The organism is Polaromonas sp. (assembly GCF_012927415.1).
Lineage (GTDB): Bacteria > Pseudomonadota > Gammaproteobacteria > Burkholderiales > Burkholderiaceae_C > Polaromonas.
The window spans coordinates 1-55,822 of the sequence record NZ_JABBPF010000150.1 but is presented as its reverse complement, the minus strand read 5'-3'; the positions used below and the strand labels follow the sequence as shown (position 1 = coordinate 55,822).

Below are 55,822 nucleotides of genomic sequence, written 5' to 3'. Positions count from 1 at the left end.
TATTTCTGTCGGCGATGTGCATCGGCGGCTTTTACGCCACGTCGCTGACCTGGGGCCAGCACACCCATTACTCGATGATCGAGTACTGGCGCTGGTGGCTGGTCCACCTGTGGGTCGAGGGCTTTTTTGAAGTGTTTGCCACCGCAGTGATTGCCCTGCTGTTCACCCGCCTGGGCCTGATTCGCGCCAGCACCGCCAACAGTGCCATCGTGCTGGAAACCATCGTGTTCCTGTTCGGCGGCATCCTGGGTACCTTGCACCACCTGTATTTCACCGGCACACCGACCTTCGTGATTGCGATTGGCGCGATGTTCTCGGCGCTGGAAGTGGTTCCGCTGGCCATGATCGGCTTTGAAGCCTACAACAGCTACCAGCGCTCCAAGGCCGCACCCTGGGTGCAGTCCTACAAATGGTCGATCATGTGCTTCATCGCCGTCGGCTTCTGGAACGTGGTGGGCGCGGGTCTGCTGGGCTTTACCATCAACACGCCGATAGCGCTGTACTACTTGCAAGGCCTGAACATGACGGCAGCCCACGGCCACGCCGCGCTGTTCGGGGTATACGGCATGCTGGGCATCGGTCTGTTGCTGTTCTGTCTGCGCGGCCTGTCGCCACGCGCCGCCTGGTCCGACAAACTGTTGCAGCTGATGTTCTGGTCGCTCAACATCGGCCTGGCCATGATGGTGTTCATCTCGCTGGTGCCAGCCGGCCTCTACCAGGCCTGGGCCAGCGTGACCAAGGGCATGTGGTTTGCGCGTTCGCCTGAAGTCGTTCATTCCCACTTCATGGAAACGCTGGTGTGGATGCGGGTACCGGGTGACGTGGTGTTTGCCATCGGCACCGTGTTCCTGGCCTGGTTCGCCATTCGTTTGCTGACGGGCGGCAAACGCCAGACCAAGCTTGCCCCCGCAGCCGCCAAGCGGGCCTGAACCCCGTTGCTGACTGCCTTTGAAGAGGCTGGCCTGCGCTGGCCTCTTCAGTTGCGAACTTCATTACCTTCAGGAGAATCTTCATGAGCCACAATTGTTCCCATCCCGTAACGACCGAAGGCGTTTATCCCTTCGACGCGCGCGGCGTCGCCAAGCGGTTTCGCCACGCCGCCATTTTTGGCGCGCTTGACGCGCTGCAGCCCGGCGAAACAATGCGTTTTTGCAATGACCATGATCCCTTGCCCCTGCTGTCGCAAATCAACAGCGAGTTTGGCTCCAGGGTCACGATTGAATATGTCCAGCGCCATCCGGGCGAAATCATGATTGATTTCCGGGTCGTCAGCTAAAGGGCGGTTTGACTTTTCCGTGCCTATAAAATAACAGCGCATATCACGCTGCCAACGAAGTGCCAGGACGCGGGTTCACGACCGGCGGGCCTGGCACAGCTGTTTTGGCCCCTCTGACCGTCAACCCGCGGAATTGCCCTGTGAACTATCTGGCCATCAAGCATTTGCACATCACCTTCGCCGCCCTGAGCGGCAGTTTTTTCCTTTTGCGCGGGCTCTGGATGCTGGCTGAATCGCCAATGCTGCAACGGCGCTGGGTCAAGGTCGTACCGCATGTGGTTGACACGCTTTTGCTGGGCAGCGCGCTGGTGCTGGTGTTCTGGAGTGGCCAGTATCCGTTTGTGCAGGCCTGGCTGACCGCCAAGGTGCTGGCGCTGATTGCCTACATCGTTCTCGGCACCATTGCCCTCAAACGCGGTAAGACCAAAGGTGTGCGCACTTTTGCCCTGCTGGCTGCGCTGGCGACTTTCGCCTACATCTTGGCGGTGGCGCTGACGCGTCAGGCTGCCATTCCCTTGCAAGCCTTGGGGTTTGGCGTTTAGGCTCCTGTTTCTTGTGGTTATATCCAGATTGGCTGCTGACCTTGAAGTACGGGCATCATCAATTTTCAATAACCGGGTAATTTCCAGTGCCTCCGGCGCGACACAGTTGCCCGAGCTTGTTCAGGCATGGCCCGCTGCTTCCTTCGCCCGCATCTTGGCACCAATGTATTCACCCTGGGTGACGTGGAGCAGGGCTGCAATCTTGCTGATCAGGTGATTTTCGCCAGCATCCAGATGGGCGTCGGCGTAGGCGACCTGCCACATGTTTTCAACCATCTGAATTTTCTGGGGGTGTGCGAAGCTGTCGTTGATCCGCGAGGTGAACTGGTGATAGTCAGAGGCGCTGCTGGCGGTCAGCTCGGCCAGCTCAAGCAGTCTGGCCAGCGCGTCGTCGGCCAATGCAAATTTTTCACGCAGGCTCGCCAGAACGGCATTGCGCTCGGCGACGGCTATGTTCGGATCGGCGCGCATCACCTCCACCAGCAAAACGGCCGTGGCCAGCTGAAGCGCGTGATTGCGAGCCTCTGGTGTTTCTTCGGCGGGTGCCGTGAAGGCATCCAGCAGGTCTTTGAGGGTTCGCAGCATCGAGTTCTTTCATAAAGTGGTGACGCCGCGCAGCGCGTCGGCGGGGCAGTTGTATGCGAGTCAGCGCGACTGCGCTGAGTTCCCGCGATTCGCCTTTCCCAAGCAGTCGCACCGCTAGTGCGTCGGAACCAGGCCGCTGCTGGCGCTGCGAAGGACTGACACCGTTTGGAAACGACACGCTGCGGCGGGTAAAGGTTTCTGAATGTCATCTCGTTCTGCAGTTGCATCAATTTCTTCGTCGCGCAATGAGTTTAAAAAGCTTTCAGACACCCGTCAAAAGCAAAAAAGTTCGATCTGAAAAACAACTTTTGCTGCCGGAATGACCGTAGCCGTAGTCGGCTTCAGCGGCTCTCGCCCAACGTCTATGAAAACCAGTAAGTATGAAAAGAGTGGCGCGTGACGTGCCTGAAAAGTTGGTTCGGCTCAGCTCACAAATCCGGTCAGGCGCAGCCACGCGGCCAGCCGGTCGGCAAATACGCTGTAGCCCTGCGCGTTGGCGTGGATCGGATCTGATCGCCACTCGGCGCGCGACAACACCGATGACCAGCCGTCGGCAAACAGGGGCACACCGGTTTGAGCCGCCAGCTCGGCATACACCGGATGGTCTTTCAGCGAAGCCGTTGCCGCAGCTTGCGACACCGGCCCTGGCTGGGCGATCAGCACCAGCTGAGCGCTGCTGGCGGCCATTTGCAATATCGCTTTGAGGGCTGCACGGGTGCGCTCCAGCGGTATGTTGCGCAAAAAGTCATTGCCCCCCACCGAGACCAGCACCAGGCCCGGTGTATTGTTCTGCAGCAATCCTGGCAAACGCGCAAGTGCATCCTCGGCGGTATTGCCATTCACGCCGGCGTTTTGCGTGACGTGGCCGGTCAGCTGCTCCAGCCGCTGCGGATAACTGCGGCCCGCCCCGGCGCCATAGCCAAACGTCAGTGAATCGCCCAGACAAAGCAGAGTGGCGTCTTTGGCAAGGATTTTTCCCTTGCTTTGGCTGGATTCGGAGCAGCCGCAGGCCAGGAGCAAGGTGGCGGCGGCACTTCCCAGTACCAGGTGGCGGCGAAAGGCATGGCGGTGGTCGTGCATGGCGTCAGGCAGTGTGGACAGGGGCTTTAACTTTAGCGGCAATCTGACGCTTGAAGCCGCTGCATTCGCGCCAGAGCTGCTTTCCGCGTAAAACGCTCCGGAAAATTACCGACGCGTTGTCGCGGTCGCGTCCATCGATGCAGCAGCCAGGGACTTCAGTCCTACTACGAAAACTGTAATTTCCTGTGGCAAAAGGAAGGGCGCGGGCGCACTATCAGGACATGACTGATGTCGCTCCTCCCCAATACTCGGCCGCTGAAAAGCGGCATCGCGTTTTCTCCATCATGGCCGCTTCGTCGGGCAACTTGGTGGAGTGGTTCGACTTTTACGTTTACGCTTTTTGCGCGGTGTATTTCGCGCCCTCGTTTTTCCCCAAGTCTGACCCGACCGCCCAGCTGCTGAACACTGCCGGCATTTTTGCCGCTGGTTTTCTGATGCGCCCGATTGGCGGCTGGCTGTTTGGCCGTATTGCCGACCGCAGTGGCCGAAAAAACTCGATGGTGATCTCGGTGGGGTTGATGTGCGTCGGCTCGCTGATGATTGCCAGCCTGCCCACTTACGCCAGCATTGGCGCCTGGGCACCCGCGCTGCTGTTGTTGGCGCGACTGCTGCAAGGCTTGTCGGTGGGTGGGGAGTATGGCACCACGGCCACCTACATGAGCGAGGTGGCGCTGCATGGCCAGCGCGGCTTTTTCTCGTCGTTTCAATACGTTACCCTGATCGGCGGACAGCTGCTGGCAGTGTTGCTGGTTGTGTTGCTGCAGCAGACCATGAGCGACGCTGACCTCAGAAGCTGGGGCTGGCGCATTCCTTTTGTTGTCGGCGCGGTGACCGCCGTGGTGGCGCTGCTGCTGCGGCGCACGCTGCAGGAAACCTCCACCGCCGAAACGCGTGCCAACAAGGACGCCGGGAGCTTGAGCAACCTGTTCCGAAACCACAAGGCGGCCTTTTTTACGGTGTTGGGTTACACCGCTGGCGGTTCGCTGATTTTCTATACTTTCACCACCTACATGCAAAAGTACCTCGTCAACACGGCCGGCATGTCGATCAAGACGGCCAGCAACGTCATGACGGGTTGCCTGTTTGTCTACATGTGCATGCAGCCCGCTTTTGGCGCGCTGTCTGACCGCATTGGCCGGCGCAGCAACATGCTGCTGTTTGGCGTGCTCGGCACGTTGGCCACCGTGCCGATACTCACAGCGCTGGCCAGCGTGTCCAGCCCACTGGCCGCTTTCGGCCTGATCACGCTGGCGCTGGCAATCGTGAGCTTTTACACCTCCATCAGCGGCATCGTGAAAGCCGAAATGTTTCCAGCCGAGGTGAGAGCGCTGGGTGTGGGCCTGGCTTATGCGGTGGCCAATGCGATATTCGGCGGCTCGGCTGAATACGTGGCCCTGGCCCTCAAATCCATCGGTCACGAAACCGTGTTTTACTGGTATGTGACCGCGATGATGGTGGTGGCTTTTCTAGTGGCCTGGCGCTTGCCGAAACAGGCCAAATACCTTCATAACGACCATTGAGCGGGTGGCTTGCGGCCCAAATCGCTTCCTGTTCGTGGCCGGGTCAGCCAGGCTGCGGGATTTGAACGTTTTCTACGCACCGCCTGCCAAGCCCATGCTGACGCGGTTTTTTCTGCTTGTGCACATTTTTATCCACAAGGTGGCCCACAGGAATGGGGGGTAAGCCCGGCTGGTTTACAGTGAGACATCGTGTGCAAGGGGAGTCGCTGCGGCGTGACTGTCGCGCAAACCCGGACAGGATGCCTGCAATTCTGCCTGTGCTTGCCTGCCAAAAGCGTGCGGCAGGGTGCGTTGGGTTCAACCTTTTGATTAAATAGCGGTGTGGCCCAGCACGTACGGTCGCTGTTTGCTATAAAAAAAATAGCAAACAACGACTGCGAAGCATCTTTCCCGACAGCCACTCGCCGATTCGCCGGACATGGCAAATCCGGAAAATTAGTTGCACGAATGGCTTTACCATCGGCTCTGCTGGCTGGCGACACGCGCCGCGCCGGGTTTTGCCGGCCTTGTCAGGTAGGTTGAAAACCTGATTTTTTATGATGCCTGAAGGAGTGCCTTGTTTTGAATTTGACCAGGATGCGCTGTAACGCCACTGGCTGGCTGGTGAGCCTGCTGACTCTGTCAGGCCTGCTCGCCGGTTGTGGGGCGCCTGTGGCGGTCTTCCCTTCACAGGAGGAATTCAGCTCCACGGTGACCTATTCCAGGCTGTTCGACGCAACCGCCGCACAAACCTGTGAGGCTGGCCGGCGCGCCTTGCTGAGCCAGGGTTACATCATCAGCACCGCCAGGGAAGACATCGTCGAGGGCCGGAAAAGCTTTCAGCCTGAGCCTGAGTCGCACCTGCAGATGGAAATCCGCGTGGTGTGCGCGCCCGAAACGCCTGACGGCAAGGTCAGCCTGGGATTTGTCACCGCCCTGCAGGACGTTTACGCTCTGAAGAAAAGCAACAACTCGGCCAGTCTGGGCGTGGGCGCACTGGGTTCGGTGTCGCTGCCCTTCAGCTCAAGCAACGATGCCATGGTCAAGGTATCGAGCCAAACCATCTCTTCCGATATTTTTTATGAGCGTTTTTTCGACCTGGTGAAGCGTTATGTGGTGGTGGACGCGGCGCCGGACAAATGACTGACTGACCGAGGCGGCGGGCGCCTGACGCCGCCGTCCTGCATCGCGCGCTAACTTGCCGGCGCCTGCCCGTGGCCAGCGCCGAATGCAAGTTGATCGCTCTGCGTTTCCCGCCAGCTTCCCGGCGCCAGACCACCCAGTGCGCAGGGGCCGATGGCCGCGCGGATCAGGCGCAAGGTCGGTAAGCCCACGGCCGCCGTCATGCGCCGCACCTGCCGGTTGCGGCCTTCGCGGATGGCCAGCTCTATCCAGCCGGTGGGAATGGCTTGGCGAACCCGTACCGGCGGCTCCCGTTGCCATAGCGTGGGCGGCGGCGCCATCAATTGCGCCCGGGCCGGGCGAGTCATGCCGTCGCTGAGCTGCACGCCCTCGCGCAAAGCCTGCAGCGCTGTCTCATCGGGCGTGCCTTCCACCTGGACCCAGTAAGTCTTTTCCATCTTGAAACGCGGATCTGCGATACGCGCCTGGAGCTTGCCGTCATTGGTGAGCAGTAGCAGGCCCTCGCTGTCAGCATCGAGCCGGCCGGCCACATAGACCTCCGCAATGTCGATGAAATCCTTCAGCCCGCGCCAGCGCCCTTCTGGCGTGAACTGGCTCAACACGCCATGGGGCTTGTTGAAAAGAATCAGCCGCGAGGAGGAGGCACGCGTCATACGGGTGATAAAGGTCATCGCAACGCCAGTCAACAGCCCAACTGGTCAGCCAGCGCCAGAAAGTCTGTGGCGTGGCGGGTATTGGCGGGGTGGGGCGAGATGTCTTTGGGCCGGGCCGCGCCAAACTCGGCCGGGCGCTCGATGTAAGCCGTCTGCAGGCCACACGCGCGCGCGGCAGCCAGGTCGTCCTGGTGGGCGGCGACCAGCATGACCTCTGCAGGGGCCGCGTCGAAAATACGGGCCACGCCCAGGTAGGCGGCTGGGTCTGGCTTGTAGGCCCGAAACACCTCGGCCGACAAAATGCAGTCCCACGGCAGGCCCGCGCGCTTGGCCATATTGGTGAGCAGGCCGATATTGCCGTTTGACAACGTGCAAATCACATGCCGTGATTTGAGCCGCCTGAGCCCTGCCAGCACATCGGGCCAGGGGTCGAGCCGGTGCCAGGCTTTATTGAGATGCTGTTTCTGCGCCTCGGTCAGATCGATCAGCCCGAACTGCGGCAGGATGCTGTCAAGAATAAGGCGGTGCAGATCATCGATCAGCGTCCAGCCCAGCTCGCCTGACATGACCCGCCGCATCGCCGGCTGGTAACCGGCGCGCCAGGCCAGCGCAAACGCATCGCCGTCCACGGCCGGGCGCAGCGCCTGCACCTCGCGGGCAATGCCGCTGTGCCAGTCCACCACGGTGCCGAAAACATCAAACGCCAGGACTTTGGGCGGGGAAAGGGAAGGTGTGCTCATGCGGCAATTATCCGCATGAATGATTTTTTCAGGCAAAGCGGCCGGCCGGCGCCGTGCAGCGCGGGCCGGGCGCCTCAACTTATCATGCGTTACCCCGAACGCATTGAACAATCAGGACACGTCTGCGATGAACCCCACTCCCGCCTTGCACCAGAAATGGATTTACCGCCGCCACCCGAGTGGCGTCGTCGGCCCGGAGCACTACGAACTGACGAGCAGCCCGCTGTCGATGGACCTGTCAAACGGCGAGGTGCTGGTCGAGGCCAGATACCTGAGCGTTGACCCCTACATGCGCATCAACCAGTCGCTCAAGCCCACCTACAACGCCGAGCCGCACCCGCTGAACGCCGTGCAAAACGCGAGCATGGTTGGCCGCGTCATCGCCTCGCAAGCCAGCATCCTGGCGCCGGGCGACTGGGTTGAGGGCATGCTTGGCTGGCAGACCCACGCCCGGAGCCACCAAAGCGCCCTGCGCAAGCTCGACCCCGAACTGGCCCCGGTCAGCACCGCGCTGGGCGTGCTCGGCATGCCGGGCCGGACGGCGTGGTTTGGCCTTACCGAAGCAGGGCGCCCGCACGCCGGTGAAGTGGTGGTGGTGTCTGGTGCCGCCGGGGCCGTGGGTTCGCTGGTGGCGCAATTTGCCAGGCGGCACGGCGCGCGCGTGCTGGGCATCGCCGGGGGCGCGGCCAAGTGTCAGTGGCTGACTGACACCGTGGGACTGGACTGGGCGCTTGACTACAAGACCTTTGCCAGCGCCCAGCAGCTCTCGCAGGCCATTCTTGAACGCACCGGCGGCGTCGACGTGTATTTCGACAACGTCGGCGGCTGGATCACCGACGCGATTATTCCCATCATCCACCGGCGCGCCCGCATCGTCATCTGCGGCACGATCAGCCAGTATTCGGGCGGACTGGACACGCCCGAACTGGGGCCGCGCTTTTTGCACCACATGCTTTATCAGCGTGCCACCATCCAGGGCATCCTGGCGCGCGACTACCTGCACCGCATGGATGAAATGCTGCGCATCGTCGGTCCCTGGGTTCAGCGCGGTGAGATCGTGTTTGAAGAAACCGTGGTGAACGGCTTTGGGCAGCTGCCGCAAGCCCTGAACAGCCTCTTTACCGGCGACCACCGCGGCAAGGTGCTGGTCGAAGTCTGAGCCGCCAGCGCCGTCCCTGGCAGCAAATTGCAGGAAGCTGCGAAATAGAAAGCTGCAGTCCCTGCAAGCCGGCGCGGTCTGCCAGCCGCTCAGGTCATCAGCTTCCACACCAGCAACAGGTTGTTGGCGGGCATGGCGTGTCGGGCTGACAGCTGCAGCCCTGCTTTGGCGGCCTGGAGCTCGACGTCTTCGCGCCGGCGAATGCCCCAGGCCGGGTCTTGCACGCGCAGACTCTGGTCAAACGACAGGTTTCCTTCCGAGGTGGGCACGCCGTCCTCCAGATACGGGCCGTAGGTGATGAGCGCGCCACCAGACGCCAGGTGGCGCGCGCTGCCGTGAAACAGGGCGGCGCAAGTGGCCCAGGGTGAAATATGCAGCAGGTTGGCACAGTAAATGGCGTCAAAGCGCTCATCGTCCGGCAACCAGCGCGGCGCCATCACGTCGAGCAGCAGGGGTGCGTGCACATTGCCCAGACCCTGCTGCGCCACCCCTGCGGCAATGCCGTTCAGCGCGTCGGCCCGCACGTCGGTGGGCTGCCAGCTCCAGCGCGGCAGGCCAGCCGCAAACCAGACCATATGCTGGCCGGTGCCCGAGGCAATCTCCAGTGCCTGGCCACGCTCGGGCAGCAGCCGGCGCAGAAGGTCGAAGATGGCTTGCTTGTTTCGGTCGGCGGCGGGGCTGAAGTCGGTTTGCGGCATGGTGAATTTTCTGATAGTCGAGCAGGTGCGCAGGAATCAGACCGCCAGAAACAGCGCCGGGTCGACCATGGTGCGGTTGAGCATTACGCCCCAATGCAGGTGCGGCCCTGTCACCCGGCCGGTGGCGCCCACGGCGCCCAGGCGTTCGCCGGTTTTCAAAACGTCGCCAGGATTGACGTCAATTTTGCTCAGGTGGCACATCATGCCCAGCAGCCCGCCGCCGTGGTCGAGCCATACTGTGTTGCCGTTGAAAAAGTAGTCGCCCGTGTCAATCACCCGGCCCGGCAGCGGTGCCAAAACGGGCGTCCCTGTGACTGCGGCAATGTCCATGCCGCTATGCGGATTGCGCGACTGCCCGTTGAAGACGCGCCGCAGCCCGAACGAGCTGGAGCGCCGGCCGGGCACCGGCACGCGCATGCGCAAAGAGGTCTGCGGCAAGGGCTCGGTAAAGGTAGCCATCACCGTCGCCAGGTGGGCGCGCTCGCGCTCGTAGCGCGCCTCGTCTTCGGGCGACAGGTCAACCGTGCCCGGCGCCACCTTCAGGCGCTGCTCAAGGTAGCGCTTGGGCGCGACCACGTAGCTGAGCTGCCGCTGGCCGCCGTCGGCGGTCTTGACGGAAATGCTTGCCGCGCCCGGCACGGCGGCCAGGGGAATGCCGACCAGTGCCGTCCACTCGATCACATCGCCCAGCACCAGCAGGGGCACGACGGCATCTGCCCCACGCAAATGCGCCACCGGTCGCTCGGCCGCAGAACCCAGCGAGAGCCGGGCAAGGCCACCGGGAACCTGCGAGGCCTGGGGCCAGACCCCGGAGGACGCCATGGCGGGGTTTGGCGCGGCACTTTCGGCGCGGCCTGATGCGGGCAGCGCCAGCAGGCCGATGCCGCCGAGCAGGGCACAGCGGCGGCTGAATGAATCGGTCGCGGGAGGGAATGGCGGGGTCGGCACAGCGTATTGGGGCACGGTAGGACTCGGGGTTTGGCGAAAACGGACTTGAAGGCTTTATCTTGCCATCAAATCACAGGCCGCCCGAGGCCCTGGCCCGACCGGGAACCGAAATGCGAAATAAGAAATAAGAAATAAGAAATAGCCGGCTCGAACCCGGCGCGCCCGCCCTGCCGAATGGCGGGCAGGCGCAGTGGTCGCCCGAATCAGGCTGCTTTGGCAGCGCGGCGCTGGCTGAAAGCCGAGCTGCGCTTGACGCTGGCGGTGGCAACGTCGCTACCGGCGATCTTGTGGGCCAGATCTGCCGTGGTTTGCTCGATCTGGGCGGCCAGCTTGCTCAACACCAGCGCGCCGGGCGCGGTCGCCCTTGCAAGCGTGTCCAGCGTGGTCACGCCGGTTTTTTCTCCAAACGCGCTGGCGTTGGCGGCCACACGCTCTACGCCGGTTTCGGCCAGCTTCACCAGCTGGCTCACCACCTGCTCGGCGCCGCTACTCGTCAGGTTAAGGCCCTTGGTGTAGTAAACGCTGAAAGCCAGCTGGGCAGCCGACGCGTTTTTCGCCGTTTCGGAAGTAAGCTCGCTGCGTGACTGCCTGAGCGCATGCCTCCAGCGCTGCTCCAGCAGGCCGACCACCCGCTCGCCGCCCGCGCGGTAGGCGTCGATGATGTTTTTGGCGGTGTTGCCGTAAGACGCGATCAGGTCGCTGGCAACGGTAGAAAGATTCTTGGCGCTCATGGCGTTTCCTTCGGGGTTGGGTTGAGGCAAAAGAGAGAGACACCGCATGATGCGGGTTTTCCCTAGTGAGTGCGACCTAACCGGCTAGGGTGCCGAATCAATCAGGCCAAAGCCAGGATGGCCGGGCCGAATTGCGAAAAGGTGGGGTATTGGAAATCGAATGCTATTTTTTTAATAGCTAATGATGACCGTATTCATTGGACAAGAGGCCGATTTGACCCAAAAATGGTCAAATTCGATTGTTCGCGACCTCGGGGGCAGCCCCGGCGCAGTTGCCCGCGCACCTGCCGGGCGGCTTCATGCCGCAGTCATGGTGATCTGCCCGGCTTTCACGTAATCGTCAAACTGGATGCGCGGAATGGCTGCTACGCCGGGTATGCCCGGAGCCGCTTCCCAGCTCAGCGTTGCACTGTCGTCCGCCAGATCCACTTCGATCCGGCCTTGCGGAATCTCGATCGGCACGCCGTCGCCCGGCGTGAAGGTGACGGGGCCGGTGACGGTGGCGAACTGGGACATGGCAATCTCCTGACAGGTTGCGGCGCAGTCGTGTACAACGCCAAGCCAGATTGTGCGGGCATCGCGGTCGGTTATCTGTCGGGAAAAGTCGTTTTCGAAGGGTTCGGACGTGTGTGCGGGCTCCCTTGCGCGCACTCCCTGTGATAGCGTGGTGCCGTACGTCAGCATGAAATTCAATCACAGGAGCATCCCATGATTTCCCCAACCTCCCGCACCGGGCTTCAGCTTCGTTCCTTGGTCAGGGCCAGCGGCGAGCTCGAACTCTCGCTGCTCAGCGTCGACACCCCCACGCCCGCGCCAGACGAAGTGGTGATCCGCATCGAGGCCACGCCCATCAACCCGTCCGATATCGGCCTGCTCTTTGGCGCGGCCGACCTCGGCACGCTCGGTCTGTCGGGCACACCGGACAGCCCGGTGGTCAACGCCCGCATTCCTGACGGGCTGATGAAAGGCATGGCCGGGCGGCTGGACCAATCGTTGCCGGTGGGCAATGAAGGAGCCGGCGTGGTTGTTGCTGCCGGGTCATCTGATGGCGCGCAGGCGCTGCTGGGCAAGACCGTGGCGGTGCTGGGCGGGGCGATGTATGCGCAATACCGCTGCGTCAAGGCCGCGCAGTGCCTGGTTTTGCCGGAAGGCACTAGCCCTGCCGAAGGGGCGTCGTGCTTCGTCAACCCGCTTACCTCGCTGGGCATGGTGGAAACCATGCGGCGCGAAGGCCACAAGGCGCTGGTGCATACGGCGGCGGCGTCCAACCTGGGCCAGATGCTCAACAAGATCTGCCTCAAGGACAACATCGGCCTGGTGAATATCGTGCGCAAGCCCGCGCAGGTGGCGCTGATCAGGGCCATTGGCGCCCGGCATGTTTGCGACGCCTCTGCCCCCACTTTCATGCAAGACCTCACCCAGGCGCTGGTGGAAACTGGCGCCACCATCGCCTTCGACGCCACTGGCGGCGGCAGGCTGGCCGGGCAAATCTTGACCTGCATGGAGGCCGCGCTGGTCCGCAGCGCCACCGAATACAGCCGCTATGGCTCGACCACGCACAAGCAGGTTTATATCTATGGCGGCCTGGACACCGGCCCGACGGAGTTCGTCAGAAACTTCGGCTTTAGCTGGGGCATGGGTGGCTGGCTGTTGTTTCAGTTTATCGAGCGCATCGGCGCCGACGCGGCCCAGGCGATGCGACAACGGGTGACGGCAGAGCTGAAAACCACCTTTGCCAGCAGCTACACCAAAGAGGTTTCGCTGGCCGAGGCACTGCAGCTGGAGCACATCGCCGCCTACGGCCAGCGCACGACCGGCGCCAAGTACCTGATCAACCCCAACAAAGCCGGCACCGCGTGAAGGCCCTGTTGACACGCTCGCTAACGCTGCGCGCACTGGCCGTGCTGGCGCTGATCATCGTGGGCGAAATAGCCAACGGCACCGTGCGCACACTCTTCATCACGCCGCGCGTCGGCGACCTCGCTGCGCGGCAGATTGGTACCGTCAGCGGCAGCGTGCTCATCCTGATGGTGGCCTGGGTCTGCAGCCCGTGGCTGCGCGCCAGCACACGCCGCGCGCAATGGGCGGTCGGCCTGCTCTGGGTGGTGCTGATGATGGCGTTTGAAGTTGCCTTTGGCCGCCTGGTGACTGGCGTGTCATGGGCGCGGCTGGCCGCAGACTACAGCCTGGCGCGCGGCGGCCTGTTGGGGCTGGGCATGGCGTGGCTGCTGTGTGCGCCGTCTTTGGCGCACACCATCCGTCAAAAGTCGGCTTGGCCGGGGAGGAATCTGGCTGAGTAGCTATTAAAAAAGGGGCTATTCGTTCATGCGCGGCTGGGTAATGCCGCATTGGGCAATGGAAAAGAGCAGTAAACCTGGTCAATGAACGAAAAGTGATCCTAGTCCAGGCGATACGGTCGCAGGCAGCTATTAAAACAGGAGTAATTGCTAGCGAAAGACGCTGTCATCGGCAATCTGGCTCTGCAGCGCGGGTACTGACTGCAGCCCCAAAATTCCGAGCCGCCTTTAGACGGTGTGCGCTGCACCAGCTTGATGCCGCCACTCGCGCAGGCAGGGCGCCGGCACTTGCCTTCAAACACCATCGCCGGCGGCTTCCACTCAAGCAGACCGTTTGCGTGACAAAGCAGGTCGCGGGGTTATGACTGCCGTACCAGGCCGGCGGTCGGAATTCGGGTCTTTTGAAATCCGAAGCCGATTTCATGAGAATCGGCAACGCCCGCAACACCTGCTGGGCGGGGCCGTTGTGCAGCGGCTGATCGCTGCACTGCGATAGCATCGCCGCATGAGTACCCATTACGAGAGCGTTCACAGCCCCTTGCTTTACCCCGATGCCTTCCGTGTGGCCGCCCCTGCTTTAACCGTGGGACGCGACGTGTGGCCGCGCCAACCGGGTGTTTTTATCCGCGCGGCCGCAGCCCAGGGGACCGAAGAGGCCGAAGAGACCGAAGCGGTTGATGAGGCAGCGCAAGCCAAAAGCACTGCAGAGAAACCAGACGCTGACAAGCCCCCGCGTGCGCCGCCAACCCGTGAGCTGGCGGCGGGGCAGTTTGGCCTGGTGCCGCGCTGGGTCAAGTCCGCGTCTGACGCCAAGCTGCGTTCGACCAAGCTGGTCAACGCCCGCTCTGAAACCGTGACCACGTCCAACAACTTTCGCGACGCCTGGCTGGCCGGGCAGCGCTGCATTGTGCCCATGCAGGCGTTCATGGAAGACGACTGGCGCAGCGGCAAAGCCGTGCCCACCCGCATTGCCCGTGTCGATGGCAAGCCCATGGGCGTGGCCGGTTTATGGGAAAGCTGGACAGGCGCTGACGGCCAGGTCATCACCAGCTACACGCTGCTGACGGTCAACGCCAACAGCCACGCGCTGATGGGCCGCTACCAACAGCCCGGCAACGAAAAACGCATGCTGGCGATTTTGAACGAAGGCGCCTACGACGCCTGGCTCAGCGCCCGCCCGGAGAAAGCCAGGGAGTTTATGCGGGCTTATCCGGCGAATTGGCTGCTGGCTAATCCGGTGGAGAAGGGGCGGTGAACAGCCCTTGTTTCAGCGGCTTCCTTGACTGACCTGCTTGGCTTTCTCCGAGCCGTGATTGTTTGGCCGATCAAGCCGGAACCGCCTCACCCCAGGCCACTAGCAGCGCAGGGATGTCGCGGCCCAAGTGGCAGCTGCCCGCCATGGGGCCCCACAGTGGTTGCAACAGGTCCTTCCACCGGCGCACGGTCGCATCGTGCGCGCGGCCGTGTGCGCAGTGCAGGAGCTTGCGCTGGGGCTTTAAGACACGGCGGATTTCCAGCAGGGCGGTGTGTCGACGTTGCCGTCTGAACGGATCATGGCAAACCGCACTGCAGGCGCACCAGGCGCGAGGGTGACGCTGCGCGGCGCTTGCATGCCGGCACCGGCTCAGAACCAAGAAACGCGTCAGCAGGCAGTGGCGAGATTGGCGGGGCGGGCTTGGGACCAGGAATACAAAAGCCTATGCTCGCCCTCGCTTTTTTGGGTCCGCAACGGTTTTCAGCGCAATGCCCCATGTTGTTTTTCAGCAAAAATCGCCGAATGGGTTATAGCCCTACAAGCCGAGTCGTCATGCGCTTCAATACTCTAACTTAATTCGTTTTACGGTGGTCCTGGCAATTTTCAGGCTTAACTTCTCCACCAGCGGATTGACTTCCATTTATTTTTTAACAACCCGTATCGATTTTTTGGAGAAAGCCATGAACGCAGTGAAATTACCGGCCAACCCGCTTCGGCTCAGGCTGCTGACTGTTGCCAGTTTTGCATTTGTTTGCAGCACCTCGGCAATGGCACAAGAAGCACCCGGCTTCTACGTTGGTGGCAGTTTGGGCGCCACTCGCGCTCACTTCAACAACGACGCCTATAACAATCTGGCTAGAAATAACGGCTTTGCCATCAATTCCTCGTCGGTGGACAACTCAAGCACCGGTGGCAAACTGTTTGGCGGCTACCAGTTGAACCCCAACTTCGCAGTGGAAGGCGGTTATTTCGATTTGGGACGTTTCAATTACTCTGGCGTCACATCGGGCGGCACTTATAACGGCAATACCCGTTCCCACGGCCTGAACCTGGACTTGGTGGGTACCCTGCCTTTGTCAGACCGGTTTTCAGTGCTGGGTCGCGTCGGTGCTGCCTATGCGCGAACCAGAGACAGTTCTTCCAGCACTGGTTTCGCACCCCCAGTCACCGCCAACATGAGCCGCAATGACACCCACGTGAAATATGGTGTGGGCCTTCAGTACGCCATCACGGATGCCCTGTCTTTGAGGGGCGAACTCGAGCGCTACCACCGCGTTAATGACCAGATCAGGCGCGGTAATGTTGATATGGCATCTATCGGACTGGTCTACCGTTTTGGTGCAAAAGCCCAGACACCGGTGGCGCAAACCTATGTCGCACCCGCTCCAGTTTATGTTGCACCTCCCCCGCCACCACCAGTCGCAATGGCCCCGGCGCCAGTTTATGTAGCGCCTCCACCCCCTCCTTACGTGGCGCCTGCTCGTCCAGCCAAAGAAGGTCGCAACTAACTTGATCTTTCACTGATCAAAAGGTGGCCAGCAGTTTAAACGCTGCGGCCACCTTTTTTTTGAGTGAGAAATAACTCAGCGCATCACTGTTAACAGGATTTGTGTAACCATTCTGCGTTGTTAAATCTCGATTGGCTGAGGATCGTATTCTTAGAATTTTGCAGGCTTCAAAAGCTATCGTGTCTTTTGAGTCATGTTATCGACCAACCTTTGCACCGGCGGCACTTCATGCTCAGTCAATCAATCACAGATCAATTTCAATTACAAAAACCTAGTTCGGCGCGTGCTGCTGGTGCTGTGGCTACGCTAGTCGCGTCACTGTGTGTTATTTCGCTGGTCACGTTTGTGCTTCCGGCTGCCGCTGCGCAAAACCTTCCACCCACGACCAGTCAAGTCGCTGGCGTTGGCACGTCGGAAATGACGCCTATTGAAACGAAGGTTGCCAACTTTAGGCAAGACCAGTCGTCGCCAGAATCCAGGAAATTGGCAGATTGGGTGGTCAATTCGGCAGACAACGCCAAGTTGCCCTTCATCATTGTTGATAAGGTCAACGCGCGGGTATTTGTGTTTGATGCGCAGGGGCAAATTACAGGAAGCACTCCAGCATTGCTTGGGCTTGCCGTAGGCGACGATTCTGTACCCGGTATCGGACAGCGCAAGCTGTCTAGCATCCTGCCCGAGGAGCGAACCACCCCAGCCGGGCGGTTCGTCGCGTCACTGGACCGTGACATTCACGGCAAGGAAATTCTTTGGGTGGACTACGACACTGCGATTTCCCTGCATGCTGTGGTGAAAGGAACCCCCAAGGAACGTCGAGCAGAGCGACTGGCCTCGGCGTCAGCACTCGACAAGCGCATTTCTTATGGTTGCATCAATGTGCCGGTCCCGTTTTATGAAAAAGTCGTGAGCCCAATTTTTAAAGGGACCAACGGCATCGTCTACATATTGCCGGAAACCCGCTCTGCTCAAGAAGTATTTGGCCCTTACGACATTCAGGATTCGTCGCGAAAGCAAGCCTCTTCCGAATCCACGCAAGCAACCAATTCGGCCGCTAGATAATCACAGCTCAAAGCGCACCATGAAAAACCGTGCGCATTGTTGATGAGTGAAGCGGCGGTTTCAAATCCAATGTGTGGTGCTTGCGAAAAGCGAGAGCTTATTTGATCCCCGCGCATCCAGGTATGGCGTTCGTACCAATTGGGCGTGGCCTAAGGCCATTTAAAGTTGCTTTTGGCCGAATTATTGGCGATATCAGGCTCTAGTCCAAGACTTACTTGCCTTGATAGCTATGAATAATGTAGCAGACCTACAGTAACTGAGCATCTTCCTTGGCGCGCATTTTGGCGCCGATGTACTCGCCATGGGTCACGTACAGCAGGCCCGCCACCTTGCTGATCAGGTGGTTTTCATTCGCATCGAGTTTGCCGTCGGCATAAGCCACCTGCCACATGAACTCCACCACCTGAATTTTTTGCGCCTGCGTGAAGCGGTCGTTCATCAGGCTGGTGAAGCTGAAGTAGTCGTTGGCGTTCTTAGAGGTTTGCTCGGCCTTCGCCATCAACTGCGCCACCACCTCGTCGCTCAAGGCAAAGCGCTTGCCCAGGGTCGTCATGGCGTGCGCACGCTCTGCGTCGCTGGTGTTGGCGTCCGATCGCATCACGTCGAACAGCAACACGGCGGTGGCCAGCTGCAGGCCGGGGCCGTTGGGGGTAGCGCCAGCGTCGTCGGCGTTGAAAAAGGTGGTCAGCAGGTTTCGGAGGGTGCTCAGCATGGGCTAGGGGAGGGTGTGGTGTGGCTGCCAAGTGTCGGGTTTTACGCGTCTACCATTGAGTTAAAGGGATTTTTTATGGAAAATTGAGTATTAGCCGAGGATTTCATTGTCTTAACTGCTACTAAAAAAGGAGCAATTCTCAAACTGTGGCAAGGCGTGCTGATTACGCGCCCGCCTGGCGAAAGCACGAGAGTTTATGAGGGCTTATCCGGTGAATTGGCTTTTGGCGAATCCGGCGGAGGAAAGCCGGGGAGTTTGATTTGAATTTAAGGAGGAGTTGGAACGATGGCGCGTAGAAAGAAGACCAGTCCGTTGGACGACATGCTGAGCCTGATCACGGTGCTGCCGTGGTGGGCGGGCGTGGCGCTCGCCCTGATCAGCTATGTTTTTCTGCACCAGCTGGCCAAACCCACCCAGTTGCTAGGCCTCACGCCCGGTCAGATGACTGGCGTGATCGTTGGGTCAGTCGTCACCACTTTGGCGTTCGCGGGGCCGTTCATCGTCCCGGTCATTTGCCTGCTGGGCGCGCTGGGTTCTTTTATGGGGCGTCGCCGTCGCCAGTCGCTGCTCACCCAGGTGTCGCAAAACAAATCGGCCGATGCGCTGGATGGCATGTCCTGGCGTGAATTTGAAATGCTGGTGGGCGAAGCGTTCCGTCTGCAGGGCTATAGCGTGACCGAAACGGGTGGCGCAGGGCCTGACGGCGGCATTGATCTGGTGCTCAGCCAAGGGTCCGAAAAATTCCTCGTCCAATGCAAACAGTGGAAGGCGTTCAAAGTCAGCGTCACGGTGGTGCGTGAGCTGTACGGGGTGATGGCCGCCAAAGGAGCCGCTGGGGGCTTCGTCGTGACGTCTGGCCGCTTCACGGAAGACGCCACCGAGTTCGCTGCAGGCCGAAACATCACACTCATCGACGGCGCGCGTTTGCATGGTTTGCTGGCGCAAGCCAAAGCGGCGCGCAGCACGGTCAATCAACCATCAACACGCGTTTTTGAGGCCCCTGTGCCGTCAGCACCGAGTGCAGTCCCTGCATGTCCTGCCTGCGGTGCCGCGATGAAGATGCGGGTTGCAAGGCGTGGGGTTAACTCGGGCGGGGAGTTTTGGGGCTGTGTTCAATATCCGGTTTGCAGGGGAACCCGGAACGTCAGTTGAACTAGCCCGTACTATCAAATATCGGGATTCGAGCGCCCCATAACGGCGCACTGTCGGTATTTGGCGATCACGTCAGACAAAGCCATTGCACGGATCTCGCCTCCTCGATACGCCGTTAACCGGTCATCGGCCTACTTGGCCCATAGTGCGTCCACAGACGCATCAGGCTCATCCAAACTGTCCAAAATGCGTTCCACCAGGGTCATTCGATCTACTGCACTGCTTGAGCGCTGAGGGTTTTGTCAGTTGGGTTCATGGTGATGCCTTGCCGTCGGTCTTCACAGATTTTGGTGCAATGCCCGGCACTTTCAACCCGAACGCTTCGGCCATGCGGCGTGCGCGGTCTGCTGAATCCTTCAAAGCCTTTTCTAGCGCTTTTGGGGGAGGCCTAAGTCGGTTTTGGCTTGTTTTTGCAGTCTGATCCATGGCTTGGGTTTAAGTTTGCGAGTGACCACGGGTCGGTATTGCAATATGACTATTTGTCAGACCGGATGAAAGTCCTGAGGCCACAAGAAGTACGGGCCGAAGCGCCCCTTGGCAACAAACTCCACCCCGGCTTTGTCACCTTTTGGCGTCACTGCATGTTTATCTCCTGTCAGCAGTAGATAGCCCTGTTCAGTGGCACGATCCAATAACTGCACAGTCTTTAACCCTAGCTTTTGAGCCAACTTGCCCGAAGGCAGCTTGTCGCCGACGGTCTCGGTTTCTGAGCTCTTTTCAGCTTCATGATTAGCAGTTTCGGGTTCGCTGGTCACGCGTTCCAATGAAATACGTACTTCGTCGCTGATGCGGATGATGCGCTGTGCTTCTTCGTAGGCATCCTTGTACAGCTGACCGTCTTCGGCTCTTCGAATCAAGATGCCCATTTCATTGTTGTTGACCTGACTAAACTCGTACAGATTTAGGCTGGTGACGATGCACATCTCTTCGTTCATGTAGCACTTGGCGTGCAAGTTTTTGCAGAAGCTAGTGCGGATGTAAGTCAAGCCGCGCAGCCATTCAATTTCTTGCGGCTGCAACTCGCTTTTACCGTAGACGATGCGAACGTCAATCTTCAAACGATTCTTGTCTGCCAGCAGCTCTTTCATTCTGTCATTGAGCTTGAGAAAAGGGCTGATCAGAATCAAGCGGTCTGCCGCGCCTTTGATCATCTCTTCGAGAAAATAATTGGTCGCGCTTGTGTTTAGGAATTTGGCCATGGTTTCAAGTGTGACTGTGATTGTGTGAAGCGATTTTTAGTTAGTTGCAGTCTAAGGTGAACCTGGATTTTCCAAAAATAATCGGAGGCTGAATCCAATTCTTCCCTCGCCAATTTCTCGGGCCCAATGTCTCGCACACGAGGAAGCCAAGTCAAATCTAGTTACCAGCATAAATTAATGATGATTTCCGAATCGCCTCATCCTTGTCACTACTACTCAGATCGACCATATGAAAGTCGTGTACTTTACGAGCAGCTGTGTACTGACTGAGGTCAAGCATGTAGGCTTCGTATAACTCTCCAGCAGCACCTTTCTTTAGTGTTACTCGGGATTTGACCGGATGAATCATCCTCAAATCGATGAGCTGATCAATCGACTCCCTAACAGACCCGGTGAGTTTTTGTGAAACAAGGAAAACGTTGGACTTTGAAGTCTCTGTACAAAACGTAACTAGAGCATCAAATGCTTTCTCTAGAACCACTCGATCTTCTGCTGAGTCCAATTTGAATTCCTCGCGCTTATTGGAGTCGTATTCACCTGCTGCTAGATTTACATCTTCAAGACCAATTTTTGGGCCTCTGTGGTGGTCGCTGCCGCGATTTCTGGCGACCGCTATCGAGCCGGAAAAAATGCCTACAAAGTCCCTCGTTACGCCACCTGACGCAATTATGATTCGGTCAATTGCGGTGGGGTTTACTAAATCCTTAATAGCTAAGGGGGACTTCTCAACGACTAGGTTTTCGAGGACTTGGCGCAAAAACGTCTTCAATGTCTCAAATTTTTCGAGTGAAATATCTAAGTTGATTTCCTTCGCATCGTCCCCAAGCTTCATGCCAATCGGTGGATCAGAGTGTTCGTACCACTGACTGCGGTGTTTGATGGTTCCAATTTTTACCCACATTCCATTGCCTTTGGCAACTCTGTGAAAGTAGTCAATTACCTTTGCTTGATCTGCCCTCCGTATGTGATACAGGTCATCCAAGATCAAGAATGAAGATCCATCTGACAAATCAGACAGTTCCTTAAAGAAGTGCTGAAAGCGGAGTATGTTCTGATGAAGATATTCAACCTTATGGGATACATAAGTTGTTTGTTCCTCAGTTCCTGCATTAATTTTTCCACTGATGTTTCCAGTTGCTGAAGCGGTTACACCAGGAGCGGTTGCGTTCACCGCTGTTTGAACTGAAGCAGTAGTTTCATTCGCAACAGTTGTCCTGACTTGCTTGTTGCTAGTTTCCGGGGTTCGCAGCTGTGCCTCTAGATCACGGATGATGTTTTTAAGAACTTCCTTCAACTCAGCAGTCTTCACCTTGTTAAATGGAGGCCGGTTTGGCGTCGTGCCAAACAGTTTTCTCCAAAACGATGTTTTTGTTGCTGGGTTAATTGCTGCGCTATTCAACCAGCGCTCAAACTCGCCGAGCGTCTTTATCAGGACGCTAATCAATACATCAGGATAGGTGTGGCCCTTAAAAGTTTCTAGATCGACAAACGCAATGGGCCTGCGATCAACTGTCAGGTCCGCAGCAGTTTTGCGCAAGAGGCTTGATTTTCCAGAGCCACGTCTGCCAAAAACCATACTGTGTTGCTTCGCTTTTGCGCGGGATAGTACACCCGGTGCGGGTTCAATAAAGCGATTAGCACCCTCTGGTGTTGCACGCATCACTTCTTCGCATAGTACAAGTAAGTCATCGACCTCCTGAGTGTTTAATACTGACGTAGTGCCACTTTTTTTCACCATTTTGTCTTCTTGAATATTTTGCCTGTTGGGCATTTTGGTTATTGACTACTTTCCCCAGCCATCCTTCAACCCCACAGCCAAATTAAACACAGGCTTCCCAGCCGCATGATCCACCCGATCCGCCGCAAAGTAACCATGCCGTTCGAACTGAAACTTGTCGTCAGCCTTGGCTGCCGCCAATGAAGGCTCCACAAACGCGTTCAGCACTTTCAAACTGTTCGGGTTCAGGTTTTCAATGAAGTCTTTGCCGCCGGCTTCGGGGTGGGCTTCTACAAACAGGCGTTCGTACAAGCGCACTTCGGCGGGCAGGGCGTCGTGTACGCCAACCCAGGTGATCACGCCTTTGACCTTCACGGCGTCGGAGCCGGGGGTGCCGCTTTTGGTGTCTGGAATGATCGTAGCCGCCACGGATGTTAAGTTTCCTGCTTCATCTTTGATAGCGCCCGTGCATTCGATGACGTGGCCGTATTTCAGGCGGACCTTGTTGCCAGGGAACAGGCGGAAGAAGCCTTTGGGCGGCGTCTCTTCAAAGTCGGTGCGTTCAATCCACACTTCTTTGCCGATCTGGAATTTGCGTTTGCCCAGGTCGGGGTGGTGGGGGTGGACCGGGGCGGAGCAGTCATCGAGCATTGCGCCGCCCATCACCTCATCCCAGTTGGTCAGCACCAACTTGATGGGGTCCAGCACGGCCATAGCGCGGGGGGCGCTGCCGTCCAGGGTTTCGCGCAGGCAGCCTTCCAGGGTAGAGTAGTCGATCCAGCTGTCGCTTTTGGTCACGCCGATGCGTTCGGCAAACAGCTGAATCGCTTCGGGCGTGTAGCCACGGCGGCGCAGGCCGACGATGGTGGGCATGCGCGGGTCGTCCCAGCCGGTGACTTTGTGGTCATAGACCAGCTGGGCGAGCTTGCGTTTGCTGGTCAGCACGTAGGTCAGGTTTAACCTAGCAAATTCGTATTGGCGCGGGTGTGGCGTGGCCACCAGGCCGCCTTCGCACAGTCTTTCGAGCAGCCAGTCGTAAAACGGGCGCTGGTCTTCAAATTCCAGCGTGCAGATGCTGTGGGTAATCTGCTCCAGCGCATCCTCAATCGGGTGCGCAAAGGTGTACATCGGGTAGATGCACCATTTGTCGCCGGTGTTGTGGTGCGTGGCGCGGCGGATCCGGTAGATGGCCGGGTCGCGCAGGTTGATGTTGGGGCTGGTCATGTCGATCTTGGCGCGCAGCACCATGGCGCCGTCTTCGTGTTTGCCGTCGCGCATTTCGATGAAGCGGGCGAGGTTTTCGGCAGGCGTGCGGCTACGGTAGGGGCTGTTGGTGCCGGGATGGCCAAAGTCGCCGCGGTTGTGGCGCATGTCATCGGCGCTTTGCTCGTCAACATAGGCCTGGCCGGATTCAATCAAAAACTCGGCGGCGCGGTACATGAAGTCGAAGTAATCACTGGCCTGGTAAAGATTGCTTTCTCCGTTGTTTTCCCAGCCAAAGCCCAGCCACTTCACCGCGTCGATGATGGAGTTGACGTATTCTTTGTCTTCTTTTTCGGGATTGGTATCGTCAAAACGCAGGTGGCATACGCCGCCGTACTCTCGCGCCAGGCCGAAGTTCAGGCAGATGCTTTTGGCGTGGCCTATGTGCAGGTAGCCGTTGGGCTCGGGCGGAAAACGCATGCGTACTTTGGCCGGGTCTGGCTGGCCGGCGGCGTGGTGGGCGGCGTCGCCCGGGCTGCCGCCCCAGAAACGCTGGGCATAAGTGCTGTCAAGCAGGTCTTTTTCGATGATGTGCCGTAAAAAGTTGCTCGGCTTGTGGGCTTCTTTGTCGGCAGGGCTGGCGGCTTTGGAGGGGACGGGGGAAGTCATCGACTGATTTTAGGCGGTTGCGCGACAGGGTTACGTTTGGCAACTCTCTTAACAGGGCATCCGGTAGGCCGGAACCGGCTTAACGCGTTTAATAAAGGCATGGGCTTTTTTTGCCCTTTCAAAGGATCAGTTATGAACACAATCATCAAGGCAAATCGCCCTGCAGTGCTGGCGGCCGTTGCCGCCACACTGGCGATTGCAGCCATGGGTTTTGCTGGTGCTGCACAGGCCCGGGACAATGTTTATTGGTCAGTAGGCGTGGGCAGTCCCGGCGTAGGGGTCAACGTGGGCAACGTAGGCTCGGTTTATCAACCACCTGTCTACATACAGCAGCAACCCATTTATGTTGAGCAGGAACCGGTCTATTACCAGCCACGACCTGTGTTCGTGAGGCCCGCACCGGTTTATTACGCACCGCAGCCGGTTTACTACGAGCGCCCGCGTCATTGGCGTCACCGCGAGGGTTTTTACCAGCAGGCACCGCGCGGCTATTACGGTCAAGGTTATGCGCCGGTGGAATACCAGCGAGGTGGTCGCCGTCACGACCGTGATGACGACTGATATTGAGGTCAGCGCGATAAGAGCCTGAAAAGCCTGCTTAGCGCAGGCTTTTTTGTGGGCGGGCGGGGTGGGTGCACTGGTTGGAAGCGGGGCGAGTTTTTCAAAAAAAAAGCCCCCAATTCCGGGCTTGCGGGCTTTTGTTGAATGGCTGTTGTGCAGCCATCAGCGGCGCGTTTTTGAAGGCGACCGTATTGCGGCTGCCTTACGCAGCCTTCCAGAAAATGTAGTCAGCCTGGTAGGGCAGTGTGAGCTTGTCGCCCAGATTTGACTGCGCGCACGCCTTGCTCAGGTCCTGGCCACCCTTGGTCTTGATGCGCTGGATGTAAGTGATGTTTTGCAGAACGCCGGGCGCCGCACCCGGCGTGCCCTTGGACAACTGGTACGCGAGGTTGGTCGCACCCGGGCGCGGCGCAACCGCAATCTGCTGGCCCACCACGCTGGAGCCATCCATGTGGGTCCAGGTAGCGGGTGGACCCGAATATTTGGCGACTTCTTTGCCAGTCCGGTCGACCAGTTCAGCCTGCGGGCTCACCAGAACCCAGCCAATAGTGCCTGCAGCATTGGCGTTGGTTTTGCACTCGTAATTACGCAGGCCGGTTGCCGTGGTTTCAAGCGCCACCACATTGCCCGCTTGCACCTGGATCTGATCGTCAAGGCGCTCCTGCGCATACTCCTTGGGCGGCGGTTTTACCCCGGAGCAGGCCGCCATCAGGGTCGCAGCACCTGTCACGACAGCGAGCGTGACAGCGGTGCTTTTGCTGAAGGCAAAAAGGGTGTTGCGATCAATTTTCATCAGGTCTCCTGTATTGTTGAAATATGCCCGATTAAACCTCGGGCCTCATGAATATACGGTAGAACTTTGCGCTAAACCGGTGAAAGTGCATATTGCCTGTTCAGGCCGGTATTTTTAACAGGCCAACAAAAAAAGACCATCTGCCGAAATTTGCGGTCTGGATGGTGGGCGTTCTGGCTCAAGCTGCCGCGGAATAATTCAATGCCGCCGTCAGCCGCGCCTGCTGCTACTGTCCAAAGCGCTGCCCCTTCAGTAAAAACTCTTCTTCCCGGTCTGTGCTGATGCGTCCCAGCGCGGCGTTACGGTAGGGAAACCGACCAAACCGGGCAATGATGCCCTGGTGCTCGCGAGCGAAGTCCAGGTTGCCCTGGAGGCGCGGCTTCAGGTTGACCGGCGCATCGGCCAGCAGTTGGGAAAAGCGCGTGACGCTTTCGTCCTGCAATGCCGCGTCTTCGGCATGCATCAGCGGCATGTAAAGGAAGACCCGTGCCACCCAAGGCAACCGCTGGTCTTCGCGAGCGGCCAGCGTCTGAAGGGTAAGTTGCCGGGCGCGCACATCGCCGGCAAACGCCTGCGCGGTGGCGCGAAAAACATTGCGTGTGAACTGGTCGAGCAGTATGACAAGGGCCAGTCTGCTCTGGACCTGGCTTTCCCAGTCCTGCAGTGCGCCGCCGACTGCCTGCAAGACGCTTGGGCCAAAGCGGATCCTGATCTCCCGGTCCAGCGCCGCGCCGCCATAAAACCAGCGCTTTTTGAGGTCTTGCGTGGGCCATCCTTGTGTCAGGCCATCGCCCAGCCAGAAATCAAGGATGTCGGCGGGGGTGAGGGCGGGAATGGAACTGTGCGTAACGGTTTTGCCGCCGGGCGCTGACCGGGTCATGGCCGCACACGCTTACCAGCGGTCAGATCGCAGTTGCAGATCCCAGACACCTTTGCGTGCAGCATAGACGCCAACCACGCCGTAGCGTTGCTCGCCCACGCTGTCCCATTTCATCGAGCCGGTAATTGGCGCATAGCCGTCAAAGGTATGCAGAATCTCGGTAATCTTTTTTGGGCTGGCGGAGTTGGCGCGCTGCATGGCACCGGCCAGAATGTACATCGCGTCATAGGTATAGTGGCCTCCGTACGCGGGTTCTTTCTTGTACGCCTCCTGGTACTTCGTCAAAAATAGTTTGCCATTTACGAATTCCTTGGCATCGAGAATCGGCGAGGTGGCATACAGGCCCTTGATCATCTCGGTGCCTTTAAGCATGCTGATGGTCTTGATGGTGTCACCGCCCAGAATGTTGAGCTGGGTGTATTCGATTTTTTTTAATGCCTCGAGCAAAGCCAGCACCTGGAAGTCGTTCAGCGTCGTGATGAGCACTTCCACGCCGTTTTGTTTGAGCTTGCCGGCCAGCTCGTCAAAAACTGTGGTTTTGTCGTCAAACGATTGACGCAGGGTAATCTGCTTTTTGGCAATTTTAAGTTGCTCCGCAGCGCCGTCGGCCAGACCTTTTCCGTACGGTGTTCCGTCGTCCACTACCGCGTATCGGGTGGCGTTGAGCTGACTCGCGGCAAAGGAGCCAATGGCTTTCGCCTGAAGGGTGTCGTTGGCAACCAGGCGATAGGTCGTCGCAAGGCCGAGTTGCGTGAACTTGGGGTTGGTCGATATCGCCAGCTGCGCGATGTCTTTGGCAGCATAAATCGGGGCTGCTTCAATGCTGACGCCGGAGTTAAGGTTGCCGATCACGGCCACCACGCCGGCATCGATCATTTTTTGGGCAACTTCCTTGCCGGTGGCGGGGTCGGAGCGATCGTCCATCGCGACAATTTCAAGCATGACAGGCTTCCCCTTGATCTTGAAGCCTTCCTTGTTGAGTTCGGCTACTGCCAGCTTGACGCCGTTGTGCAAGTCCTGGCCCAGTTCGGCAAGGTTGCCGGTAAGAGGCTGGGCGACGCCGATCCTGACAGTGTCGGGCGGGTTGTCGCAGCCTGTGAGCAGCATGGTGGCGGTCGTCAGCGCAGCAGCAATTGCGCCCAAGGTAATGCTGCCGGAATTTGAATTTTTCATCGTCGCTATTGGTGATTTGGAATGTAAGTTAATGTGTCTTGTGCTTTGCAGTGACGCCAGCGGGTTTAACCCGTCATACAACGGGCTAGCGGCTACATTAGTTAATCTAATGTTACGCTAGATTTAATTAAAAACAGTCGTTGGACCCGGCCGCATGATTTCGTGCGCAGCCATAAGAGACCCCCGGGTCTGCAACGATAATCACAATCCATTCAAGGAGCCAGCGTGGACATTGCATTGTTGATTAAAGCCGCCATCATGGGCATCGTGGAAGGTCTGACCGAATTCCTTCCCATTTCTTCGACCGGCCACCTGATCCTGGCGGGTTCGTTGCTCGGTTTTGATGACGACAAGGCCAAGGTGTTTGATATCGCCATCCAGACCGGCGCCATTTTTGCCGTGATTCTGGTGTACTGGAAAAAGATTCGTGAAACCCTGGTTGCCTTGCCCACGGACAAACAGGCTCAGCAGTTTTCGCTCAATGTGCTGGTGGCTTTTTTGCCCGCCGTGGTGCTCGGCCTGCTGTTCGGCAAAGCCATCAAGGCGCACCTGTTCACACCGGTGGTGGTGGCCAGCACTTTCATCATTGGCGGTTTAATCATTTTGTGGGCTGAAAAGCGTCAGCAGCGCAATCCGGCGGCAGCGCGCATTCATTCGGTTGAGGAAATGAGCGCGATGGATGCACTCAAGGTCGGGCTGGCGCAGTGTCTGGCCATGATTCCAGGCACCAGCCGAAGCGGCGCGACCATTATCGGCGGCATGCTGCTGGGGCTGTCGCGCAAGGCGGCGACTGATTTTTCCTTTTATCTGGCGATTCCCACGCTGATTGGCGCCGGGGTATACAGCCTGTTCAAGGAGCGCGCACTCCTTTCCATGGCCGATCTGCCGTTGTTCGGCGTCGGCTTGCTGTTTTCGTTTATCAGTGCGTGGCTGTGCATTCGCTGGTTGCTGCGTTACATCGCCACCCACAGTTTTGTGCCTTTTGCCTGGTACCGCATCGCTTTTGGCATTGTGGTGCTGGGCACAGCCTGGAGCGGCCTGGTCGTCTGGGCGCCCTGAGTCCATTTGTTTGAGCGGCGCGGCGGCCTGGCCTGTTGCCTGTCAGGCTGACAGGTTCAGCAGTGCCGCTTCAATGGCTGCCGCCGTTGCCAGCGGCTTCTCCATGGGGAACAAATGACTGCCGTCAAGCATCATGATGCGGCCTCGGGTGACTTTCTCGGTCATCGTCATGCCGACCTGGTTCATTTCCGCTGACTGACGTCCGCCAATAAACGTGACCGGGCATTTGAGCGGGTGCTGTTTGATCAGGCGCTCCAGGTTGTCGGGCAGCGTGTTGTAAATGGCCGTTTCAATGTCGCGGTCAAAGCTCAGCAGGCGCTGACCGGCAGCGTCATGCGTGCCGTGTTCAATGTAGTCACGCAGCACCTGTCCGTCCCAGCGGGCAAAGGCCTTTTTACTGCGGAAATGCGCCAGAACTTCATCGCGGCTGAGCCATTCGTGCCGGCGCTTGCGGCTGATGGCGCCGGGTGAAATCGAGCCCACCAGCTGAGCCCGTTTGGCCACGCTGAGCGCGGTGGCACGCCAGCCCCCCAAAATCGGCGAGTCGATCATCACCACGCCCCTGACGGCTTGCCCGCCCAGGGAGGGGTGACGCGCGGCGCACATCAGGCTTAAAAAGCCGCCCAGCGAATGGCCGACCAGAAAAGCCGCCTGGCCTGACTTTTCGACCTGCTCACTGCTGAAGTCGGCGAGTTGCTGAACCAGATTCGGCCAGTTGCTGGTGACCGGGTAGCGCGGGTCATGGCCGAATTTTTCAATCGCCTTGACCTGGAAACCCCGGGTTTTCAGGCTTTGCAGCATGACGTTGTAGGTGCTGGCCGGAAAACTGTTGCCGTGGGAAAAAATAACGAGAGGTTTGGATGTGGAGGGCACGTGTGTAGGTAAGGGCACTGCAGCGCAGCGCAGCAGCTTTGAAACCCTGGAGGTAAAAAAAGGAATGAAAGGTCTAAATCAGTTTCTCTTCGGCCGTGCTGATTTTTTTCAGAACGGCATGGCGGGTGGCGGGCATTTTCAGCGGCGTTTCAGTGTGGGCATCGTCCCAGACCGGGTCTTCAATGCTGTCGAATACTTCGCGCAGTTTTTGGCCCCAGCTGTTGTGCATCATCTTGTAGTAGGGATTGTCGTGGTCGATACAGACTATTTTTTCGCTCTTGAAGCTGTCGGCTTCATAGACCACCAGGTCCAGCGGAAGGCCCACCGACAGGTTGGACTTCATGGTGGAGTCCATTGAGACCAGCGCGCATTTCGCGGCCTCGGCCAGCGGTGTTTCGGGCGTGATGACGCGGTCCAGTACGGGCTTGCCGTACTTGGACTCACCGATCTGGAAATAAGGTGTCTCGTCGGTGGCTTCAACAAAGTTGCCGGCCGAGTACATCTTGAAAAGGCGCATGCCTTCGCCGCGAATCTGGCCGCCAAAGATCAGCGATAGGTTGAAATCCACCTCGGCGTGCTTCAGTGCATCGGCGTCGCGCTCGTAAACGCGGCGAATGGCCGAGCCCAGCACACGCGCGGCGTCAAACATGCTTTTGGCGTTCCAGATCGTGAGCGCCTCGACGTGTTCGTGCTCCTTGAGGTGTTCGACCTGCAAAATTTCGCGCACCGACTGCGAGATGGACAGATTGCCTGCCGACAGCAGCACCATGAACCGGTCGTCGGGTTTTTCATAAACGATCATCTTGCGGAAGGTGCTGATGTTGTCCAGGCCCGCGTTGGTGCGCGAGTCCGACAAAAAAACCAGTCCGGCATTGAGTTTGACAGCGACGCAATAAGTCATGAGGTGATGGGGAGTGTTTGGGAACATGGGTGCCGGCTTTCAGGCCTCGAGCGAGAGTTTTTTCAAACGATACAGCGCATCCAGCGCCTCGCGTGGGCTCAGCAGATCAGGGTCTATGGTATCCAATGCCTGGTCGGAGGCGCTTTGCGCTGGCCCGGCGATTGGTGGAGGCGCGGCAAACAGGTCCACTTGCGCATGCGCCTGGCTCTGCTGGGTTTCCAGCGCGGCGAGCGCATGGCGGGCATGATTAAGTACCGCCGCTGGAACGCCAGCCAGCTTGGCGACCGCAATGCCGTAGCTCTTGCTGGCGGGGCCGGGCTCGATGTGGTGCAAAAAAACGATGTTCGTGCCGGATTCGACCGCGCTGACATGCACGTTGATGGCGCCGTGGTGCTGGGCCGGAAACTCGGTCAGCTCAAAATAATGGGTGGCAAACAGCGTGAAAGCCTGCGCCTTGTTGTGCAGGTAGGCGGCAATGCCGCCGGCCAGCGCGAGGCCGTCGAAAGTGGAGGTGCCGCGGCCGATTTCGTCCATCAGCACCAGCGAATGGGGCGTGGCGGCATGCAGGATTTGCGCGGCTTCGAGCATTTCCAGCATAAAGGTTGATTGCGCGTTGGCCACATCGTCGGCCGCGCCGATTCGCGTGTGAATGGCGTCAATCGGCCCCAGCCGGCAACGGCTCGCTGGCACAAAGGAGCCCACGCTGGCCAGCAGCACGATCAGAGCGATCTGGCGCATATAGGTCGATTTACCGCCCATGTTGGGGCCGGTGATGACCTGCATGCGGCTTTTGCCGGTCAGATTGCAGTCGTTGGCAATAAAGGCGCCGCCGCCTGTTTCGGCCAGCCGCGCTTCCACCACCGGGTGCCTTCCCTGTCCGATGTCGATGCAGGGCTCCCTGACAAAGGTGGGCGCGCACCAGTTCAGCGTCAACGAGCGCTCGGCCAGGGCGCACAGCACATCGAGCGAGGCAATGGCGCGCGCCAGCCGGCTCAGGCTTGGGACGAAGTGCTGCAGCTGGTCGAGCAGCTGCTCGTAGAGCCACTTTTCGCGCACCAAGGCCTGCGCCGAGGCCGACAGGGCCTTGTCTTCAAAGCTTTTCAGCTCGGGCGTGATGTAGCGTTCGGCGTTTTTCAGCGTCTGGCGGCGGCGATAGTCGTCAGGCACCTTGTCCAACTGGCCCTGCGTGACCTCAATGTAAAAGCCGTGCACCTTGTTGAACTGCACGCGCAGGTTGGCAATGCCGGTGCGGGCTTTTTCGCGGATTTCCAGGTCGAGCAGAAAGCCGTCGCAATGGGTCTGGATGGCGCGCAGCTCGTCCAGCTCGGCATCACAGCCGTGGTTGATGACGCCGCCATCGCGAATCAGCGCGGCCGGTTCATCGAGGATGTACTGGCCCAGCAGGCCGGCGCAACCGGCCGGGGGCTGCAAATCTTCGAAAATATCGGTCAAATAGGGCTCTAGTCCAGTACTTTCGGTCACTAGCTGCTCTGATTTTAGTAGCGTCTGCTGCAACGCCAGAAGTTCGCGTGGCCGCACCTGCCGCAGTGCAATGCGGGCGGTGATGCGTTCGACATCGCTGCAACCCTTGAGCCGGGCGCGCAGGGTTTTCTGCAAACCGCTGCGCAATTGCGTGATTGCCTCCAGCCGGGCTGCCGCCTGGGCCCGGTCACGTCGCGGGCTCAGCAACCAGTTTTTCAGCGCCCGGCTGCCCATGCCGGTGGTGCAGGTGTCCAACAGCGAAAACAGCGTGGGCGAATCCTCGCCGCGCAGGGTTTGCGTGAGTTCGAGGTTGCGCCGCGTGGTGGGCGGCAGCTCGATCAGCTCGTCCGGACGCACCACCTGCAGGTTCTGTACGTGGGGCAGGGCGCGGCCCTGCGTGTGCTCGGCATAGCCCAGCAGCGCGGACGCGGCGGCATGCGCTTCGCCCAGACCTTCGGCATTCCAGGACGCCAGCGAGGCCACCTTGAGCTGCTCGAGCAGGCGACGCGCGCCCAGTGCTGCGTCAAATTGCCAGGCTGGGCGTGCGCTGGCGGCGCAGCGCTGGGCTTTCAGGCGCTGCTCGAAGGCGGGTGTGACATCGACGTTGTAGAGCAGCTCACTGGGCGCAATGCGGGCCAGCCAGGTCTCCAGATCATCGTTGGCGCACTGGGCCAGATGGATCTCGCCCTGCGTGACGCTGAGCCACGCCAGGCCGCAGGTGTTGCGCGCGCCCTGGTGCACCGCCAGCAGAATGGATTCGGTCTTCTCGCTCAACATTTCGGTGTCGGTCAGCGTGCCTGGGGTCACCACACGCATCACTTTGCGTTCGACCGGGCCTTTGGCGGTGGTCACGTCGCCGACCTGCTCGCAAATAGCCACCGATTCACCGAGTTTGATCAGTTTGGCCAGATAGACTTCGAACGAGTGAAATGGTACGCCGGCCATCACCACGGGCTGGCCGGCTGACTGTCCGCGCCGCGTCAGCGTGATGTCGAGCAGGCGCGCGGCCTTTTCGGCATCTTCAAAGAAGACTTCATAAAAGTCACCCATGCGGTAGAACACCAGCGTGTCGGGGTACCCGGCCTTGATGCCCAGGTACTGCTGCATCATGGGCGTGTGCGCGGCCATCGGGGCTTCAACGAAGGGTTGTGAAGCATTCTCTTTTGACATCAATGACTTACGTGATCACAAAGAAGTCGCACACAAAAAATGTCTGCCATTTAAATCTATTCGGTGCCTGACTTATTTGATCAGGGTGGCTTGAAAAAACCGTTTGTTGACGGGCACTTACGGAATTCCGACATTGTCGATCATCCGATAGGATCATGAGAAGGGACAAAAAAATTAGTCGAAAAGGGGAGTGTGGGGGGACCAAGACCGAACTGTATGGGGACTTCCCAAAAACAGTCCCCCTTTTACGCGAGGCGGTCTATCAAAGTGTTGAAGAAATTCAAGAATTCTTTTGAATTCAACAACTTGATAGAGAAAATCCCATCAAGATTTCGTATTGGGGTTTTTTCACTGGACAAACCGACGAATTTCAAATCTCTTATGAAACAGCGCACCTCTAAATCGCTCGCTTAAAAAGGTTATTGCAACCATTCGCTTGTCAACGAACGTTTTCATCGTCGTCATTTGCGGTGCCTTGCCAATTTGGAAAGTAGGTAAGACGATACAGAGCCTACCAGCTCGATGCTCGCCTTCGCCTCATCATCTTTGAGTGTGGGCAGCCACGGGCGCCCATGGCCAGTCCCTTCCTTGTTGCGAAGCCGGTTTACGGCAATGGCCGCTTGGAACAGCCCACGCTCTAGGCCCTTGACCGGAGCCTCGCCAGCCTGAGCCGGCAATTCAGGGACGGCCAAATCGAGAGCGATGAATGCCATGCCAAGCAGGCTATGGAAATTTGCGCCGCTTGGATAGACGCCGTTTACGGTTTGCAAAACATGGGCGGCGGTCGCCTCCAGCAGGTCTTTGCCTGTTCCCGCCAAGAGAGCCGCGTCATGCGCCCCCTTCTGAGCACGGTCAGCGTAGGCCCTCAACGCTGCCGTCAGCTCGGGGCCTTGCAAAGCGGAGAGAACCTTTGGGCTGATGGAGCCATCGGAGGCAAGCAAAAATCCTTCGGTGTCGAAGGCGTTCTTAACATTGGCGATGGCCTCGGTGCCAACGAAGTTTGGGGACCCTTCACGGAATCCGCCGCATGCGCGGACCTTTGCCAAGATCGACGCGATTAGGGCGGAGCCGGCCGCCGCGTCGTCTGTCAACGCTGCATGTAAGACCGCTCTAACGCGTTTGGCTTTGCCAACGGTCTGGCCCTGTCGCTTTGGGTCACTGGCGGTGAGGCCTGCTTGCGAGACATAGAAGTCGATGTCGGAATGGGTAGGGTCGCGGTATTCACCGTTAGACTTGGAGTCGTCAATGAGTTGTGCGACAGCGGCGATGACCGTGTCGGTCAGAGGGAGAGCCACAGGCATGGCTACCTGTCGATCGCACTGCAACTTGGCGATGTCGTTGCGAGGTGAATGAAAATCATCGGGCGCTCCTCTTTGTTAACCTTTGACAGATATTACAAGAGGCGACGGACTCCATGGACACGCGGCTAGCACCGAGTGACTGTTCGCGCATGCGAGCCGTTAAGATACAACGATATCAGGGCGCCCAGCTCGATGCACTTCTTTAGGATCGCACAATGAACGATGATGCCAAACTTGTCGAATCGCTCAAAACCATCGCGAGCGAATACTGGCGGCCCGATTCACCGATTTATCTCAGCAACGTCCCCAGAATATTGGTGAAATTGTTGCCTAATTTCAGGGAAATTCTCGGAGAGCGAACGCTAAAGAACTTCGCGAAGGCTACCGAGGCTGGTGGGGCATATTGTGTGATCGAGCATCCCAGACAAGGCATTTCAATTTTCAGCTGACGACCGGGCTCAGTCTGCCGTTCCTGTGGAATCGGGTGATCGTTCATTTAAGACTCGGGCGAAAACGCTGGATTTCTTTGCATGCCTGGCTCATCTCACTGAGCAAGAAAGGGCACAGGTCATAGTCCCAACCGCCATCTTGGTCAAGTTGCTGCAAACGTAATGCGAATTCTTCTGTGTCTCGTATCGGACGATAAATCCGTGCGCGATGTGGTGAATTCCGCGAAGAGCGAAATTGTTCCCCACACCTATCGCGAAACAGCTGAAGTCAAAGCAATTGGCCCCAAATTCGACGTGCGTGCGGTTGAGTTTGGAAAAAATTTTGCGATCGAGCGATCCATCCTTGCTGAACTAGAGCGTTGGGATGGCGTTTGCCTGCTCACCGATAACTTAATGAAGCTTTCGCAAAGACTTCGAACCTCTTGCTTTGTGGGCAAGATCGACCCCAATCTGGAATTGACGGAGGTGATAGCGATCACGGTCAGGGTGCTATCGAACTACTTCCGTGTTCTGCCATACATGCAGGATAAAGGAAGCATGCAAGCGCTTGCGTTGCCGCTAGAAAACTTCGATGCTGACGAACTCCGGGAATTGATTGCTCTTTTCGCTCAGAGCGGCGCAGACAATTTGTTTTTCAGAAATTTTCAGAGTTTGTTCGCGAAGCTGCGGAAGCGGCATATGCCTCGGCGCCCCAAGAACGAATATAAAAAACACTATTTCCAAGACGACCAGAAAAAGCATTTCGATTACGGGCCCGAAGATCATGGCCAATTCGATACGGCTGGGCCCCACACGCCACTTTGCGAAATTTCTGGCAATTTCCGCTTTGGCTGGAAAATTCCAACCAAATATCATTTCAACATGATGAAGGCATCTAAGAAAGGCACCTACATCGATGGCAATTTCCCAGGCTGCCACAACCAGATAATCAATATACCCGGACAGACGCATGTGAACATCTTTGCCAACGACTTTCACAAGCCGAAATGAATAAGCGGGCCCAATTTTTAGTTGGGGTCCCGCTTTTCGGCTAGTGGCATAACTTCACTGTTTCGGTTTACGGTCGGCCTTCCGAGCTTTTTGTGCTGGATTAACAGCGCTCTCATCGGTTTAGCATAAACAGACACTACCTGCCACTTCCGAACTAGAGATCTAGTGCGTTATGGGTAAAGAGTGCGAACATAGCCATTTGAGTCTAACACTCGCATCGACCGGCGTCAAATCCTAGCCTTGCGAGGGTTCACAGGACTTAAGCAGCTAAGAGACGTGCAGGCATGGCAACGAAGGTTCAACTTAGAGGAGTGAAGGCGGGTATGCACGGTCTTGCTCAATAGCGTCAATCTTGCGGATGTCGATAGTGAACTCGGATTCGCCCAAGTAGAGCGAGTGCTTCGAGGGGCCGGCGATGATCGCGGAGACCGGAACGTCGGAGCGCAGGACCACGCCGCCCTTGCTGACAGCATTGAGTCCCTTCGCGAACATCTCGGCCGTCTCTTGTTTGTCGGTCCATGCGGTGCCGATGCGGCCGGCCTCGAAGCGGTCGATGTTCTCTCCGCGATACAGAACCATGTCGGAACCCTGGTATCGGGGCAGCCAGACCCAGAGCATGTCGATCAGCAGATCGTCGTCATCCACGAGCTCGCGCAGGTAGTGGTGGCAGACATGCCACTGGGTATGGAAGTGCTCCGCGAGCTGTTTTGACGAGGGCGGAAGACGTGCCAAATCGCGGATCAAATCACGCCATTCAGCCTGATGTTTTGGCCTGTCGGGGCTGCGAAGAAAGGGCCCGAATTCCTTGCTGGAAAGGACGTGCGAAAGCAGCGTTGGATAGGCCGCGAGGGCCGCTTTGTCGCGCGCTGTGGCGCCGCCAAGCGCCGTCATTTGTCTACACGATCGCTGGGGATCATATGGGGACCAAGAGGGCGACTTATCGCTGAATATCTAGTATTCATGCGCCTTTAAAAGTCATGCGCGGGTAGTGGACCATCATCGGCGTATGGTTTGAAAACTTCGCGCTTTTAGCCTCTTCTCCTCTGGTGTAATCATTTACAGAAGTCACTTTAGCCCTTTTATCTATCGTCCCGTAGCGCCCCGAGGCTCCCTCTGGCAAACTCCGCCAACTTTATAAAATTGAGCCAAAAAAGAGCCAAAGATTGCTTATCGAGCCATAGTGGTTGCAAATTTGGCGGAGCGGGCAATTTCAAGTCCCTCGCTCCTTGTGGAGTGAGCGATGAAGCTTACCTTGACCACCAAAATCGTCTTCAAGATGACCGCTTGGACCATTCCCCAGCCGGGCACGAAGCCGCAGGACTGGGATGAATACGACCCAGATCGCCATTCGCCAAGTACCAATTATCTGGTATGCGACACCCACAAGGATGCGCCGCCCGGATTCGCGGTGCGGGTGGGCAAAAAGGCCTCGGTTTTCCTGGTTGACAAGATGGTCAAGGGACAGAAGATGAAGATTCCCATGGGGCTCGCGCGTGGCAGGAAGGGGGTCGAGCCGGTGATGAAGTTGGCAGTGGCCCGCGAGAAAGCATGGGACTTGATCAGGATCGCCAAGGCCCATGGCGCTAATCCTAAGGACATCGAAGAGCGCATCGAAGCCGCAGAGCTGACTCTTGGGCAGGATTTCGCTCGGTATGTGAAGCATTTGAAGGGTCGCGCCGAGCCCAATTCGATCTTATCGGTGGAGAAGGCCATTGACAAGCTCAAAGACTGGAATGGGCGTAAGGTGGGCATGATCACGCCAACCGAAGCGGCGGAGCGGTTCGACCTGCACGCGGTTGACAAAGGGCATAGGACGGCAGCCGAGGCCATGGGGCGTTGGGCCACGGCGGCGGTGGCCAAGGCCATTGAATTCGAATACCACGCGGCCCACGGCGAAAGGCGCGCGCCGTCACTGACCTATAACCCCTTCACCATCCTGAAAACCGAAGAGAAGTACCGGACCAACAAGCAGCTCGAGCGCGATTACAAAAAGAAGGGTATTCGGAATCCGTTGTCGTTCGAAAATACCGTGGGTCCTTACATCAAGGCGGCGTGGGAATACCGGCACGTAAATCCAATCGCCTGCGACTTTGTGCTGCTGACGATGCTTTGGGGTATGCGGCGCGGCGAGTCATGCACGTTCAAATGGCGCGATCGCATCACCGGCGAGCAGTCGGCGGTCGAGCGTTAGGTTGACATGGAAAACAAAGTGGCCTTTGTCTTCGATGTCAAGAATCTCATGGATCATTATTTACCCATTGGTCCCTGCGCATTGGAGGTTTTGAAGCTGCGCTGGGCCGAATACGATAAGGACCAGGTTTGGGTGTTCCCGGCGCAGTCGCCGAATAACACGAAGGGGTACCACTCTGATCCAAAAGTGGCCTTGGACACAATTTGAGACAACGCGGAAATCAAAATCGTCCGGGGGCACGACTTGCGGCGCACGTTCGGCGCGGCCTGCGAAAAGCTGGGATTTTCGGACCGGCAAACCAAGCGGATGCTTGGTCACGTAACGGCAGGCGGTGAATCGGTCAACCGGTATACCGAGGCTGAAATGGTCGACATCGCTGACCGCATGCGGCGCGTGGAGGAGCTATTGTTCTCGAAGGCACCATCGGTCTACAACGCTTTGCGACCCAAGGGAGCTCCACGCATGACTGATAAGGAAGACATCGTGGCGTCAGCCAAGCCGGTGAAACGTACTCGCAACTCCAAGTTGGTCACCTAGCGATGGAAGGCAGGTACCGGCGGAATGACAGCTTGGGAGAACTCAGGGTATGACATTGAGTCCCTACGGCATGTTCATGTGAAGGAGCTGTCTGCACAGAGTACGCAAGTGCAGGGCTTTTCAATTCTGGATGTTCGGTCGCAGCAGGAATGCGCAAAAGGCCACGTCCCCGGCGCACAGCACATCTTTCTGCCCGAACTTCTAGGTCGGCAGGAGACATTGGACAAGATTAAACCCATGGCCGTGTGCTGCGACAGCGGCTATCGGGCGTCTATTGGGGCCAGCCTCTTGCAGTCGCACGGATTCGAGGTGTCGAACGTGCCCGGAAGTTGGCAAGCTTGAAAATCTAATGTCCCTGTGGAACTCACTGAGGTTGCCGGCAAAGCTGGCTAGGCCACACGCACCGCAGGTGGTGGCGGTACTGCGACGGGGCATTAACGGCTGCATGAATACCGGGGGCGAGCCATTCAAGCGTGTCCTTCGAAGGGCGTGGACACCGACTTTGGCATCCCCCAGTCCTGCGCAATGCCGGGGTTGTCGTTCACGCCAGCCAGCTGCGGCACATTGGGCGTGTGAAGTTGACCAGGCCTGCTTTGGCGTAAGTACTGTTCAACGACGTCCCAGATTGGCGCACCGTTTGTCTTCGATGACGATGCGCCGACACCCCATCGGGCAACCTTGTAGGATTTTTCGGCATCGATCGGTTGCCCGTTCAGGCGCATGTTGCTGATGCGAGCGCCCATGTCGGCAGCGGGTTCGCAGGTGTAGGTCAGTCCACCCGTTCGCAGCATGTCTCCGCCCTGGTGTTGATAGGGATCGTCATTGAACAGCTTGTCGCTGAGTTGTTCGAGCGTCCTGCGGATCTCGGCGCCGGACATGTGGGAGACCCAGGTGTCAGGGTAGGTGATCGCGGTTTGTGCCATCAGGTCTTCACGGGTGATGGTCTGCCCAGGCAGCAGGGTCGTGCCCCAGCGGAACCCGGGCGAGAAAGCGATCTCGGCGTCCATTTCCTGCATCAACGCCTGAACGATCAACTGGTCCCAGGAGCCATTGAAGTTGCCGCGCCGATACAGCAGCTCAGAGTTCTGCGCCAGCGGTTCCCGCAGTCGCGCCTCGAACGGCGCGCGTACGCGATCTATTGTCGTTTGCATCGTGAGGTCTGCAGGAAGGAGCTCTGGAAATATTGGAAGAAGACGGTAGCGCCAGTCCGCGACGCGCCCATGCCTAACGTCGAAGTCAACGACCGCGAGGAACTTGCCATGTGATCCGGCATTCGTGACGATGGTGCTGCCGCCCGAATTGGGGACGATGCTCGGCACCGGCACACCGTCGTGCGTATGACCACCCAGAATGATGTCGATGCCGCGGACACGCGATGCCATCTTCAGGTCGATGTCCATGCCGTTGTGCGATAGCAGGACAACAACCTGGGCGCCGCTGGTGCGAACCTTGTCGACCAGCGCCTGCAGCCGCGCTTCGTCGATACCGAAGGTCCAGCCAGGCGTGAAGTGCGCACCGTTGGCCTGAGGCGTGTAGGGAAACGCCTGACCGAGAATTGCCACCGGAATACCGTTCTGCTCCCGAATCACCGCCGGTTCGAAGACTGTTTCGGCACCATCCTGGCCGACGATGTTCTGCGCAACGAATGCAACGCGGTCCTTGAAGTCATTGCGCACAACGTGAAGCACGCGCTCGGCACCATAGGTGAACTCCCAATGCCCGGTCATCACGTCGACACCAAGACCGAGCGAGGCCTCCACCATGTCCTGACCCGCAGTCCACAACGCCGTCGCCGAGCCTTGCCAGCTGTCGCCGCCGTCAAGCAGCAGGGTCTTGGGGCGGTCGCCCTTCAGCCGCTTGATAAGCGTGGCGAGATGCGCGAAACCACCAACCTTGCCATACGTGCGAGCCGCCGCCTCGAAGTCTAGGTGTGTGAAGGCGTAGGCGTTCCGGCTGCCGGCTTCAATGCCATAGGTACGAAGTAGCGGGGCGCCCACGAGGTGCGGCACCTTGCCCAGCGCGCGCCCGGTGCCGAGGTTGATGCTGGGTTCGCGGTAGTAGATCGGCAGTAACTGAGCGTGGCAGTCGGTGAAATGCAACAGGTTGACGTTGCCGAAAGCCGGAACGTCGTAAAGCGCATCGTGTTTCAACAGGGGGTTGGAAGCAGTTGCGAAAGTGTTCACTGTGCGATCTCCGTGTCTTAAAAGGTACTTTTTTATGCCTGCTGTGCCGTGAGCAGCATGTAAACAATCATGGCCACACACATCATCGTGACCATCGCTGTGACGACAAACATGAGGCGCCGATCGGGGCGCACGACGCCGCTTTCGATGGCGCGATTCACAACGTCATAGCGCCACGCCGCCAGCAAGGCCAGCAAGCCACCCAGGGCCATGATGCTGACCCCGATTAGCATCGAAGCACCCGAATGGTGTACCTTCACCCCGGGCTGCAGTTTGGCGGCCAACTCGTTCAACCAGACACTGAACTTCGCTACCACGAAGCCCAGGCTGATGACGGCGATGGATGTCCTGATCCATGCCAGAAAGGTACGCTCGTTGGCAAGGTACTCGGTCGCGCGCCGTTCCACCATCGGTTTTCTTGCGTCCAGTATGGGATCTGGTGACCTGCCTGCCATCGGTCACCACCGCCCTTTTCGACTGGCGCGTAGCAAGGCGATCACGGTGCTTTCGTGCCTTACACGTAAGGTTTAAAGCCGTAGCTGGCGAAGATCCGCAGCGATTCGGGCGAGCGGATGAAGTCCAGCCAGTCGCGCGCCGCTTGCGGGTGCGCCGCGCCCTTGACCGCCGCGCCTGCGTAGATCTCGGTAGTGTTGTGTTCGGACGGAATCGTTACAGCGGCAAGCGGATGACCAGCTTGAGACTGGAAGGCGACTTCCGACTGCCAGGTTACACCGGCGTCGACCTTGCCCTGCATGATGAATAGCGGCGTCTGGCGATGGTGGATTTGCGTCAGCACTGCCGAGCCGGACTTGACCTTTTGCTCATAGACCATGGACTTCAGCGGCTCACCGCCGGCTTTCAAGAGTGACGCCTGGATCTGCCGGGCAACTCCTTCAAATTCTGGGTTCGGCATCGCGAGCCGCACGTCGGGCCGTGCCAGATCAACCAGCCCGGTGATGTGCAGCGGGTTGCCTGCGGCTACCATGATCGCCAGCTCGTTGGTCACGTAAGGCACTGGCGGCCCAGTTAGCACGCCATTCTCGATCTGTGCTCTCACCGCGTTCAGCCCTGCGAAATAGGCATCAGGTTTTACCGTCCAGGTCATGTTACCGACCGTGATCGTACCGCCGTTGGCCATTTGTTTGGTCAGCAACCCGGGAGGCAGCGTCTCAAAGTAAATGCGCCCTTTGTAATGGGGAGACTTGGCCTCAAACGCCTTCACCAGCGGCGCCATCGTGAAGAACGAATTGCCGCCATAGTAGATAACGAGCAGCGGGTCGTTCAGGTTGCCGTGGAAGTCTGCCAGGTTGTCGGCCTCATGTACCGTGAACTCGACGCCCTTGTTTAGCGCTGGATTGTTCGCGCCATGCTGCCATGGTGGATACACCGGATCAGCCGCGGTGGCCAAAGGCGTATGGGCAATGAGTGCAAGCGCGGCAGCGCAGACCAGCGACCACATGCGTATGGGTATGGGTTCGCGTTGGGACCGCTCAGTGCGCATCCCAGCCCCACTTGGCGAAGATCTTCTGCCCTGCAGGCGACTGCAGGAACTCGACAAACGCCTTGGCTTGCGGCTGGGCGCTGCCCTTGTGGGTCAACACGACCCCAGCGTCGCGATAGATGCGAAACGGTTCGTCCATCGGGACGACCTGCGCCAACTCCGGGTTGGCGACCTGCCAAATGTTCCAGATAAGCCATGCATCGATGTCTTTTTGCTGTGTCCACTGTTGTTTTGCGGCGCCGCTGTTTGGCGCCTCCGGGAACACCATATTGTTGCGAAACGCGCGGACCATGGCAATGTCACCGGTGCGTCCAGCCACGTCTTCCCACAAGGCCGTCTGGCCGGCACCTGCAACAGTCAGCACCTTGATGCCAGGCGAGAGCAGGTCACGGAACCCCCGGATCTTTTTCGGGTTGCCTGGTCGCACCAAAATTGCGACCGGCCGCAGGTACATCGGTTGCGCCTCGGCGAGATCGAACGCGCCGGGCAATGCCTTGGCATAGTCGGTAAACATGTTTTCGGCACCGCTGAAGATGACGTCGGCATCTTGCTTGGCCTTGTCAATCCATTGGTTGGTCGGCCCGGCAGCGACGTTGATGGTCATCTGGTTCGCCGCGCCAAAGGCCTTGGCCGCTTCCTGGATCGCCGGAGCCGGCCCGCCGGGACCGTAGACATTGATCGCTTCCTGTGCAGTCGCCGGTGTCGACCAGCTCGCAACCATGCTCAATAACAGGGCGGTCGAAGTTAAAAAGCGTTTTGTGTACTGGTTCATCGTGGCTCCTGGTAGTGATCGAGTCGTCAGCGCGACGCGCCCGACGCCGCAGTGGTCGAACTCCGGCCCTTTTTCGGATCGGAGACACCAGGAATGTCGGAAGTCGGCCGGGCAAACTTTCCCTTCAGATCGTCGACACCCGTCTGCGGGCGCGCCAACCGCTCGAGATCCGAGCGCTCGCGACGAAGTTTTGCGCTGTCGATGCCCAGGCGTTTGTCGCGCTGTTCGACGATGCCGGGAAGCGGCTCGCCGTCCCGGTTGAACGACCATGCGAGCATCGGCTCTCCGAGCGGGAGTTTGTCGGCCTGCATGCCGAACATACCGGTGTTCCACACGTGCCACGTCTTGCCGTAGCTGTTCATCTTGCCTTTCATCAGGGCCTTCTCGGCCACCGAGGGAATGCCCGGCGCGACCAGTTGCCCAGACAGGATCTCGCCGTTGTGCGGGTGCCAGTACTTGCGCTCCGCCTCGGGCAGCGTGGCGAACACCTTCTCCGAAATGATGTACTCGATGCCGTTGAGGTTGGCGCTCTTCGTATTGCCATCGAACAGCGCGCACTGCGCGAAATCTTCGTTGACCTGATGACAGAAGTGGTGCGCCTCCATCTGCATTTCCGGGTGGTCCTTCATCGGGTGAAAGCCGTCGAGGTAGATGTCCAGGATGTCAACGGGCCTGTTGCCCTGCAGGGTTTTGGCCCCCAATTCAAGTGTGCGCGTTTTGACGCTCTTGTCGGCGCCAGGCGGCGCGTTTCGCACGTCCGTCTGGGCAGAAGCAGGTTGCAGCAGAAGCATTGCCATGAAAGCCGAGACGGTGATCGGCTTAATTGCCAGGCGGGTTGGTTTCATTGCGACTTTCTCCTTGTTACGAGCGGCTGCCGGCGCGCTCGTGTGAATTGGCGGTGGTGGTGCACGCGTGAGCGCATCAATCGGGGATCAGCGCGTAGCCGCGCAACTGCAAGTTGGCCAACGTCGTCAACGCCGCCACATCGATCTCTACCCGCTTGTCGACGGCTTCTGGCGCAATCGACGCGGCGGCCAGCGCCTGGCTACACACTCGAACGGACACACCTGCTTTCTTAAGTTGGTCGATCATTTCAAGGTTGGGGTTCGCAGCACCGTTGTTGCGGGCGCGGTAAGGGGTGTCGTCCATCACGATCGGCGTCGCTTTGCCGTGCATCACTGCCACCACATCGCCAGCAACCGGCCGAATACCATCGGCCGCCAGCAGATTCATGAAGCGCGCCACCTTGTCGAGGCTCGCATTCGGCTTTGTCGTGTCGTCGTTGCCTTGGGTTACGCTGAACAGCACCTTGTAGCGAAGCGACTTGCTCGGATGCTCAGCAGCACGCGGAGCGGTATGGGTGGCACCAAAACCCGGAACGGCAAGCCCCGCCAGCGCTTGAGTCTGCGCCTGGGTCAGCCCAGTGGTCATGGCGAGGAGAAGTGCCGCTGCAGCCGCTGTTGTAGCGGCTCGCATTCGAAGACGTTGTTGCATCAGGAACCTCTTGGAGAAAGATGATTGAAAAGGCCTAGAGTCAGGCTTATGGAATCGTGGGCTTGGCCAGAGAATCGCAGACGCGGTGCAGCCTGACGGCGGCATCGTCTGCGACTTCGCGAATCTTCGAATTGCCGGTCAAGCCGACCATCAGCTGCGGGTCGAGGAAGCCGACCGTCACCTGACCGTCGGCGTCTTGCCGCACGATCACGTTGCACGGCAACAGCAGGCCAATGTCGGGCTCGGCCTGCAAGGCCCGGTGCGCGAGAGGCGGATTGCAGGCGCCAAGAATCCGATAAGGCGGCATGTTGATGTCGAGTTTTTCCTTCATCGCGCCGGCCACATCAATATCACTCAGCACGCCAAAACCCTCGGCCTTGAGCGCGGCCAGCACTTGAGGCAAAGCAACGTCGAAAGTCGTCGAAAGCGTCGTCTTAAATCCGTAGTCAGACATAGATTGCTCCTTGGTTTAAAAAAAGATTGAAATGGGTGTCCGGGGCCACTCCTTCCACCGAATAAGCGATTGGCGACATATTTCCAACAATACGGGCAAAGCATGCGACGCCCGGAAGCATCCTGATGGAGTCAAAGCAGAAAAGCGGGGCGCAGAAAGGAGAAGGCGCGACCATTTCAAGGGCTCCCAAGCACATGCCCGTTGACGGTCTTGCCGTACAGCGAGTCATCGGTGTCATGGTACTTTTTACGCGTCTCAGCGACTGACTTTGTGAAGCGCGGGTCTTGAGGGCGTTCATGGCTGTTCATAAAGACGGCGACGTCCCAGGCCTCCTGCTCGCTTAAAGTGCCGCCTTTGCCCAATGGCATGTTGGCCTGAATGAAGCCGGCCGCGTTCGCCAGCTGGTGCATGCCGGCACCCCAGTTAAACGACTTCGGTCCCCACAGCGGCGGAAACACCTGCTTGTCGCCAGCGCGCTGGCCCAGGCCATCGGCGCCGTGGCACAGCGCGCAGTTTTGCGCATACACCTTTTCGCCGCGTGCGTAATCGGCCGGCTGCTCAGGCTTTTTGAGCTTGGGGTAGCCGCTGCCCGGCAGCGGCATGCCCACCGGCGCGCCTTTGGCAAGCCAGAACGCGTAGGTTTGCAACGCCGTGATGATCGGATCATCGGCGGGCGGCGCCTTGCCGTTCATGCTGTACTCGAAGCAGCCCTGAATGCGTGAGGCCAGCGTGTCTACCTGGCCGGTTTTGCTGCGAAAGGCCGGGTAGTGGATGAATGACGCCCACAGTGGCGCTGAATCGGCCTTTCTGCCGGCATCAAGGTGGCAGTTGGCGCAAGTCAGATTGTTGCCGACATAACGGCTGGCGTACTGGCCCGTTTCCATGAACACTTGCTGCCCCAGCCGGATGACCTTGCCGTAATCCCCCGTAGGCATGGTGCTCTCGGCGGGCGGCGTAAATGTAGCAGTCATAACTGCCGGCTTTGCACTGGCACTCGGTGCGGACGCAGCGCGGCTGTTCGCAGGCGTAATTCGCGCAGAAGGCGTTTGTGCAAACGGGACAGCGGTTGAAAGAACCGGCTTGTCAGCGAAGCGTGCCAGCAGTATATTGCCGCCAACCGTAACCACCAGCAAAACGGCGCCCATAACGCCCACAAATAGCAGTAAACCATTTACCCGAAACGTGGGAACCCGTGGCTCTGTTGTCATGGAGCGCCTTTCGTTTGGGTTGGTGCTGCAGGGTTCATGACACCTGGAGCGCCCGCAGCGCGGGGCACATCTGGTATGCCTGTTCGCTTTGGTAACGCAATCTTTTCGTAGTAAGCAGCGACGGCGGTAATCTCGGCGTCCGATAGCTTTTTGGCCACGCCGGCCATCAGTGCCAGTGGCCCAGGGGGGCGGTTGCCTGCTTTCCAGGCCTGCAGCTGCTCGGCGATGTAGGCTGCAGGCAGGCCGGCCAATGGCGGAAAGGGGGCGCCAACGCCACTGCCGCCCGGACCATGGCATTGCGTGCAGGCCGGGACTTGGTCAGCCCAGCGGCCACGCGTGGCCAGCCAAGCCCCTGTATCGGAGGTCAAAGGCTGCTTCAGATCGACGGCAAGCAAGGGGGCTTGCAACTGGCTGAAGTACATCGCCACCGCCTGTCGCTCGGCCGGCTGCAGGCCTTGTGCAATTGGCTGCATGATGGGGTTTTTGCGAGCGCCGATTGCGAACGCATCGAGTTGCGCCAGAAGGTAAGCTTCGCCAGTTCCTGCCAAGCGTGGAAAGGCCCCCATACCTTCGCCCTTGGCACCGTGGCAACTGATACAAGCAGCTACACCTTGCGAGGTACCTTGCGCAGCGATCTGCTGCCCTTGCTTTGCAAGGTGCGCCGAAGTGGTCGTGACAGCAACGCATAAAAGCACGCTAGCCGCAATACGTTTCACTGTGCAGAAGTCCGCCTCGCTCACATTTGAATTGTGGTGTTTGCGCGCGAACATAGCATCTCCCATTTTTCGGAATTAACGCCGGCGGCCCGCGGCCCGCGGCCCGCGGCCCCACCGCAAAGCACAACCATTCATGCTTGCATCACGCCCTTGTCGTCGCATCAGAGTCAAAGCCGATATGTGTGGCAATTCCAGGCTGTACAAGCCAGCTTAGTTCCATTACTTCTTCATCATCTCATCCATCATCATCTGCATGTCTTTCACAGAGACCATGCCGTTACTGCTTTTTTTTACCTTGTCATACATCATCTCGTGATGCTTAATGAATTCGTCTTTGGAGATCATCCCGTCGCCGTTGGTATCCATCATCTTCATGCCCATTCCGTCTTTCATGGCCATGCCACCGTTCATTGAGTCTTGCTTCATCATTCCATCTTGCGCGCATCCAGAAAGACCAATCAAGAAGGTAACAGCTAGGCCTAGATAAATTACTTTTTTCACGGTGAGTCTTTATTCATTAAAAAAATCGAGTTGGCATATTGCTCGAATAATTTTGGTAGATAAGAACTAATACAAAGCATTATTCGACTGACTACTCGATCTACTGTGTAGGATAAAGTGGATAGATAGCTGTCGCTCCTGCCGCACAGCAAATATCACCTGAGCTGTATCAGATGTTCAGTTCCCAATCGCGGCGTAGTTTGCAAAGCGTGTAATCGATTTTGGTCATGACAATCTTTACTCCGTTCACCCGTTGTCTTTTGCAGGGCGGTTGCGGTTTTTAGAATTGGCCCAAAACTAAGCCGTATTTCGGGAGCGTGGCTAAAGCCTTTTTTTTACAGCAGCTGTGCATGCTCCCTTGCGATGTGACAAACCCATCATTTCCATGAACCTTGCACCAAAAGCTGTTGGCTCGATTTGGCTTGTTCAAGCCAGCGCAGCAGACACGCGCCTCGGGCGCAGATTGATTTTTTTGAAGACCAATATGAATACAGAATTTTCAGAGGACGATCAAGAAGAACTTGCATCGGAGATGCACAAGGCTGTTGGGAGCCTCAATGTTGCCAAAGTGCAATCGCTGCTTGCCTCTGGCGTCCCATCCGACGTGTGGGGCATCACCGAAGACTATGACCTGCCCCTTCAAACCGTGTCGCGCCGCGACGGCGACAACGCTTTACCAATTGTCAAGGCTCCGGTTGAAGCGGGCGCTGACATCGATTTTCAGGGTGACTACAACTGCACTGCCCTAGCGAGGGCTACCGAGGCAAGTGGTGAGTCGAATCAAAGCGATTGGGCCATCGCCCGCTACTGAGTCAGTGTAGGTGCGAACCCGAGTCTCTATGATAAGGATGGCCGTTGCCCAGCAGAAAATGCAAATTGCAATGGAAAAAACGACGCCGTTTTGGCAATGCTCGAAGCCGGTATGGACCCCAACGTACGCGGCCTTGTCGGACCATTGATATGTTATTGCGCCTGGGATGATGCCGATATGGTTCGGGTGCTTCTAGCGCGGGGTGCCAACCCCGAAGGCCAAGGCAACAGGATTAATGGTGACAAACAGACGCCTTTGCAGCAGGCTGCAGAAGCGGTTGACGAAGGCGGTGACGAAGCCATGTTTTGCGACATAGCCATTCAGTTGATTCAAGCCGGGGCGGACCCGACGCAGATTGACCCCGCACCCGATTGCTTAGCTGCGTTTCTTCTCGCCCGTAAAGAAAAGGCCGCATTTTTGGACTTGCCTCCGGGAAGAGTCGGGCCGGGAATACACCCAACGCTTTGACTGTTGTAGGTTTAGCCATTTCAGTTTGGCCGTGGCGCTTTGTTACGGGTACAAAGAGACTTTGTATCCCGCGAAAACTAAAACGCTGGCCTTTCTCAACGAGAGCTTGAATCCACCCCTGGAATGTCTTTTCGGTAGGCAAAAATTTTGGGAGGTACACATGGCAGCAGCCGACAACAAGTCTTCGGCTGAACAATTCCTCGCCAGCGCAGAGCTGCATAGCGACGGGAAATCGGTTACGGCGTTCGATCATGGTGGCGGTGGTACGCAGAGCGTGAAAGCTGTGGAAGATTTGCTCTTCGATCCCATCATGAGAACGATTGCACAGGACGATGGGGAGGCTCTGCAAGGCATCTTGGATTTTACGAATGGCCTTCACCTAAATGTTTTTTCGTTTGATTTTCCTCTGGGCAACTTAGAGACTAATGAGGAGACTATGGTCAACATGCCAGTCATGTGTTTCGCAATGGACAGAGAAGCTTGCTTTGGTGTGTCTTTGGACTATCTGATAACCGCATCGAAAGCCCCAAGCGACACGCATCCACTGCTGCACAGTCTATTCACGTCTCATGCGAACGCCTATGGCAATCCAGAACTCCCTGCGCCTCGAGCGCGCATGGCAGAAAAGCTTGTCGTCGGCTTTATGGAAGTGGCGGACAGCCAGGGGCAACTTGAAGTAGCCTTGACACTCCCCTTGCCGCCGAAGATTCTCGAGGTTGCCCATCGAGTGGCTGCTAAGTCGAATTTGGCCAAAATGCCTAAATAGCAGTCGAGGAGGTTTCCCCTCCTTGTCGGCTCACTGGCCGGCGTGCGGTTTCTTCAACTCGCCCTGCTTGAGTTAGGCAGTTTGATTGTGCTGACGTTGCTCCTCATTCGGATTTTCTGTTTCGATGTCGCCCAGTCGGGAGTACGTGAGCATGTCGGAAAACTGGTTCTTGGTCCGAAGGTTAATGCAGTACCTGGGGCGTAATTTAGCTCAAATGGACGGCAAGCTCGAACGGCCCTGCGCGAGGCTTTTTGGCGGAGTTTTAAAGCCTGTCCAATGTCCTACTTCGCCTTTGGCTGCTGGATTTTGACGCTCAAATTTCACGATGCGGCGGAAGGTGCGAAAAGAGCGTCTATCGACCTCCAGCATTTCATCCTAAATCAGAGCCAAATTCTGTTAGATATGGCTTATAACCCTCATGGATAATGGGTTGCGCTAATACTGCTGCATCATGGGCGTGTGAAGACTTGTCTTGTCTGGGGAGGCGCTGATTTTCAAGGGTTTTCTCTGCATTCAATCGTCCGGCATTTTTTAGAGCCGGAATTTGCCGTCATGGGTCATGGCCCGCTATTCTCCGTCAGGTCTGGCGTTCAGGATAAGCGCCGGAAGCGGGGCCGAAAAAGCAGCTTATTCAACCGTGCGCCTGGCCGCCACCCACGCCTGGAATTCGGCGTCCTCAAAGCGGTAAATTCCGTGGTCAACCCGGGCCAGCAATTGCAGCCTGGGACCGGTCAAACGGCGCAATGAGCCTCTGGGCACGGTAGCTGTCACGGCTTCAACTTCCAGCAATTCCTTCAGTTGGTTCAGCGTGGCGGCGCCAAACAGGTCTTGCACGCCGCGCGCTGCGAGCAGCAGAACTGCACGGTCCGGCCTTGGGAGTTCTTTCCAGGTCCGGGCATAACCGGTGTCGTCGTGGACGCGCGCCTGGGTGTATCGCAGCGCCTCTGCCGAACCCTGTTGCTGGTACATCAGGTAGCGTTCAATATACCAACGAAAAAACTCGGGGGTCTCCTTCAGGGCCGCAAAAGCCTGCCGCGCCTCGTTCACGTCAAGCGGCTGCCTGGCGGCTTTGGCAAGCTGGCCCACCATGGCGTCAACAAATTCGCTGCCGAGCAGGGGAAACGGCTCAAGCGGCGCCCAGTTGTAAAAAGGCGCGGCAGAACGGGAGAACATCTGGCGTAGGGCTGCTTCGGATGATCCTGCAAACAGCACCTTGATCCCGGCCTTGCGGATATCCAGCCCGGCGCGCAGGGAATGTGCCACGGCGCTGTGTTCGGGTGCGGCCAGCACCTGTGCTTCGTCGATGACCAGCAGCAACTTCTTTCTGGAATTGTCTGCCATCTGGAGCGCCGCCTGGATGGCCGGTACCGCGATGTTTTCTTTTTCCGCGAGGTCGACCTCAAATGAGGCTTCCAGCCCCGCAGGGAACTTGCCACCCGCTTTGAGTTTGCGAATCGGGCTGCTCAGGTCTTGCCAGAACCGGTCCAGGCCTTTGGCTTGTGTCGCCTGCAAAATAGCTGTCGCCAGTGCCTGGCCGGGATGGGCGGTATCGTCCCACAGGTTGGTATAGGCGGCCAGATAGCCACCCTGAAGCGCTGCCGGCAGCAAGTCGTGCTTGAGGAATTCGCTTTTGCCCATGCGGCGCCGGGCAAACAGCCCGCGGGCCGAGGTCAGGCCGATGTCGAAAGCCTGCAGATAGGCTTGCGCCAGCGCGGGCCGTGCAAAGTGCCACGGATCAGTAAATACGCTCATATTCCTGATTTTATCAGTCGGTGGAAAATTTCCATTGAACTGGAAATTATTGGAAAATCAGGAAACCCGCCCGTTTGACACTGTCCCGTCCGCTGAGTAATTCAGACGCGCACGCGGTTCGCTGCGAGCCGTAACTCTGTGGCAATTGCGCAGCCCAGTTGCAGGCGGCGCAGCAGCCAGGGTGTCAGATCGGTGGCAACCAGCATGTCCGGCCGCTCCAAATGGGGCTGGCCCGCAATGCTGAAGTTGGGCGGGTGGTGATTCGCGACCGTGGGCGTTTTGCCTGAAAGCTCGGCTTCGATGCATTGCGCGGCATATTCCAGCGCGGGCCTGGCTTGTTCCAGGTCGAGCTGGCTGCGTCGCAGCAGCAACAGGGATTTCACGGCCGTCAGCTGGGCTAGCAACTGGTAGCTCCGCGCCTGCAGGGTTTCCAGCGGCTCCAGCGGCGGTCGAACCTGGCGCGGTTCGGCCAGGGAGCGCTGGGTCGCCAGCGTCAGCGCCGACAGGCTGTCATAGGCTTCGCGGCGTGCCAGACGCCAGTTCACGTCCGAGGTCTGCGTGCTGCCCAGCAACGCCAGCGCCAGCCTGGCATGCTGGCCCTGCGCCTCAACGCTCCGCTTGACCAGCCCCGGAATCTGGCTGCGTTCCCAGGCCGGCAGCACGTAGCTGAACAACCAGGCCAGCACGGCGCCGAGTACCGTGTCGGCCAGGCGTTCGCCAATCGAAAACGTGGGCTGCAGGCCCACCAGCAGCAGATGCGCCTGGAGCAGGCCGCTGACGGTGCCTGCAATCGTGGTGTACAGGTAGCGGCGCAGGGCAAACGCATGCGCCATGCCGGTGCTCAGGGCGACGATCAGGAAAAGCACCTTGGCGCCCGGGTGAGATGTCAACAAAGCCATGACCAGCAAACAGCCGAGCACGGTGCCAGCAACGCGCGCGTTGCGGCGTTGCACGGTTTGCGCCAGGTTGCCACGCATGACGACGACGATGGTGATCAGGATCCAGTATTCATGCGTCGCCCAAGGCAGATGCAGGGCAACCAGGTAACCGGTGGCCACAGCCAGCGTTGCCCGCAACGCATAGCGCAAGGTGGGGGCGCGCCAGCTCAGCTGCCCGAGCAGGGGTTTCCAGCTCCAGGTGGTGGTGCTGACGAACAGTTGCCACTGATTGCGAACCAGGCTCAACTCGGGAGCAGCGTCTGCGCGCGCCAGCGCCGCGATTTTGACCGCTTCGTCGTTGATGTGGCCAATCCGGTCGGCCATGTTGCGCAGCAACGCGGCCGTATCGGGCACGTCCGTCAGGATCGGCTGCGGGACGAGGGGCGCAGGAGAAGTATGGCGGGGCGGCAGCGCGCCGGCCAGCTGCGGGCGCAGGTCGGTAATCGGGCGAATCGCCTGTCGCCGCCGGCCCAGCAGCAGCGCCATGCCAAGTTCCTGTATTGCGTCGGCGGTCGCGTTCAGCGCCTTTTGAAGGGCTGGCAGGTGCGGCGCGGTGGCCTGCTGCTCAAGCAACACATCCAGGTCCAGGTCGCAGGCCAGTTGGTGATCACGCGCTTCCAGCAGGCTCATCAGCATGGCTGCATATTGCTGGCGCGGGCGGGTCGTGGGCGACTCCAGCACCAGATCGCGAGTGGCTTGCAGGTGATCGGCAAAGCTGGCCTGCTGGTCCAGCATGGCTTCGAGCAGTGTCTGGTGGTCGGGCTCGGGGCCGAAGCGTAGTGCCTGCGTGCGTAAAATCTGGCCAAAGCCGTGCAGGCATTCGGCCAGCAGCTGGGCCCGAAAACGCTGGTTCAACAAGTGGGTGGTCAGTACGGCCCAGAGCAGGTAGAGCACGGCGCCGGCCATAAACCATCCCGTGTGGGAAAAGACTTGCTCAAGTGAATTCAGCGGTGGTGCGGCCATTGAAAACAGCATTGAAAAAAGCAGCGAAAAACAGATCGGTCCGCCGCGCTTGCCCCAGGCCATCATCATCACCGCGAGGAAGGTGCCGGCCACCAGCACACCGCCCAGCAGCAGTTGGTCCTGACGGGTCAGCTGCACCAGCATGAACAGCGGTGTGCCCAGCACTGGCGCGGGCAATACCTGCATGATCTTGCGCCGGCGCGGCGAGGGCACGTCCGGCAGGCTGGTGATGATCACGCCGACAGCGGCACTGGCCGCCGCCGCCAGACCGGCAGACTCAAACAGCACAAGCATGATCAGCACCAGTCCGAGCGAGACGCTCAAGCCGTTGGCCACATACTGGCTCAGGGCAACGCGCAGCACGTCTTGAGCCTTGCCGCGAAGCCGGGATGCCAGCGTTTCCAGAATGGTCGGGTCGGTCGGGTTGCGGTTCATGGTGCGTTTTGTCCACACTGTATCGAATCGCGGTCAGTCTGGCCGGCGCGTAGTGAATGGACCGGGTGTTCAAGGGTAGCCAAGCGGTCGCCTTGATCGTTGAGCCCGCAGCATTTTTTTTACTTCATCGGGCGTGCCGGCACTTTTAAGGGGCACCTTGGCATGCGGGAAAAGTGCTCGTTGAAAGCCCGGTGATCACCGGGAGTGTCACGCGTGGTTTCGGTTGCCATGTCCGGTCCCCTTGCCGTGCGCATGCCAGCGGCCAGAGCCTTGTGTACGGCAATTGGCGTGTGCTGTTTCGTGGAAGTGACCCCGGCAGCACCAGAGGTGTTGGCATGAATACCGTGTCGATACGCTCGCGCAGCGCGGTGACTGTCCTTCCAGGAGCGATGGCAAAGGTCCTCGGGCGCGTCTCGGCCGCCAGCGCCAGTGGGGGCGGAATATGCGCCGCAGAGGCCCGCCGCTGTCGACGTGGCGGTCAGGCCGGAAAGTACCGCGTAGCCCACGGTTAAAACGCCGATAGATTCCCGACGACCGGCTGGTTCCAACCGTGTCGTAAGAGGGCTTGCCACCTGGTGCGTTGTCCTTCGACGAGGTTTCTCAAGCTGCGCAAGGGAGTGAAAGATGGCGTGGTTGCGATCCTGATCAGCAGGCAGTTGCGGGCCGTAGCGCCTGGCGACGACGAGCGCAATTTCAAGAATATCGATGGCGTCCAGACGCAATCCGCCTCCATATAAAGGTTCGTCTTATGGCACATCGACTGCGGCTACTTCCAGATTCAGGGGGCTTACCACGAGTTCGGCGACTTCAAGCAGCAGGTCTGCATCAGCAGGCGCAGATGTTGCTGAACGGTGTCTTCAAACACAACAGAGGATCGGTTGGCATGCCGGATGGCCGAGAGGGGAAAACCAGACAGGTCTGCGCCGGACCTGCTGACAGGAGCGAACGCGACCTTCGGCCTGACCGGCGGCGAAAGGGCGCTTTGGCCGGTTGCAGGCTAGAACGGTGCGTCTTCTGGTGTGCCGCCATCGCGCGCCGGTACAGGCTTGATTCTGCGTGCCTTGAGGGTGGTCTTTTCCGCCCGGGCTGGAGCCGGTGTTTCGTTGCCGTCCGTGTCTTCCCGGGTTCCGGCTTCAGCATCTGAATCCTGCAGGGACTGACGCACTGCGGCCTTGTCGCCGGCGCCGGCAAACTTGCTGTACTTTTCCAGGGTCGCCACCAACTGGCCGTAAATGCGCGGGTTGGCTGCAAGGCATTCGCCCTGATCCATGAAATCCGCCTCACCAGTGAAGTTCCCGATCAGACCACCGGCTTCGGTAACCAGCAGCGAACCCGCGGCCACGTCCCACGGTTTCAGGCCGACTTCAAAAAAACCGTCGCTGTTGCCTGTTGCGACATAGGCCAGATCAAGTGCCGCCGCGCCGGGTCGGCGTACCCCCGCGCACTGGCTCATGACTTCGCCGAGCATGTTGAGGTAAGACTTGAGCTTGTCGCCGGGGCGGTAGGGGAAGCCGGTCGAGATCAGGCATTCCTGCAGGCGGGTGCGCTTGGCCACGCGCAGGCGGCGGTCATTGACGTAGGAACCGCGGCCTTTGCTGGCGCTGTAGATGTCGTTGCGGGTCGGGTCATACACCACAGCCTGCTCGATTTTGCCGCGTACCGAAAGCGCAATGCTGACGCAATAAAACGGAAAGCCGTGGATGAAGTTGGTGGTGCCGTCCAGCGGGTCGATGATCCAGATGAATTCGGAGTCTTTTGCACCATGCTCGCTGCCTGATTCCTCAGCCAGAATGCCGTGGCCCGGGTAGGCCGTGAGCAGGGTTTCGATGATCACGGCTTCAGCTGCCTGATCGACTTCGGTGACGAAATCGTTGGTCTGCTTGACTGAAACGCGGACTGCCTCGACATCAAGTGCGGCGCGGTTGATGAGTGCGCCGGCGGCGCGCGCAGCCTTGACGGCCACGTTGAGCATGGGGTGTAGATTGCTGGACATAAATTGTAGATAAGAGCGGCAGGAGCTGCGGCCCGCTAATTCGATGTAGCGGAGGCAGGCGACAATGTCCCCATTTTACCGGCTTCCCCTCGTGTAGCCGGAATTAAGCCGAAACCTGAGGCTGGTACACCGCCAGAGCGCCGGATTTATTCATGAAAACCCGTTTTATCCTGATCAATACCAGTCACGCCGGCAATGTCGGCGCCACGGCCCGCGCCATGAAAGTCATGGGCTTTGATGACCTGGTGCTGGTGGCGCCGCGCTGGGCCAATGTTTTGAACCGGGAAGAAACCATCCAGCGGGCCAGCGGCGCGCTTGACGTGCTTCAACATGCCCGCATTGTCGCCACGCTGGACGAAGCGCTTGATGGCATGGTGCATCTTTGTGCCACCGCCATGACGCCGCGCGACTTTGGCCCACCCACCCGGGCGCCGCGCGCGCATTTTTCCGAATTGCTGGGGGCCGCCCGGTTGCTATTAAATCAGGAGCTGACAAGTACGGAAAATAGTGGACAAGGGCCGGAATCGGTCGCTTTTCTGTTCGGTTCCGAGCGTTTCGGCATGCAGAACGAAGACGTGTACCGCTGCCATGTGGCCTTGAGCATTCCGACCGATCCGAAATTCGGCTCGCTGAATCTGGGCGCGGCGGTGCAGCTGATCGCCTACGACTGGCGCGAAGCGCT

At 58.6% G+C, this 55,822-nt stretch carries 58 protein-coding genes (1 of these 58 cut by a window edge); 23 read left to right on the top strand and 35 right to left on the bottom strand.

Going from position 1 to position 55,822, the window contains the following annotated elements; all coding sequences use genetic code 11:
* The 3 genes from HHJ19_RS12890 to HHJ19_RS12880 form a co-directional block, all read left to right on the top strand.
* Positions 1-929, top strand: partial view of a nitric-oxide reductase large subunit gene (locus HHJ19_RS12890; RefSeq protein WP_296908046.1) — the end only. It extends 1,345 nt beyond the left edge of the window; 929 of the gene's 2,274 nt are visible here — the last part of the coding sequence; the start codon falls outside the window, past its left edge; it ends in the stop codon at positions 927-929.
* An 83-nt stretch (positions 930-1,012) separates the two neighbouring features.
* Complete coding sequence (locus tag HHJ19_RS12885) at positions 1,013-1,276, top strand: DUF2249 domain-containing protein (protein WP_296908045.1); 264 nt, start codon at positions 1,013-1,015, stop codon at positions 1,274-1,276.
* A 140-nt stretch (positions 1,277-1,416) separates the two neighbouring features.
* Positions 1,417-1,818: a SirB2 family protein gene (locus HHJ19_RS12880; RefSeq protein ID WP_296908042.1), complete on the top strand. Its 402-nt coding sequence runs from the start codon at positions 1,417-1,419 to the stop codon at positions 1,816-1,818.
* Between the two features lie 120 nt (positions 1,819-1,938).
* Here the strand turns inward: HHJ19_RS12880 and HHJ19_RS12875 are convergent, their stop codons facing one another.
* Together HHJ19_RS12875 and HHJ19_RS12870 are read right to left on the bottom strand one after the other, a co-directional pair.
* Entirely contained in the window at positions 1,939-2,403 is a 465-nt protein-coding gene (locus tag HHJ19_RS12875) for a TerB family tellurite resistance protein (RefSeq protein WP_296908040.1), read from the bottom strand.
* Positions 2,404-2,826: 423 nt separating this feature from the next.
* Positions 2,827-3,483 carry a GDSL-type esterase/lipase family protein gene (locus HHJ19_RS12870; RefSeq protein WP_296908039.1) on the bottom strand — a complete coding sequence of 219 codons (657 nt, stop codon included), beginning with the start codon at positions 3,481-3,483 and terminating at the stop codon, positions 2,827-2,829.
* Positions 3,484-3,704: 221 nt separating this feature from the next.
* Here HHJ19_RS12870 and HHJ19_RS12865 point away from each other — a divergent pair, with 221 nt between their 5' ends.
* Complete coding sequence (locus HHJ19_RS12865; RefSeq protein WP_296908037.1) at positions 3,705-5,003, top strand: MFS family transporter; 1,299 nt, start codon at positions 3,705-3,707, stop codon at positions 5,001-5,003.
* Positions 5,004-5,579: 576 nt separating this feature from the next.
* The gene (locus HHJ19_RS12860; RefSeq protein WP_296908080.1) at positions 5,580-6,125 is read left to right on the top strand and encodes a DUF2242 domain-containing protein; all 546 of its coding nucleotides are present in this window, start codon (positions 5,580-5,582) and stop codon (positions 6,123-6,125) included.
* A gap of 50 nt (positions 6,126-6,175) precedes the next feature.
* Here the strand turns inward: HHJ19_RS12860 and HHJ19_RS12855 are convergent, their stop codons facing one another.
* The gene (locus HHJ19_RS12855; RefSeq protein ID WP_296908035.1) at positions 6,176-6,796 is read right to left on the bottom strand and encodes a pseudouridine synthase; all 621 of its coding nucleotides are present in this window, start codon (positions 6,794-6,796) and stop codon (positions 6,176-6,178) included.
* Positions 6,797-6,807: 11 nt separating this feature from the next.
* Positions 6,808-7,518 (bottom strand): haloacid dehalogenase type II, encoded by a 711-nt coding sequence (locus HHJ19_RS12850; protein ID WP_296908033.1) that lies wholly within the window; start codon positions 7,516-7,518, stop codon positions 6,808-6,810.
* A 127-nt stretch (positions 7,519-7,645) separates the two neighbouring features.
* Between HHJ19_RS12850 and HHJ19_RS12845 the strand changes: the two genes are divergently transcribed.
* Positions 7,646-8,677: an NADP-dependent oxidoreductase gene (locus HHJ19_RS12845; RefSeq protein ID WP_296908031.1), complete on the top strand. Its 1,032-nt coding sequence runs from the start codon at positions 7,646-7,648 to the stop codon at positions 8,675-8,677.
* Positions 8,678-8,766: 89 nt separating this feature from the next.
* Here the strand turns inward: HHJ19_RS12845 and HHJ19_RS12840 are convergent, their stop codons facing one another.
* From HHJ19_RS12840 to HHJ19_RS12825, 4 genes are all read right to left on the bottom strand, one after another.
* Positions 8,767-9,375, bottom strand: a complete 609-nt coding sequence (locus tag HHJ19_RS12840) for a DUF938 domain-containing protein (RefSeq protein WP_296908029.1) — start codon at positions 9,373-9,375, stop codon at positions 8,767-8,769.
* Positions 9,376-9,411: 36 nt separating this feature from the next.
* A complete protein-coding gene (locus HHJ19_RS12835; RefSeq protein WP_296908027.1) occupies positions 9,412-10,338 on the bottom strand; it encodes a peptidoglycan DD-metalloendopeptidase family protein in 927 nt (308 codons plus the stop codon).
* A 188-nt stretch (positions 10,339-10,526) separates the two neighbouring features.
* Complete coding sequence (locus HHJ19_RS12830) at positions 10,527-11,054, bottom strand: hypothetical protein (RefSeq protein WP_296908026.1); 528 nt, start codon at positions 11,052-11,054, stop codon at positions 10,527-10,529.
* 297 nt (positions 11,055-11,351) lie between these two features.
* Positions 11,352-11,570 (bottom strand): hypothetical protein, encoded by a 219-nt coding sequence (locus HHJ19_RS12825; protein ID WP_296908024.1) that lies wholly within the window; start codon positions 11,568-11,570, stop codon positions 11,352-11,354.
* Positions 11,571-11,762: 192 nt separating this feature from the next.
* On the opposite strand from HHJ19_RS12825, the gene HHJ19_RS12820 reads away from it, so the two are divergent.
* The 5 genes from HHJ19_RS12820 (at position 11,763) to HHJ19_RS12800 (ending at position 17,173) form a co-directional block, all read left to right on the top strand.
* A complete protein-coding gene (locus HHJ19_RS12820; protein WP_296908023.1) occupies positions 11,763-12,914 on the top strand; it encodes a zinc-binding dehydrogenase in 1,152 nt (383 codons plus the stop codon).
* Between the two features lie 8 nt (positions 12,915-12,922).
* Positions 12,923-13,354, top strand: coding sequence for a hypothetical protein (locus HHJ19_RS12815; RefSeq protein WP_296908022.1), 432 nt, complete (start codon positions 12,923-12,925; stop codon positions 13,352-13,354).
* A gap of 502 nt (positions 13,355-13,856) precedes the next feature.
* Positions 13,857-14,606 (top strand): SOS response-associated peptidase family protein, encoded by a 750-nt coding sequence (locus tag HHJ19_RS12810; protein ID WP_296908021.1) that lies wholly within the window; start codon positions 13,857-13,859, stop codon positions 14,604-14,606.
* Positions 14,607-15,286: 680 nt separating this feature from the next.
* Positions 15,287-16,114, top strand: coding sequence for an outer membrane beta-barrel protein (locus HHJ19_RS12805; RefSeq protein WP_296908020.1), 828 nt, complete (start codon positions 15,287-15,289; stop codon positions 16,112-16,114).
* A gap of 228 nt (positions 16,115-16,342) precedes the next feature.
* Complete coding sequence (locus tag HHJ19_RS12800) at positions 16,343-17,173, top strand: hypothetical protein (RefSeq protein ID WP_296908019.1); 831 nt, start codon at positions 16,343-16,345, stop codon at positions 17,171-17,173.
* 247 nt (positions 17,174-17,420) lie between these two features.
* On the opposite strand, the gene HHJ19_RS12795 is transcribed toward HHJ19_RS12800, so the two are convergent.
* Positions 17,421-17,885, bottom strand: coding sequence for a TerB family tellurite resistance protein (locus HHJ19_RS12795; protein WP_296908018.1), 465 nt, complete (start codon positions 17,883-17,885; stop codon positions 17,421-17,423).
* 285 nt (positions 17,886-18,170) lie between these two features.
* Between HHJ19_RS12795 and HHJ19_RS12790 the strand changes: the two genes are divergently transcribed.
* Entirely contained in the window at positions 18,171-19,037 is an 867-nt protein-coding gene (locus HHJ19_RS12790; protein WP_296908016.1) for a restriction endonuclease, read from the top strand.
* 131 nt (positions 19,038-19,168) lie between these two features.
* Here the strand turns inward: HHJ19_RS12790 and HHJ19_RS18070 are convergent, their stop codons facing one another.
* From HHJ19_RS18070 to HHJ19_RS12770, 5 genes are all read right to left on the bottom strand, one after another.
* On the bottom strand, positions 19,169-19,243 hold the full coding sequence (locus tag HHJ19_RS18070) for a hypothetical protein (protein ID WP_366929408.1): 75 nt from the start codon (positions 19,241-19,243) through the stop codon (positions 19,169-19,171).
* 46 nt (positions 19,244-19,289) lie between these two features.
* Positions 19,290-19,463, bottom strand: a complete 174-nt coding sequence (locus HHJ19_RS12785) for a hypothetical protein (protein WP_296908015.1) — start codon at positions 19,461-19,463, stop codon at positions 19,290-19,292.
* A 56-nt stretch (positions 19,464-19,519) separates the two neighbouring features.
* On the bottom strand, positions 19,520-20,236 hold the full coding sequence (locus tag HHJ19_RS12780) for a phospholipase D family protein (protein ID WP_296908013.1): 717 nt from the start codon (positions 20,234-20,236) through the stop codon (positions 19,520-19,522).
* A 157-nt stretch (positions 20,237-20,393) separates the two neighbouring features.
* Positions 20,394-22,007, bottom strand: coding sequence for a hypothetical protein (locus HHJ19_RS12775; protein ID WP_296908010.1), 1,614 nt, complete (start codon positions 22,005-22,007; stop codon positions 20,394-20,396).
* Between the two features lie 12 nt (positions 22,008-22,019).
* Positions 22,020-23,825, bottom strand: coding sequence for a glutamine--tRNA ligase/YqeY domain fusion protein (locus HHJ19_RS12770; protein WP_296908007.1), 1,806 nt, complete (start codon positions 23,823-23,825; stop codon positions 22,020-22,022).
* A gap of 132 nt (positions 23,826-23,957) precedes the next feature.
* Here HHJ19_RS12770 and HHJ19_RS12765 point away from each other — a divergent pair, with 132 nt between their 5' ends.
* Positions 23,958-24,386 (top strand): hypothetical protein, encoded by a 429-nt coding sequence (locus HHJ19_RS12765; RefSeq protein ID WP_296908004.1) that lies wholly within the window; start codon positions 23,958-23,960, stop codon positions 24,384-24,386.
* A 202-nt stretch (positions 24,387-24,588) separates the two neighbouring features.
* Here HHJ19_RS12765 and HHJ19_RS12760 read toward each other — a convergent pair whose 3' ends face one another.
* From HHJ19_RS12760 to HHJ19_RS12750, 3 genes are all read right to left on the bottom strand, one after another.
* On the bottom strand, positions 24,589-25,179 hold the full coding sequence (locus HHJ19_RS12760; RefSeq protein WP_296908002.1) for a DUF3455 domain-containing protein: 591 nt from the start codon (positions 25,177-25,179) through the stop codon (positions 24,589-24,591).
* Positions 25,180-25,405: 226 nt separating this feature from the next.
* On the bottom strand, positions 25,406-26,059 hold the full coding sequence (locus HHJ19_RS12755) for a DUF924 family protein (protein ID WP_296907999.1): 654 nt from the start codon (positions 26,057-26,059) through the stop codon (positions 25,406-25,408).
* 12 nt (positions 26,060-26,071) lie between these two features.
* Positions 26,072-27,232 (bottom strand): branched-chain amino acid ABC transporter substrate-binding protein, encoded by a 1,161-nt coding sequence (locus tag HHJ19_RS12750; RefSeq protein WP_296907996.1) that lies wholly within the window; start codon positions 27,230-27,232, stop codon positions 26,072-26,074.
* Positions 27,233-27,457: 225 nt separating this feature from the next.
* Between HHJ19_RS12750 and HHJ19_RS12745 the strand changes: the two genes are divergently transcribed.
* Positions 27,458-28,291, top strand: coding sequence for an undecaprenyl-diphosphate phosphatase (locus HHJ19_RS12745; RefSeq protein WP_296907993.1), 834 nt, complete (start codon positions 27,458-27,460; stop codon positions 28,289-28,291).
* A 42-nt stretch (positions 28,292-28,333) separates the two neighbouring features.
* On the opposite strand, the gene HHJ19_RS12740 is transcribed toward HHJ19_RS12745, so the two are convergent.
* From HHJ19_RS12740 to HHJ19_RS12725, 4 genes are all read right to left on the bottom strand, one after another.
* The gene (locus HHJ19_RS12740; protein ID WP_296907991.1) at positions 28,334-29,164 is read right to left on the bottom strand and encodes an alpha/beta hydrolase; all 831 of its coding nucleotides are present in this window, start codon (positions 29,162-29,164) and stop codon (positions 28,334-28,336) included.
* 73 nt (positions 29,165-29,237) lie between these two features.
* Entirely contained in the window at positions 29,238-30,065 is an 828-nt protein-coding gene (locus tag HHJ19_RS12735; RefSeq protein ID WP_296907988.1) for a proteasome-type protease, read from the bottom strand.
* A 39-nt stretch (positions 30,066-30,104) separates the two neighbouring features.
* Positions 30,105-32,717 (bottom strand): DNA mismatch repair protein MutS, encoded by a 2,613-nt coding sequence (gene mutS / locus HHJ19_RS12730; RefSeq protein WP_296907985.1) that lies wholly within the window; start codon positions 32,715-32,717, stop codon positions 30,105-30,107.
* 461 nt (positions 32,718-33,178) lie between these two features.
* Positions 33,179-34,018 (bottom strand): abortive infection family protein, encoded by an 840-nt coding sequence (locus HHJ19_RS12725; protein WP_296907983.1) that lies wholly within the window; start codon positions 34,016-34,018, stop codon positions 33,179-33,181.
* A gap of 215 nt (positions 34,019-34,233) precedes the next feature.
* On the opposite strand from HHJ19_RS12725, the gene HHJ19_RS12720 reads away from it, so the two are divergent.
* Positions 34,234-34,467 (top strand): hypothetical protein, encoded by a 234-nt coding sequence (locus HHJ19_RS12720; protein ID WP_296907980.1) that lies wholly within the window; start codon positions 34,234-34,236, stop codon positions 34,465-34,467.
* A gap of 201 nt (positions 34,468-34,668) precedes the next feature.
* Positions 34,669-35,457, top strand: a complete 789-nt coding sequence (locus HHJ19_RS12715) for a hypothetical protein (RefSeq protein WP_296907977.1) — start codon at positions 34,669-34,671, stop codon at positions 35,455-35,457.
* Positions 35,458-35,760: 303 nt separating this feature from the next.
* Here the strand turns inward: HHJ19_RS12715 and HHJ19_RS12710 are convergent, their stop codons facing one another.
* Positions 35,761-36,348 (bottom strand): hypothetical protein, encoded by a 588-nt coding sequence (locus tag HHJ19_RS12710; RefSeq protein ID WP_296907974.1) that lies wholly within the window; start codon positions 36,346-36,348, stop codon positions 35,761-35,763.
* 361 nt (positions 36,349-36,709) lie between these two features.
* On the opposite strand from HHJ19_RS12710, the gene HHJ19_RS12705 reads away from it, so the two are divergent.
* The 3 genes from HHJ19_RS12705 (at position 36,710) to HHJ19_RS18065 (ending at position 38,527) form a co-directional block, all read left to right on the top strand.
* Positions 36,710-37,648: a hypothetical protein gene (locus HHJ19_RS12705; RefSeq protein WP_296907972.1), complete on the top strand. Its 939-nt coding sequence runs from the start codon at positions 36,710-36,712 to the stop codon at positions 37,646-37,648.
* A gap of 243 nt (positions 37,649-37,891) precedes the next feature.
* The gene (locus HHJ19_RS12700; RefSeq protein ID WP_296907969.1) at positions 37,892-38,185 is read left to right on the top strand and encodes a hypothetical protein; all 294 of its coding nucleotides are present in this window, start codon (positions 37,892-37,894) and stop codon (positions 38,183-38,185) included.
* 24 nt (positions 38,186-38,209) lie between these two features.
* Complete coding sequence (locus HHJ19_RS18065) at positions 38,210-38,527, top strand: rhodanese-like domain-containing protein (RefSeq protein WP_366929406.1); 318 nt, start codon at positions 38,210-38,212, stop codon at positions 38,525-38,527.
* A gap of 125 nt (positions 38,528-38,652) precedes the next feature.
* On the opposite strand, the gene soxB is transcribed toward HHJ19_RS18065, so the two are convergent.
* The 10 genes from soxB to HHJ19_RS12650 all read right to left on the bottom strand — a co-directional run bounded on the left by soxB (position 38,653) and on the right by HHJ19_RS12650 (position 47,014).
* On the bottom strand, positions 38,653-40,368 hold the full coding sequence (gene soxB, locus HHJ19_RS12695) for a thiosulfohydrolase SoxB (protein WP_296907966.1): 1,716 nt from the start codon (positions 40,366-40,368) through the stop codon (positions 38,653-38,655).
* Between the two features lie 32 nt (positions 40,369-40,400).
* Positions 40,401-40,778: a DUF202 domain-containing protein gene (locus HHJ19_RS12690; RefSeq protein WP_296907964.1), complete on the bottom strand. Its 378-nt coding sequence runs from the start codon at positions 40,776-40,778 to the stop codon at positions 40,401-40,403.
* Positions 40,779-40,882: 104 nt separating this feature from the next.
* Positions 40,883-41,827: a substrate-binding domain-containing protein gene (locus HHJ19_RS12685; RefSeq protein WP_296907961.1), complete on the bottom strand. Its 945-nt coding sequence runs from the start codon at positions 41,825-41,827 to the stop codon at positions 40,883-40,885.
* A gap of 31 nt (positions 41,828-41,858) precedes the next feature.
* A complete protein-coding gene (locus HHJ19_RS12680) occupies positions 41,859-42,641 on the bottom strand; it encodes a substrate-binding domain-containing protein (RefSeq protein WP_296907958.1) in 783 nt (260 codons plus the stop codon).
* Between the two features lie 26 nt (positions 42,642-42,667).
* The gene (locus HHJ19_RS12675) at positions 42,668-43,486 is read right to left on the bottom strand and encodes an OBAP family protein (RefSeq protein ID WP_296907955.1); all 819 of its coding nucleotides are present in this window, start codon (positions 43,484-43,486) and stop codon (positions 42,668-42,670) included.
* 76 nt (positions 43,487-43,562) lie between these two features.
* Positions 43,563-44,135: a DsrE family protein gene (locus tag HHJ19_RS12670; RefSeq protein ID WP_296907952.1), complete on the bottom strand. Its 573-nt coding sequence runs from the start codon at positions 44,133-44,135 to the stop codon at positions 43,563-43,565.
* Positions 44,136-44,181: 46 nt separating this feature from the next.
* Positions 44,182-44,589: a DUF302 domain-containing protein gene (locus tag HHJ19_RS12665; RefSeq protein ID WP_296907950.1), complete on the bottom strand. Its 408-nt coding sequence runs from the start codon at positions 44,587-44,589 to the stop codon at positions 44,182-44,184.
* Positions 44,590-44,765: 176 nt separating this feature from the next.
* Positions 44,766-45,620: a c-type cytochrome gene (locus HHJ19_RS12660; protein ID WP_296908078.1), complete on the bottom strand. Its 855-nt coding sequence runs from the start codon at positions 45,618-45,620 to the stop codon at positions 44,766-44,768.
* 173 nt (positions 45,621-45,793) lie between these two features.
* Positions 45,794-46,567 (bottom strand): c-type cytochrome, encoded by a 774-nt coding sequence (locus HHJ19_RS12655; RefSeq protein ID WP_296907948.1) that lies wholly within the window; start codon positions 46,565-46,567, stop codon positions 45,794-45,796.
* 165 nt (positions 46,568-46,732) lie between these two features.
* Positions 46,733-47,014: a hypothetical protein gene (locus HHJ19_RS12650; protein WP_296907946.1), complete on the bottom strand. Its 282-nt coding sequence runs from the start codon at positions 47,012-47,014 to the stop codon at positions 46,733-46,735.
* A gap of 385 nt (positions 47,015-47,399) precedes the next feature.
* Here HHJ19_RS12650 and HHJ19_RS12645 point away from each other — a divergent pair, with 385 nt between their 5' ends.
* From HHJ19_RS12645 to HHJ19_RS12635, 3 genes are all read left to right on the top strand, one after another.
* Positions 47,400-47,825 (top strand): hypothetical protein, encoded by a 426-nt coding sequence (locus HHJ19_RS12645; RefSeq protein WP_296907944.1) that lies wholly within the window; start codon positions 47,400-47,402, stop codon positions 47,823-47,825.
* A 96-nt stretch (positions 47,826-47,921) separates the two neighbouring features.
* The gene (locus HHJ19_RS12640; protein WP_296907941.1) at positions 47,922-48,293 is read left to right on the top strand and encodes a hypothetical protein; all 372 of its coding nucleotides are present in this window, start codon (positions 47,922-47,924) and stop codon (positions 48,291-48,293) included.
* A 160-nt stretch (positions 48,294-48,453) separates the two neighbouring features.
* Entirely contained in the window at positions 48,454-49,059 is a 606-nt protein-coding gene (locus tag HHJ19_RS12635) for a hypothetical protein (protein ID WP_296907938.1), read from the top strand.
* 627 nt (positions 49,060-49,686) lie between these two features.
* Here the strand turns inward: HHJ19_RS12635 and HHJ19_RS12630 are convergent.
* From HHJ19_RS12630 to HHJ19_RS12615, 3 genes are all read right to left on the bottom strand, one after another.
* On the bottom strand, positions 49,687-50,811 hold the full coding sequence (locus HHJ19_RS12630) for a hypothetical protein (protein ID WP_296907935.1): 1,125 nt from the start codon (positions 50,809-50,811) through the stop codon (positions 49,687-49,689).
* Between the two features lie 101 nt (positions 50,812-50,912).
* Complete coding sequence (locus HHJ19_RS12625; RefSeq protein WP_296907932.1) at positions 50,913-53,147, bottom strand: FUSC family protein; 2,235 nt, start codon at positions 53,145-53,147, stop codon at positions 50,913-50,915.
* A 997-nt stretch (positions 53,148-54,144) separates the two neighbouring features.
* Positions 54,145-55,140, bottom strand: coding sequence for an inositol monophosphatase family protein (locus tag HHJ19_RS12615; RefSeq protein WP_296907931.1), 996 nt, complete (start codon positions 55,138-55,140; stop codon positions 54,145-54,147).
* Between the two features lie 152 nt (positions 55,141-55,292).
* Between HHJ19_RS12615 and HHJ19_RS12610 the strand changes: the two genes are divergently transcribed.
* On the top strand, positions 55,293-55,822 hold a 530-nt coding region (locus tag HHJ19_RS12610; RefSeq protein WP_296907928.1), incomplete at its 3' end, for a TrmH family RNA methyltransferase.

Coding starts and splice junctions, on each gene's coding strand:
- HHJ19_RS12885 (WP_296908045.1), top strand. CDS start 1,013: ATGAGCCACAATTGTTCCCATCCCGTAACGACCGAAGGCGTTTATCCC.
- HHJ19_RS12875 (WP_296908040.1), bottom strand. CDS start 2,403: ATGCTGCGAACCCTCAAAGACCTGCTGGATGCCTTCACGGCACCCGCC.
- HHJ19_RS12870 (WP_296908039.1), bottom strand. CDS start 3,483: ATGCACGACCACCGCCATGCCTTTCGCCGCCACCTGGTACTGGGAAGT.
- HHJ19_RS12865 (WP_296908037.1), top strand. CDS start 3,705: ATGACTGATGTCGCTCCTCCCCAATACTCGGCCGCTGAAAAGCGGCAT.
- HHJ19_RS12860 (WP_296908080.1), top strand. CDS start 5,580: ATGCGCTGTAACGCCACTGGCTGGCTGGTGAGCCTGCTGACTCTGTCA.
- HHJ19_RS12855 (WP_296908035.1), bottom strand. CDS start 6,796: ATGACCTTTATCACCCGTATGACGCGTGCCTCCTCCTCGCGGCTGATT.
- HHJ19_RS12850 (WP_296908033.1), bottom strand. CDS start 7,518: ATGAGCACACCTTCCCTTTCCCCGCCCAAAGTCCTGGCGTTTGATGTT.
- HHJ19_RS12845 (WP_296908031.1), top strand. CDS start 7,646: ATGAACCCCACTCCCGCCTTGCACCAGAAATGGATTTACCGCCGCCAC.
- HHJ19_RS12840 (WP_296908029.1), bottom strand. CDS start 9,375: ATGCCGCAAACCGACTTCAGCCCCGCCGCCGACCGAAACAAGCAAGCC.
- HHJ19_RS12830 (WP_296908026.1), bottom strand. CDS start 11,054: ATGAGCGCCAAGAATCTTTCTACCGTTGCCAGCGACCTGATCGCGTCT.
- HHJ19_RS12825 (WP_296908024.1), bottom strand. CDS start 11,570: ATGTCCCAGTTCGCCACCGTCACCGGCCCCGTCACCTTCACGCCGGGC.
- HHJ19_RS12820 (WP_296908023.1), top strand. CDS start 11,763: ATGATTTCCCCAACCTCCCGCACCGGGCTTCAGCTTCGTTCCTTGGTC.
- HHJ19_RS12810 (WP_296908021.1), top strand. CDS start 13,857: ATGAGTACCCATTACGAGAGCGTTCACAGCCCCTTGCTTTACCCCGAT.
- HHJ19_RS12805 (WP_296908020.1), top strand. CDS start 15,287: ATGAACGCAGTGAAATTACCGGCCAACCCGCTTCGGCTCAGGCTGCTG.
- HHJ19_RS12800 (WP_296908019.1), top strand. CDS start 16,343: ATGCTCAGTCAATCAATCACAGATCAATTTCAATTACAAAAACCTAGT.
- HHJ19_RS12795 (WP_296908018.1), bottom strand. CDS start 17,885: ATGCTGAGCACCCTCCGAAACCTGCTGACCACCTTTTTCAACGCCGAC.
- HHJ19_RS12790 (WP_296908016.1), top strand. CDS start 18,171: ATGGCGCGTAGAAAGAAGACCAGTCCGTTGGACGACATGCTGAGCCTG.
- HHJ19_RS12785 (WP_296908015.1), bottom strand. CDS start 19,463: ATGGATCAGACTGCAAAAACAAGCCAAAACCGACTTAGGCCTCCCCCA.
- HHJ19_RS12780 (WP_296908013.1), bottom strand. CDS start 20,236: ATGGCCAAATTCCTAAACACAAGCGCGACCAATTATTTTCTCGAAGAG.
- HHJ19_RS12775 (WP_296908010.1), bottom strand. CDS start 22,007: ATGCCCAACAGGCAAAATATTCAAGAAGACAAAATGGTGAAAAAAAGT.
- HHJ19_RS12770 (WP_296908007.1), bottom strand. CDS start 23,825: ATGACTTCCCCCGTCCCCTCCAAAGCCGCCAGCCCTGCCGACAAAGAA.
- HHJ19_RS12765 (WP_296908004.1), top strand. CDS start 23,958: ATGAACACAATCATCAAGGCAAATCGCCCTGCAGTGCTGGCGGCCGTT.
- HHJ19_RS12760 (WP_296908002.1), bottom strand. CDS start 25,179: ATGAAAATTGATCGCAACACCCTTTTTGCCTTCAGCAAAAGCACCGCT.
- HHJ19_RS12755 (WP_296907999.1), bottom strand. CDS start 26,059: ATGACCCGGTCAGCGCCCGGCGGCAAAACCGTTACGCACAGTTCCATT.
- HHJ19_RS12750 (WP_296907996.1), bottom strand. CDS start 27,232: ATGAAAAATTCAAATTCCGGCAGCATTACCTTGGGCGCAATTGCTGCT.
- HHJ19_RS12735 (WP_296907988.1), bottom strand. CDS start 30,065: ATGACTTATTGCGTCGCTGTCAAACTCAATGCCGGACTGGTTTTTTTG.
- mutS (WP_296907985.1), bottom strand. CDS start 32,717: ATGTCAAAAGAGAATGCTTCACAACCCTTCGTTGAAGCCCCGATGGCC.
- HHJ19_RS12725 (WP_296907983.1), bottom strand. CDS start 34,018: ATGCCTGTGGCTCTCCCTCTGACCGACACGGTCATCGCCGCTGTCGCA.
- HHJ19_RS12720 (WP_296907980.1), top strand. CDS start 34,234: ATGAACGATGATGCCAAACTTGTCGAATCGCTCAAAACCATCGCGAGC.
- HHJ19_RS12710 (WP_296907974.1), bottom strand. CDS start 36,348: ATGACGGCGCTTGGCGGCGCCACAGCGCGCGACAAAGCGGCCCTCGCG.
- HHJ19_RS18065 (WP_366929406.1), top strand. CDS start 38,210: ATGACAGCTTGGGAGAACTCAGGGTATGACATTGAGTCCCTACGGCAT.
- HHJ19_RS12690 (WP_296907964.1), bottom strand. CDS start 40,778: ATGGTGGAACGGCGCGCGACCGAGTACCTTGCCAACGAGCGTACCTTT.
- HHJ19_RS12685 (WP_296907961.1), bottom strand. CDS start 41,827: ATGTGGTCGCTGGTCTGCGCTGCCGCGCTTGCACTCATTGCCCATACG.
- HHJ19_RS12680 (WP_296907958.1), bottom strand. CDS start 42,641: ATGAACCAGTACACAAAACGCTTTTTAACTTCGACCGCCCTGTTATTG.
- HHJ19_RS12675 (WP_296907955.1), bottom strand. CDS start 43,486: ATGAAACCAACCCGCCTGGCAATTAAGCCGATCACCGTCTCGGCTTTC.
- HHJ19_RS12670 (WP_296907952.1), bottom strand. CDS start 44,135: ATGCAACAACGTCTTCGAATGCGAGCCGCTACAACAGCGGCTGCAGCG.
- HHJ19_RS12665 (WP_296907950.1), bottom strand. CDS start 44,589: ATGTCTGACTACGGATTTAAGACGACGCTTTCGACGACTTTCGACGTT.
- HHJ19_RS12655 (WP_296907948.1), bottom strand. CDS start 46,567: ATGTTCGCGCGCAAACACCACAATTCAAATGTGAGCGAGGCGGACTTC.
- HHJ19_RS12645 (WP_296907944.1), top strand. CDS start 47,400: ATGAACCTTGCACCAAAAGCTGTTGGCTCGATTTGGCTTGTTCAAGCC.
- HHJ19_RS12640 (WP_296907941.1), top strand. CDS start 47,922: ATGCTCGAAGCCGGTATGGACCCCAACGTACGCGGCCTTGTCGGACCA.
- HHJ19_RS12635 (WP_296907938.1), top strand. CDS start 48,454: ATGGCAGCAGCCGACAACAAGTCTTCGGCTGAACAATTCCTCGCCAGC.
- HHJ19_RS12630 (WP_296907935.1), bottom strand. CDS start 50,811: ATGAGCGTATTTACTGATCCGTGGCACTTTGCACGGCCCGCGCTGGCG.
- HHJ19_RS12625 (WP_296907932.1), bottom strand. CDS start 53,147: ATGAACCGCAACCCGACCGACCCGACCATTCTGGAAACGCTGGCATCC.
- HHJ19_RS12615 (WP_296907931.1), bottom strand. CDS start 55,140: ATGTCCAGCAATCTACACCCCATGCTCAACGTGGCCGTCAAGGCTGCG.